This window comes from Sunxiuqinia sp. A32 (assembly GCF_052690465.1).
Genome location: NZ_JBQYLI010000012.1, coordinates 57,672 through 115,342, shown reverse-complemented (window position 1 = coordinate 115,342; position 57,671 = coordinate 57,672). Strand labels below are relative to the sequence as shown.

The window sequence follows — 57,671 nt, the reverse complement described above, 5'->3', positions numbered from 1 at the left end:
TAAGCACAAGCTTTATCTTTGTTGATCACTCGAATTTAAACCTGGACTCGATTTGACAAAATCAAAAAAATACGTTGAAACTCCTTTGATGAAGCAGTACTATGCTATCAAAGACAAACATCCGGACGCAGTCTTATTATTTCGCGTTGGTGATTTTTATGAGACTTTTGGAGAGGATGCAATTAAAGCAGCAGAAATTTTAGGGATTACTCTTACACGAAGAGCCAATGGCGCAGCTAGCTATGTTGAGTTGGCGGGATTTCCACATCATGCCTTAGACACCTATCTCCCAAAACTGGTAAGGGCGGGGCAGCGGGTTGCTATTTGTGAGCAGTTGGAAGATCCTAAAATGACAAAAAAGATTGTTAAACGCGGGATTACTGAACTGGTAACTCCGGGTGTCTCAATCAACGATAATATTCTGGAACATAGGGAAAATAACTTTTTGGCGTCCGTTCATTTTGATAAAAAAATGGCAGGTGTTGCTTTTCTTGATATCTCAACCGGCGAGTTTCTAGCAGCTGAGGGAAGTTTCGAATACATTGATAAACTTCTCAATTCATTCAAACCTAAGGAGGTTCTTTTTCAGAAAGGAAAAGGAAATGATTTCATTGCTCAATTTGGTGGTAAGTTTTACACCTATACCATGGACGATTGGGTGTATACGGAAGATGCTGCTGTGGACAGGTTGTTGCGTCACTTTGAGACTAAATCCTTAAAAGGTTTTGGAGTTAACGACCTTAACTATGGAGTAATTGCTTCAGGTGCCATATTGCATTACCTCGATTTAACTCAACACCATCAGGTTCAGCATATTTCTAATTTGTCCAGAATAGAGGAAGATAAATATGTTTGGTTAGATCGATTCACAATCCGGAATCTGGAATTGTTTGGAGCTATAAACGAAGGTGCAAAAACGCTAGCCCAAGTGTTGGATAAAACCATTTCTCCAATGGGTTCCAGAATGCTAAAGCGTTGGATTGCTCTTCCGTTGAAAGAAATTGCAGCCATTAATGATCGTCTTTCTGTTGTCGAATATTTCGTTCAAAATGAAAGTGAAAAGGAAGAACTGTCTGAGCACATTCGGCAAATTGGGGATTTAGAGCGAATTATTTCAAAGGTAGCCGTTGGTAGGATTAATCCGAGAGAAGTAGTGCAACTACTGAATGCCCTTAAAGCTATAGAGCCCATTAAAAGTTATGGAAGTAGTTGTGAAAATGAAGTTATCCAGCGAATGGCGGAGCAGCTTAATCCATGTATCACTATTCGGGACCGCATTGAAAAAGAAGTTACCAATGACCCACCTGTTCTGATTAATCGCGGAAACGTAATTCGGTCTGGAGTTTCGGAAGAACTGGATGATTTAAGAAAGATTGCGTTTTCCGGGAAAGACTACCTGGCTCAAATGCAGGAGAGGGAATCTTCAAAAACAGGAATTTCATCGTTAAAGATTGCTTTTAATAATGTATTTGGTTACTACATTGAAGTAAGAAATACACACAAAGATAAAGTTCCGGAAGAATGGATTCGGAAGCAAACTTTGGTGAATGCTGAAAGGTATATTACTGAAGAGCTAAAAGAATATGAGAGTAAAATTCTGGGAGCCGAAGAAAAAATTATGGCATTGGAGGCGCGTCTTTTTAATGAGTTAGTCGTTGCTTTATCTGAATATATACAGTCAATCCAGTTAAATGCTGCAGTAATTGCCCGAATGGATTGTCTGTTGTCTTTTGCGACTTGTGCCGTTGAAAACGAATATTACAAACCAGACTTGGATGATTCAAAAGTCATCAATATAAAAACCGGGCGACATCCAGTAATTGAACAACAGCTGCCCATCGGTGAGTCTTACATTCCCAATGATGTTTTATTGGATCAGGACGAACAGCAGGTTATAATAATTACGGGGCCTAATATGGCTGGTAAATCTGCTCTTCTTCGGCAAACTGCATTAATTGTGCTTATGGCACAAATGGGGTCTTTTGTTCCTGCAGCTGAGGCTAAGATTGGTTATGTCGATAAAATTTTCACCAGGGTTGGCGCATCTGATAATATTTCACTAGGCGAATCAACTTTCATGGTTGAGATGAACGAGGCTGCAAGTATTCTCAATAATCTTTCAGATCGAAGTCTTATTTTGCTGGATGAATTAGGCCGGGGAACATCAACATATGATGGGATTTCCATTGCCTGGTCTATTGTTGAGTTTATTCATGAACATGCTCATTCGAAAGCGAAAACCTTGTTTGCTACACATTATCACGAGCTTAATGAGATGGAAAAGTCGTTCTCTCGTGTGAAGAATTATAATGTAACGATCAAGGAGGTTGGAAATAAAGTAATCTTTTTAAGGAAGTTGGTTCGAGGTGGAAGCAATCATAGTTTTGGTATTCATGTAGCAAAAATGGCTGGGATGCCGCCTTCTGTTGTCAATAGAGCGGATGAAATACTTGTTCAATTGGAAGATGCTAACCGGAAAGATAGTTTGGCGAAGCCGTTGGATGGCATGGCGGAGAAGAGAGCAGGTTTTCAAATGAGCTTTTTCCAGTTGGATGATCCCGTGCTAAAACAGATTAGAGATGAAATTCAGCACCTGGACATCAATAATCTGACCCCTATTGAAGCCTTAAATAAATTAAATGAAATCAAAAAAATATCTGGCTTAAAATGAGTTGGCTCAATATTCATTGAATTACTTCGAATTTTTAAATATTTATTTTTGGAGAAAGAAAAATTAGCAATATATTTGCATCGCTGTTTTCAGGAATGGAAACAGTTTGTTCTTTTAAATGAAATGCGAGAATAGCTCAGTTGGTAGAGCACGACCTTGCCAAGGTCGGGGTCGCGGGTTCGAGTCCCGTTTCTCGCTCAGTTTTGAGATTTTCGGTTTTGGCTTGTCCAATATGCTGAGATTACTCATTCAATAGGATGCCCGGGTGGTGGAATTGGTAGACACGTTGGACTTAAAATCCAATGACCATACACGGTCGTGCGGGTTCAAGTCCCGCCCCGGGTACTTTCTTTTGAAAGTATTCGCGAGAATAGCTCAGTTGGTAGAGCACGACCTTGCCAAGGTCGGGGTCGCGGGTTCGAGTCCCGTTTCTCGCTCGTAAGCAAAGACCAACTTTTAAAATATAAAAAAAGCACTTCACTTTTGTGAGGTGCTTTTTGCATTATTGCTGATTGTGTTTGTTTTAAGGTCTTTTGTCGAATAGTGGAATGTTTATACCAACTGTGAATGTAAATCCAACTCCTTTAGACCATCCTAAAGTTGCTGCTGTAAATTTATATGGAGTGATTCCAATACCAGCTTCCTTCCTTGTTGATCCCTTTCCAACCTCGATGTCCGAAAGTTTTTCATTATCAGCAAGGTCAATACCTCCATATAAAAACAAATATTTATTTATGCCAAAGGTGGCACCCAAAATACTTTGAGAATAATCATCTATGCCTCCTTCAAATGATGTATAAACTCCAAATCTTTTTAGCAAAAGATTATTGAGCATGATATTGCCTTTCAAAGCTTTGAATTCTTTATCTGGCGCATATCCAACACTTAAAAGAATGTGTCTGTAAGGTTTGTTACTCTGGGTTTTAGATTTTTGGGCGAAAGATTTAGAGCCTGAAACCCCTGCTATCAAAATTGTTACGATTAGTAAAGACTGAATGATTTTTTTCATAATCATGTTTTGATTTTATTGAGTATAAATGAGGAGCAAAAGATAAGCAATTGTTTTGTGAAATTAAATGTCACTTTCAAATTAAAGATATACCTCTTCTTATTCTGTATGCCTTTTTCTGAATACGTGTGCTTGAATACACTACCAAAATGTAGATTGTAATTGGAGAAAATTACATTTTTGTGTGATTTTCAAAATTCGAATATTCATTTTCAATGGGTTGCATTTTTTGCATACTTCTTGTAATGTATATCGAAATCTTTTTTTTTAAAAGTAGAAGATGGAATTTACCTGAGCGAATAAATGGGAATATAAAAATTGAAAGTTATGAGTTTAGAAGAAATTGCAAAGCAAGAAAACCTGGTAAATAAGTTGAAGTTTAAGGCAAGTCAAAAAGCAAGTGATCTTCATGATCTGATTGAAGATAGATTGTTGACAGATTTTGAAGATATTCCGGAGTTTGCAGAAGAGACTTATGCTGCTTGTAAGGAATGGAAAGAGAAAAAGATTGAATTGGAAAAAATGAAAAGCGCTTAATGAGTTAAAAACAAGAGAAAAGTATCCGTTTCGGCGATCATGTTACTTCATATACTCTTTTCCTTATTTAGAACATGAATAAATTCTAAAGGAGGCATCGTATTTTTATTAAATCATGTTCTACAACATGAAAATTGGTTACATTTGCGGCCTGAAAAAAGGCAGGCTTATATGGCATACGTAAACAATGTAATGATCATCCGGCATGAGTTAATGGCCAGGTTGGTTAAGATGTTTAAGGAAGGAAATCTATCGTCAAAAATTAATGAACTTCCTGTAGAGCTTTATCCAAAAGAAAGAAAGGCACGTGGTCGTTGTTGCATATATAAAGAGCGTGCCATAACCCGGTATAAAATGCTTCCGCTTTTAGGCTTCGAGGTTCCGGAAGGTGATATTGATCTTTTTCCGTTGCAAAATTATGCTGAAAAAGCGTTATCCAGAAGCAAGTTGTCTGAAAATATTTTAACAGTTGTTGATGAAGCTTGTACCAGTTGTGTGCAGGCAAACTACGTTGTTACAAATTTGTGCCGTGGATGTGTGGCGAGTCCATGTGTGATGAATTGCCCTAAGAATGCAATTCGTTTTACACCCTCCGGGCAAACTGAAATTAAAGTCGAGGATTGTGTGAATTGTGGTCTTTGCCAAAAGGCCTGTCCATATCATGCAATTGTTTACATCCCAATTCCTTGCGAAGAAGCATGTCCTGTTGGGGCTATTAGTAAGAATGAAAATGGAGTAGAGGAAATAGATGAGAATAAATGCATCTATTGTGGGAAATGTATAACAGCGTGTCCGTTTGGTGCAATTTTCGAGCTTTCCGCAATCATTGATGTATTAAAAGCGATTGAGCAGAAGGAGAAGGTAATAGCGATGGTTGCGCCAGCAATTTTGGCCCAGTATACAGAATCTCCCGGGCAGATTTTGTCAGCCATTCAGAAAATAGGTTTTTCAAAAGTGGTAGAAGTAGCAAGAGGGGCGGAGAAGACAGCTGCCAATGAAGCAATTGAGCTTAAGGAAAAGCTTGAGGAGGGAGTGTCGCTTATGACAACCTCTTGTTGTCCCTCATATGTGGAGGCCGTGAGAAAACATGTGCCTGAACTGTTGCCAAATGTTTCTCATACACCATCTCCTATGGCATATACTGCTGAGGAAATGAGAGAAAAGTATCCGGATTCTAAAATCGTGTTTATTGGTCCTTGCGTGGCAAAGCGCAAAGAGGCCCGTGATTTGGGTACGGTTGATTATGTATTGAGTTTTGAGGAACTTGATGCAATTCTTGTTGGGATGGATATATCTCCGGATAAGATGGAGGAAGTGCCAATCGAACAGTATACGAAAGAAGCGAGAGGATTTGCTCAAAGTGGAGGCGTATTAAGTGCTGTCTTGGCTGAGAAGCAGGCTGCTGATTTTACTTTTGAGCAAATCGATGGAATTGACAGGAAAGCTATGAAGCAGCTCCAGTTGATGGCAAAAGGTAAAAATGCATCTCTTTTTTACGAGGTGATGGCTTGCGAAGGAGGTTGCATTTCTGGCCCTGGAGCAAATGTGAAGTCAGCTAGAGCGAAAAAGAATTTTATCCAATCAATGCGAAAGTTATAGCTTTTGTATTAACGTCAATCCATCCCGGATTGGAAGTATTACTTGATTTACTCTTGCATCATTTGAGACCATTTTATTGAATTCAAGGATGCCTTTTGTTTGCTCATCTTTTGGATCAACCTCTTCCGTGACTTTGCCGCTCCAAAGAATATTATCTGCAATGATGAATCCGCCGGGCTTTAAATTGTCAAAAACTAAATGGTAATATTTACTGTATTCTCTTTTGTCGGCATCAATAAATACCAGGTCGAATGATTCATTCAATTGAGGGATTATTTCAGTGGCATCACCGATGTGTTGAATGATCTGGTTTTGAAACCCGGCTTTTTTAAAATAATCAGCAGCCATTTTTTCCAGTTCATCGTTTATCTCAATGGTATGAAGTTTGCCATTTTGTTGAAGTCCTTTCGCCAGGCAAATTGCAGAATAGCCAGTATACGTGCCAATTTCCAGAATCATTTTGGGCTTGATCATCTGACTGAACATTTCCAGCATTTTGCCCTGTAAATGTCCCGAAAGCATTCTAGGACGAAGCACATTAAGAAATGTTTCGCGTTCAAGTTCTTTTAAAACCTCATCCTCATCAGAGGTGTGAGCTAAAATATATTTCTCCAATTCTTTGTCAAACGTCATTATTTGTAAATTAAAATACTAATCGATTTTTCGTCAAAAACCTCATTGGCAATTTCCATTAGTTGTGCACTGGTTATTGCATCAATCTTCTGGTAAATTTTTGGAAGGCTGTCTACTTTATTATAGAGCAGAAAACTTTTGCCTAGCGTTAGCATTAGATCGTCCCGGTTTTCACTTGAAATAGCAATCTGACCAATGAGTTGTTTCTTCGCCTTGCTGAGTTGCAGGGTTCCCAATTCCTTATTCTTCAGCAACCGAAATTCTTTAGTTACAAGTTTTAATGCACGATCGAGCTGTTCCCGGTCGGTGCCAAAATAAACATTAAACTGTCCGGTATCTGAAAAAGCGGTGTAATTGGATTCAATGTTATACGCTATTCCGTTTCGTTCCCTTAATGCCAGGTTAAGGCGGGAGTTCATTGACTGTCCACCGAGAATATTATTTAATAAAACCATTCCCATGCGCTTTTCGCTTTGGGCGTTATAGGCAATGTTTCCAATAACGCAATGCGCCTGAAAAGTGTCCTTTTTAGTTTCTCGGGATGAAGGCGTGTAGTGATTGAATAATAACCGTTGTTCGCTGCGCCTTTTTTCCGGAATTTCGGAAAAATATTTCTCCGAAAGCATTAAGAATTTTTCGAATGGAATATTGCCAACAGAACTTAAAACCATTTCATCGGTATGGTAATTATTCGATAAAAATTGCAAGATCTTGTCGCGATTGAAAGATTTTACCAACTTGGGTGTTCCTAGAATATTTCGAGCGATTGGATGTCCATCGAAAAGTAGTTCGTCAAATTCATCAAATATTAATTCAGATGGGCTGTCTTTATAGGAGTTGATTTCCTCTATAACAACTTCCTTTTCGCGTTCTATTTCTTTTGCGGGGAAATTACTATTGATTATGATATCACTTATCAATTCCATGCTTCGGTCGTAATGCTCATTCAAAAAGGTTGCGTAAACTGCAGTTTCTTCCTTTGTTGTATAGGCATTCAGCTCTCCCCCAACATCTTCTATCCGACTAATTATATGAAACGCTTTTCTCTTTTTTGTGCCTTTAAAAATTACGTGTTCGATGAAATGAGCAATTCCTTGTTCGTTCTTTTGTTCATCCCTTGAACCGGTATTTAAAATAATGCCAAAATGGGCAGCTGGTGATTCAACCTGCTGGTGAATTAATCGTATCCCGTTCTTTAAAGTATGTGTATTTATTCTCACAGATGCATAAATTGGTCTGCAAAAGTATGAAACCATCTGGGATTTTCAATCGATAAATGCATGAAAAAGAAATGGTTTGAATAAAGAAGCTAATTTTTATTTTCAAGGGAGTAAAAAATTGTTTTGTAGTTTAAAATTTTGAGCTATATTTGCCACCGCAAAAGACCAATGGTGCCATAGCTCAGTTGGTAGAGCAACGGACTGAAAATCCGTGTGTCCCTGGTTCGATTCCAGGTGGCACCACGAAGAGGGAAGATGAAAATCTTCCCTCTTTTGCTTATTTCCCCAATTTGAACTCCAGATGAATCATTTTGTATACATCATTTACAGTCAATCAGTAGATCGTTTTTATGTTGGTGAGACAATTAATGTTTCAAATCGGATTGCCAAACACAATTCAGGGGTCTATGAACGATCGAGTACCAAAATCGCAAATGATTGGGAAGTATTTCTAATTATTGAGTGCATGAGTAGAAAGCAAGCATTAATGCTGGAAAATTTTATTAAACGAATGAAAAGTCGAAAATTCTACACCCGGCTAAAGGAAGATCAAACCATGGTCCTGTCATTATTAAAAGTTTTATGAAATAGTGTCCCTGGTTCCCCCGATACTTCGGGGCTAGGTGGCACCACGAAGAGGGAAGATGAAAATCTTCCCTCTTTTGTTTTATACGGCTTTTTACCATCTTTGTACAAAGTAGATTGATTGCATCAACTATGTTGATGACACTGCAGGATAAAATAAATTTTGAAAAGAACTTTTATTCTCATTAATTAGCAGAAATTAGAAAAAACTTTCAGGTGGAAATATCCAAAAAAGAGAAAGATTGGCTACTTAAACTTAAGCAGGGTGATAAGGATGCATTTCAAAAAATATTTGAGGAATATGCAAAGCGAATTTTTGTTTTTGCGAAAAAATACCTGAAAACGAATGAAGAGGCGGAGGAAGTTGTCCAGGAAGTTTTTATCAAAGTCTGGAATGTGAAGTCCTCAATAAATACTGAGCTTTCTTTTAAATCGTATCTGTTTAAAATCACCTATAATCATATCAAAGAATTATTCCTTAAAAAAAGCAGGGAAGATAGTTACAAACACGAAATTTTAGATTTTGCCGGTGACTTTGATAATCGAACTGAAGAAAGGATTGATTATCATTCGTTGCTTGAGTTGGTAGGTAAATTAATTGATCAACTCCCCCCACGACAAAAAGAGGTTGTTATTTTAAAAAGAAAGCAAGGTTTACCGGTAAAAGAAATTGCAAATATTTTAGAAATTTCTCCACGTACAGTTGAGAAACATCTGTCTGAGGCATTAAGGAATTTAAAACAAGGACTTTCTGAGGAGCAGATTGCGGGGCTATTGTTCTTCTCTCTTTTCCTAAATTCCGGGAAAAATTAAAAAAAATCATACTTGACTACGTAGTTTTTTAATTTCATCCATATTACTTTATAGAGGGGGCCAAATAATTGGCTTTTTAAGAGATGGGTGAATTAAAAGACAGATTGAATAACTTCTCAGAAAATCGTTATACCAGGCACGATTACTTTTCGATTCAAAGTGAGTTTGAAAAAGGATTGGAGAATGAAGCTTTTCTTGCAGAACTTGAAGAGCAGTGGGATGAAATTGAAAATGATAAAGTTTCTGACTTTGAGCTAAAAAAGATCTGGAACAACATTATTAACCATGTGGGATTAAATCCGGAGACAATACAGAAGTCTGTTTTCCCTTGGGCAATTATGCAAAAAGCAGCTGCTATTTTGTTTTTGCCCTTATTAATTGCCTCGTTTTTTTATTATAGCTCAACCCGAAATTCCGGTGCAGATGCGTGGGCTGAAATTACTTGTCCGGCTGGAGCCAGGACGGAGTTTAAGCTACCAGATGGTTCTACTGGCTTTCTAAACAGTAAGTCAACCCTTAAATATCCAATAAATTTTAAAGAGAACAGAGATGTTCGATTAGTTGGCGAAGCTTTCTTTGACGTTGTTAAAAGTAGACACAAATTTACCGTAACTACATCAAGATTGAAAATTGAAGTTTTGGGAACATGTTTTAATGTGTTGGCGTATAATGATTTATCAAGCGAGGAGATTACATTAAAAAGAGGAAGCGTAAGAGTTCTTGATAAAAAGAATAATCAACTTGCGGATTTAGCTCCAAATCAACAAGTAGTATTAGATAAACAGCATAATTGGTTTACTAAAAAGGAAGTAAATGCAAGTAACTATATTTCCTGGATTTCAGGCAAGCTGATTATGCAGAATGAAAGATTCGAAGATGTTGCTAAAAAATTGAGTAGATGGTATGACGTCGAAATTGAAGTAGAGAGTCAGGAGCTGAAAGATTTTCAATATTATGCCACGTTTGAAGATGAGCCACTGGAACAAGTGTTAAAATTAATTTCAATTACAGCGCCGATTCAATATGAGGAAAAGGCAAGAATAAAGCATAACGACGGAAGTTTCACTAAACGAAAAATAAAATTTAAACTAAATGAAGACAGGCTAAAAGATTTTAATTAAAAAAAGGAAGGCGCTACCAACACCTTCCTACTATGTAAAGCAGTGTAATCCCTTGTATTATTAACTACTTAACGATTCAAATTTATGAAAAAAAAGTTAATGAATGAGATTGGAATTTCTAATCTCTTAAAAGTGTTGAAAATTATGCGACTAAGTGCATTTCTTCTAATGGTGTTTGTACTTCAGACGGTGGCATCTACATCGTACTCTCAGCAAGCACAACTTACACTTAATCTCGAAAATGTAAAAGTGATCGATGTTCTAAATGAAATTGAAAGTTCGACCAATTTCTATTTCCTATTTAATAAAGATTTAGTAGATGTTGAACGAGTTGTTTCGATTTCAGCTGATCAGAAAAAGATTAATCAGGTTCTATCAGATTTGTTTAAAGATACTAATGTGAAATTCGTGGTTTTGGACCGGCAAATTGTTTTAACTACCAATAAGGATGGGGCTGTTCAGGATGCCGGACAAAAGCAAATAACTGGAAAAGTGACAGATGCTTCTGGCCAGGCACTTCCCGGAGTAGCCATTCAGATAAAAGGTACAACTATTGGAACGATAACCGACTTGGATGGTAATTTTTCTTTAAGTGAAGTGTCTTCCACTGCAACTTTGGTTCTATCATTTATAGGAATGAAGACACAAGAAATTTCAGTTGGAAATAGCAGCGTTATTAACGTTATAATGGAAGAGGATGCCATTGGATTGGAAGAAGTTGTGGCAATTGGATATGGTGTTGTTAAGAAAAGTGACTTGACCGGATCAGTATCTTCATTACGAGAAGACGATATGAATACCGGTGTTACGACCTCTGTTGATCAGTTACTACAGGGAAAATCAGCAGGTGTACAAATCACACAGGCGAGTGCTGAACCTGGTGGAGGTATAACAATCCAAATTCGGGGTGCGAGCTCCATTGGCGCATCATCTGCTCCGCTTTATGTAATTGATGGGTTGCCAATTGCAAACGGAGCAATCGTTTCCGGTTCTGGTGCTGACATCGCTAATAGCCCTACTCCGCGAAATCCGTTGAATAACATTAACCCATCAGATATTGAGTCAATTGAAATATTGAAGGATGCTTCGGCAACTGCAATTTACGGAGCCAGAGGAGCAAACGGAGTTGTGCTGGTTACAACAAAGAAAGGAGCACAAGGAAAATTGAAAATTACCTACAACGGTTATGCAGGTGTTCAGCAGTCTGCCGGGAAAGTTGAAGTTTTGAATGCGCAGGACTACATGCAGGTCTTAAATGATATTCAGAAAACAGATGGCTCAAATGTTAGCGGAACCGAGATTGTTACAGGCATTGATGGAAATGGGACCGATTGGCAGGATGAACTGTATCGGGTAGCTCCTGTGCAAAGTCACTCATTGTCATTTACTGGAGGAAACGATGCTTCCAAATTTTTTGCGTCTTTAAATTATTTTGATCAGGATGGGATTGTTATCAATTCCGGATTTAAACGCTATGATACCCGATTTAACCTGGAACATAAAACAGACAATTTCAATTTTGGACTTAATTTTTCTACAGCTTATACTTTAGATGATTTTGTTTCCTATGGTTATGATACCAATGAGTCTTCAGGGGTTTTATATTCAGCAATCAATTTTGATCCAACGGTTTCAATTTTTGGTGAAGATGGACGATATACAGTATCAGATTTTTTGAATACCGATAACCCGTTAGCACTTGCTAATGGAGAAATAAGTTCTGCTGAAAATTATAGAACTTTGGGTACTATTTTTGGTGAGTATACCATTATGCCAGGTTGGACTGCCAAATTAAATGTTGGTTTTGATACCCGTAACAGCACAAGAGATGCGTATGTCACAACATTAACCAAGTCTGGTCTTGGAAATAACGGGATTGCAACAATTCTTACCGCAACAAATAATAACTACCTGGGAGAATTTACATCTACATACATAAAAGATTTTGATGAGAATAATAGCCTTACCGTAATGGCAGGCATGACTTATCAAAAATTTATCTCTCGCAGTTTTAATGGTACCGGTAGGGATTTTCCTGCAGATGAGTCACTTACTTATGCGATGGAAATGGGAAATGCGGAGTTGTACACCATGAATAGTGGAAAGCAAAATCACAAATTGATATCGTACATTGGAAGGGCAAATTATAGCTTGCTTAATAAGTATTTATTTACGGTTACTTTCAGGGCGGATGGTTCGTCAAGGTTTGGGGAGAACAACAAATATGGTTACTTCCCTTCGGGAGCTTTTGCATGGAAAATGCACGAAGAGGATTTTATTAAAAATTTAGACTTGTTTAGCTCCCTTAAATTCCGCGCCAGTGTTGGTCGTACAGGAAACCAGTCAATTGGAAATTATCAGTCTTTAACAACCTTCGATAAAGGACAGAATGTTATACTCGGTGATCAGCAAACAGTTAGTCTTGAACCTGTGAGAATTGCTAATCGGGATTTGAAATGGGAAACTACAGAGCAAATAAATGTTGGTTTTGATATGGGATTTTTGCAGAATCGAATATTTGCAACAATGGATTATTTCCAGAAAAATACCTACGACATGTTGTTTCCTCTTCCCATACCTTCCAATACAGGGTTTAATACCATTCTTCAGAATATTGGGAATATTAAAAATGATGGTTTTGAATTGACAATTGATACAAAAAATACAACCGGGAAATTAAAATGGAATACAAGTTTGAATGTCAGTACTGTGAAAAACCGGGTTACCGACTTGGGCGACATTCCTGAAATAGTTCATATTGGTGCAGGGTGGACACAACAAGTGGCAATAATCCGTAAAGGTGAACCTCTTAATTCTTTTTATGGATACAAGACAGAGGGAATCTGGCAGTCGGAAGAAGAAATTACTGCCTCAGGAACTTTGGATCCCGTTAAACCAGGTGATGTTCACTATACGGACACCAATGGTGATCATGTTGTAAACTCTTCAGATAGGGTAATTCTTGGAAAATCGTTCCCGGATTTCACCTTCGGTATAACAAATACACTCGAATATAAGGGAATTGGATTGAATGTGTTTATCGATGGGGTACAGGGAGTTGAAGCATTGAATAATGCAATGGTTGAAACATATTTCCCTGTTAGTCACCGGAGAAATCGATTGGCAGAACCTTACCTGAATAGATGGACTCCGGAAAATCCTTCAACAGAATATCCTTCTTTCGTAGATCCAACAAACCAAGGGAATAAGGGGGTTAGCTCAATTACAGTTGAGGATGCCTCTTATGTGCGCTTACATTCTGTGCGATTGAGCTATGATCTTCCATTGAGAAGTACTAAAATATTTGACAGTGTGAATCTCTATGTAAGTGGTCAGAACTTGTTGGTTTTGACAAAATATTCAGGAGTAGATCCAACGACAAACTCTAGTGGTAATGTCAGTGCGAAAATTGACTTCAACTCTTATCCGGTAGCGAGGACATTTATTTTGGGTGTTCAACTTGGACTATAACCATAAAATTCTGAAATTATGAAAAACAAAAATATATTATTTTTAATCCTGTTTGTTAGCCTCATTGGTTTTACTAGTTGCGAAGAGCAACTGAAAGAAGAGGTGTTCTCCCAGCTCGACCCATCAACCTTGTTTGCTTCTGCGAATGGTATTGAACGTGTTTTGTATGGTGCGTACGGAAATGCACAAATCATTGGTAATTTAGGTAATAATGTCTTCTGGGATGAGGAATGGACTACTGATGTTGGATGGGAAACAGGAGGTGGAGCCAACCGTAATGCAACCTTGATGATCAATTTTACATGGGATGCATCAACTCCAGATCATTTTACAGGTATGTGGAATAACATGTACCAGTCAATCCGTAATTGTAACCTGGTCCTTGAAAATATCGATCAATCTCCGGTAAGTGAATCAGTAAAAAGTCGATTGATTGCGGAAGCTCGATTTATTAGGGCATCAGCTTATTATACCCTGTACACTTATTTTGGTACCGTACCTTTAAGAATAAGAACAGATGAGGAAATGGAACTTCCAAGGGCAACAGAGCAAGAGTTGTTTACTTTTCTTGAAACCGAACTTACAGAAGCAGCACAGGATTTGCCTCAAAAAGGAGAATTATCCGGATATGCTTATGGAAGGGCAACCAAAGGAGCAGCTATTGGTTACCTCACAAAGTTCTTTTTAACTAGTAAGCAATGGCAAAAATGTGCAGATGCAGCTCAGCAACTTATGAATTTGGGAACTTATGAGTTGTGGCCCGACTATACCACGCTTTTTACTGTTGATAACGAAGAGAAGAATAATGAATACATATGGGTGTATGCAGCTTCTCCGCTGGGACCTGGAAATGAGTATATGAATGGAGCTTTCCCTCCGGGATTCCGAACTACAGTAGATGGAAGCATTGTATGGACGACGAACATGAGAAACTGGGCGAGACAAGACCGTTTGTATGATTCATTTTATAACACTTTTGACCCGGCAGATGAAAGACGTAAGTTGATTATTACGGAATATATCAATGCAGGAGGAAATGTGGTTTCTTTGTTGAATAACGATAATACTCGGGCATTCAAATTTTTACCTGATCCGGAAGCTGTGGCAAATGATCATGGGAACGACATTCCGGTGATTCGTTATGCAGATATTTTGCTGGCACGTGCCGAAGCGCTGAATGAAATTAGTGGTCCTAATCAGCCTGCAATTGATTTGATCAATGAAGTTCGTAACAGGGCAAAAGTTACACCACTTAATTTATCTGATTTTGGATCGAAAGAAGAACTTCGTGATCATATTCTAGCGGAACGTGGCTGGGAATTTTATACCGAAGGTAAACGTCGACAGGATCTGATTCGTCATGGGAAATATATTAGTTCTGCGCAAGATAGAGGTGTGGCAAATGCGCAGCCTTATCGCGTAGTTTTCCCAATTCCACAACATGAAATTAATGCCAATCCGGCATGTATACAGACTGATGGATATTAATTACTTTAAATAGTTGCATTAAAATAACAGTTCTCTTTTTGAGTGTAATTTATAAATCATAATTGCAATTCTTCGGGAACTGTTATTTTTCTTTTTATAGATAAAATGGATTAGAAATGAGGAAAAATAGAAATGAAATTATTGTTGGCTGCCTCGCACTTACGCAGTTTTTAGCATTTGGAACTTCCTGTCAAAGAAAAAATGCAGAGCAGGAGAATGTAAAAAGTCCTAATGTAATCGTTATTCTGGCCGATGATCAGGGGTGGGGGGCAACGTCCATTCTAATGAATAAGAGCATTAGTGAGTCCAAAAGTGATTTCATTCACACGCCCAATTTGGAACGATTGGCAGAAAAAGGGGTGATTTTTTCGAATGGATATGCCTCGCATCCAAATTGCTCGCCTACGCGTGCCAGTTTGCTTACAGGTAAGTCGCCTGCAAAACTTCATTTAACTGACATCGTTGAAAGGCATACTGGTCCACTCTATGAAGGAAATAAATTAATTCCTCCAACACATATTGATGGACTACCATCTAAAGAGATTACCATTGCTGAAATAATCAAAACAAATCGTCCGGAATATTCAACTGCTCATTTTGGTAAGTGGCATTTAGCAAATGGGGGACCAGCTATGCATGGATTTGATGAAAGTGATGGTGAAACTTCAAATAATGAAGGAAACCTAAGATTGGATGGAAATCCGAAGGATATTTTTGGAATTACCAGTCGGGCTATTAGTTGGATGGACCAACAGGTTAATAATGAGACGCCTTTTTACTTGCAGCTATCACACTATGCGACTCATTTAGGAATGGAATCGAAAGACGAGACAATTGCCAAAATTGGTAGTAGAACTCCGGGAGAAAGGCATACAAATATTAAGTATGCTGGTATGGCAGAGGATTTGGATGAAGGTGTTGGCTTACTTTTGGATGAAGTTGATCGATTGGGAATCAGCGAAAATACATACATTATTTATGTTGCTGATAACGGGACTTATCCAACAAATAACCCAGGCAATATTAATGGACCATTGCATGGGTGGAAAGCAACAGCATGGGAAGGTGGCATACGTGTGCCTTTTATGATTGCAGGTCCTGGAATCGAACATGCATATTCTGATTTACGTGTTGTAACCTATGACCTTTTTCCAACTATTTGTGAATGGTTAAATATTCAAAAATTACCGGATGGACTAGAAGGAGGAAGTTTGTCTGAAATAGTAGATAGCAGTCAACATGAGCAGGCAGTGAGCCGTGCAAATGATTTTCTGGTATTTCATTTTCCACATTATCAGCTTCAAAAGGGAAGTCAGCCAGTTTCAACAATAATTAAAGGAGATTACAAACTCTATAAGTTATACGAGGATAATCGTTTCATGCTTTTTAATTTGAAAGATGATGTTGATGAAACTTTGGATTTAGTTTCTGAGAAACCAGAAGTTGTTGGTGAATTGAAAGCCTTACTGGAAGGCTACCTAGAGAGCATTAATGCAGGATTGCCAACAGTGAATGAAGATTATAATGAAGCTACTGATCCGGGTCTGAAATATGTAGACGTGAAGGAAAGAATGCTAGCGGAACCATATTTTGTAATTGGCCACTAATAGTTCATTCTCTCAATTTAATTTTGATAAATGTCAAATGGATTGCAATTATTATTTTGAGACAATTCCTGTTTGTGAAAAACAGAAAAGAAATCACACTGAATTTTTTGAGGATATTTACCGGAAATACAGAGCAAATATTGATTGTTTAATTCGTTCGAGAATTCAGAAAATTTGTGATGTTGAGGATTTGGTGCAGGATGTTTTTACTAAAGTTTGGGAATATAGAGAGGAGATTGATGAAAGCAGGCCAATTCAAAGTTTATTGTTTCGAATGACAACAAACCTTGTCTATTCATACAAAAAACATGAGAATGTGGCAAGAAAACATTGTGTGTATATCGCCCAGAGACAACGGTTTCAGTTTGATTCTCCATATTCGGTTTTTTATTACAACGATATTGATTCAACTATCGAAGCAAACTTAAAAAGACTTCCCCGTCGGCAGAGAGATGTATTTAACTTGTTTTGGAAGAAAGGTTTATCTCGTCAGGAAATTGCCAAAGAAAAAGATTTGTCGGTAAGGACGGTTGATAATCAGCTTTATAGAGTGAGAAAAATATTAAGGGAGGAACTTGATAAATATTGGGCGGATGAATAATTTCAGAGCATCAGGTTAGACGGCAAGAGGGGAGGTTACTTCCCTCTTTTGCTTTATTGCTCTCTATGTAAATTCGCTAATTATTTGTCTGATAATTTGTTTCTATTATAAATTGTAATTTTTTCTTTCCTTAAATATTCAAATTATTATTTTTGTGCTGAAATATTTGAGAGAATGAAAAAACCAGCTGCTTGTGAAAGCATAAATGATGTTAGAAATGAGATCGATCGGATCGATCGCGCTGTGGTTGAATTGTTGTCGGAAAGGCAGGGATATGTGGAGGAAATTGTAAAGTTCAAGTCTGATAGAGACTCTGTTATTGCAAATGACCGTCAGGAATCTATGTGTGCAGAAAGGCGGGAATGGGCAAGTGAACTTGATTTGTCCCCTGATTTTATAGAACAATTATTCAGACAATTAATTCAGCACAATATTGAGAAAGAACTTAAACTTCTGAAGAAATAAATATAAAAGTAGGATCATGTATAAAAAAGATATTAAAGTACTTGACTGTACTGTTCGTGATGGCGGATTGATGAACAAATGGCAATTCAGCGACGAATTCGTTAAAAGCGTATACGATGCTTGTGTTGATGCAGGTATAGACTATATGGAGATTGGTTATAAAAGTAGTGAACATGCTTTTGACCGCAACGAAGTTGGTCCTTGGAAATTTTGTGATGAAAAAGACATTCGCAGAATTATTGGCGAAGGTGAACCAAAAGTAAAATTGTCTGCTTTGTGCGACATCGGTCGAATTGATTTTGACGATATACCTCCAAAGTCTGAAAGTGCAATCTCGTTAATGCGTGTTGCCTGCTATGTGCACCAAATTGATAAGGCCGTTGAGCTTGCTCACCATTGTATGGATAAAGGTTACGAGACTTCAATTAACTTGATGGCCGTTTCAAAAGTAAACGAACTTGAATTGGATGAAGCTTTGGCTGATTTGGCAAAATCAAGGGTTCAGATGGTTTACGTGGTTGACAGTTTTGGTAGCATGTATTCTGAGTCTATCGAGCACTTGGTTAATAAGTATAAAAAAGCATTGCCAGGAAAAGAGATTGGTATTCATGCGCACAACAACATGCAGTTGGCAATGAGTAATACTGTTACTTCTTTAATTAAAGGCGCAACGATGTTGGATGCAACTTTACTTGGAATGGGGCGTGGAGCAGGAAATTGCCCGATTGAAATTTTAGTTGCCTTTTTGAAAAATCCTAAGTATCGTTTACTTCCATTGCTTCAATCAATTCAGGATCACGTTGCTCCCTGGCAAAAGAAAATTGACTGGGGTTATCATGTTCCTTACTTAATTACCGGTGCATTGAATGAGCATCCTCGCAGTGCGATGGCTGTCATGGATTCGGAAGAAAAAGATGATTTCGTAAAATTTATGAAATCAATGCACGATTATGAATTATTAGAGTAATACGATTTTTGTGATATAATAAAGAGAAACCGTTTGGATATTTATTCAAGCGGTTTTTTCTTTCTATCTAGTATCATGTTTGTTTAATCTTTCCCTATATAATAAATAGCTGCTAAATAATTATTAATTCATGCCATATGAAGTCTTTTCAATTTTTATTCTAGCTATAAAAAAGATAATTTTGTCCGGCAAATAAAGAATTATTTAAAACGATTATAAATTATGGCTGACGTACAAAAGACTTTGTTGATGATCCTTGACGGATGGGGAATTGGTGATGGTTCCGAAAGAGATGTTGTTGCAACTGCATCAACTCCTTATATGGATTCATTATTGAAAGAATATCCAAATTCTCAATTGCTAACTTCTGGTGAGAATGTTGGATTGCCAGACGGACAAATGGGAAACTCAGAGGTTGGTCACTTGAATATTGGTGCAGGAAGGGTTCTGTATCAAGATATGGTGAAAATCACCAAAGCGATCAAGGACAAAAGTATGTGGGAGAATCCACAATTAATAAAAGCATATAATTACGCCAAAGACAACAATAAAAAAGTACACTTGATTGGGTTAATTGGCCCTGGAGGTGTGCATGCACTTAGCTCTCACATGGTGGCACTTTGCCAAATGGCCACCGACATGGGATTGGAAGATGTATTCGTTCATGGACTTACCGACGGACGAGACACTGATCCCCGTTCCGGTTATGGTTTCCTTGAAACTGATCTGGAAGCATTAAAAGCTACCAATGGAAAATTTGCTTCAATCATTGGTCGTTATTATGGAATGGATCGTGACAAAAACTACGATCGTCTGAAATTGGCTTACGATCTTTACACAAAAGGTGAAGGTGAAAAGTCGACTGATCTTCTTGCAACAGTTAAAGCGTCTTATGACGCGGGTGTTACCGACGAATTTCTAAAACCAATTTGTATGGTGAAGGAAGATGGAACTCCTGTTGGTGTTATTGAAGAAGGTGATGTGGTTATCTGTTTCAACTTCAGAACCGACCGTTTACGTCAAACTACTATTGCATTTACTCAGGAAGACCTTCCTGAATTTGGTATGAAAACCATGGATTTGGAATGGTATACAATGACTACTTACAAAGCTGATTTCAAGGGAATCAATGTGATCTTTGAAAAGAAGAATCCAATCAACACCATGGGTGAGATTGTTTCTAAAGCCGGATTGAAGCAAATTAGAATTGCTGAAACTGAAAAGTATGCTCACGTTACTTTCTTTTTCAGTGGAGGTCGCGAGGAAGAATTTGATGGTGAAAGCCGGATTTTAATTCCTTCACCAAAAGTTGCTACTTATGATCTTCAACCTGAAATGTCTGCACCAAAAATTAAGGATGCTATTGTTCCTGAATTGTTAAAAGGAGAGGTTGATTTTGTATGTTTGAACTTTGCAAACGGCGATATGGTGGGACATACCGGAGATTACAAAGCAATCTCTACTGCTGTAACTGCTGTTGATTCGTGTGTGAAAGAAGTGGTTGAAGCAGCCCGTTCAAAGAATTACAATGTGTTGATTATTGCAGACCACGGAAATGCGGATAACGCAGTTAACGAAGATGGCTCGGCAAATACAGCGCACTCTTTAAATCCGGTACCTTGTATTTACGTAAGTGATAACAAGAGCTTGAAAATCAGTAATGGTATTTTGGCTGATGTTGCTCCTACTTTACTTTCTGAAATGGGATTGGAAATTCCAGCTGATATGACTGGAAAAGTGTTGATTGAACGATAGACATTATAAAATACTCTGAAACCCTCCCTCATTTGTTGGGAGGGTTTTTTATTTTTGCAGATTATGCTGGAGATTGGAAAAACGATTGTAAGTTTTGATGTGTTGGAAGAACACTTTCTTTGTGATTTATTGAAATGCAAAGGAGCATGTTGTGTCGAAGGAGACTCGGGTGCACCGCTTACTCAAGAGGAAGCAGTGACAATAGAGAAAATATACCCGCATGTTGAACCTTATATGACACCTGAAGGAAAAACCGAAGTAGAACTTCAAGGGACATCTTTAGTTGATTCAGATGGGGACACCGTTACTCCACTTGTTAATAATCGCGAATGTGCTTTCACTTTTAAAGATGACAAGGGAATTGTGAAATGTGCCATTGAAAAGGCATTTCTGGATGGCAAAATCGATTTTAGGAAACCGGTGTCTTGTCATTTATTCCCGGTCCGTATTACCGAGTATAAACGATTCGATGCAGTGAATTATCAGCAATTAGACATCTGCAAACCTGGCAGAGAATGCGGTCGGGGCCAGCTATTGCCATTGTATCAATTTCTTAAAGAGCCATTAATTCGCAAATATGGTAAAGCGTGGTATGAGGAGCTTTCTTATGCTGCAGAAAGTAAACCTTGGCAAAAATAATTACGCGTCTTCCTTCTACTGATAATAATTTTTCTTTTTGGGAATAACTTTGAATTTGTACATTTAGAATTACAAAATCAAAGTTGCCTGGATAATGAAAATTCTAAAGTTACTGGATCAGCAATTTCCGTTTCTGGATTCAGTTCGTAATCGTTGGATATTAATTATTTTCAGTTTAGTATTCAGCATTTTCTTTATAAATGTTTTTGTCCCCTGGAATATCAACAGGTGGAATAATGATTCTGGTATTGAAGAGTTTATACATCTTTCAGGCTTTGGAGTTATTGCGGCTTTGGTATTGCTGATTTCCCAGTTTAGTATACGAAAATTGGTTCGACTAAAGCATTTTCGTATTTGGACTTTTGCTGTTTGGGTTTTTTGTGAATTGTTCGTAATGGCAACGCTCTTTTCTTTTTATCAGGCAAGTTGGGATGTTAATATAAATCGGTTTTTCCAAGATATACCCAATAGTTTTAAATATACTTTGCTTGCAATCTTGATTCCCTATTCACTTATCATTTTATTTCTTTCGTACGTTACACAAAAATCAAAATTAAAGCAGTTGGCAGAGACTAAAGATTTAGATGATAAAGCTGGGCTTATAAATTTTATGGATGAAAAAGGGAATGTTCGTTTCTCCATATTAGGCGATCAGATTCTTTATCTTGAATCTGCAGATAACTACGTCGTTATTTACTACAAAAGCGATGAAAGGCTGGCAAAACAGATGTTACGTAATTCGATGAAGAATATTGAAAGCTTTTTAACTAATTCTAATTTCAAAAGATGTCACCGTTCTTTTATGGTGAATCTTCAAAAAATTGAATTTATAGAATTTGAAAAATCAACCTGCAGAATAAAGTTATTTGGACTCGAAAATTTTATTCCGGTATCGCGAAAGTTCTTTCCAGAATTCCGTTCATTTACTATCCGGTAATTTTTAAACGTTGTTATTCACCCCTAAATACGCTTCTTCATCCCATTAATTTTTTCAATTCGTATTGAAAGACAATCTTTGTTTCATAATTTTATAAGTAAATAAAGTGTTGAAATTTAATTAATTGTTTGCTTAAATTTTAAAAGTTACAGATTATGAAAAAATTTGCGATGTTAATGTTAGTTGCTTTTTGTGCAACATTTGCTTCAAATTCAGCGGTTGCTTCAGGAGTAAAAGACCTGAAAGGTGCATGGAAGTATAGTGTACCATCTGCTGCATATGAATACAGTACCGGACAATTGATAGTTGATGAAATTGATGGAGTGCTTGATGTTAAAATAAAATTTATGGATGGTACTCAAATAAAAGGTGAGCAGGTGAAATTTGAGGAAGGCAAATTGTCTTTTGGAGTTTATATCGATTACGAGCTTATTAAAGTAAACCTCGAAATGAAAGAAGGAAAACTTGTTGGTAAAGTTAATAGTCCGGAGGGGATCATGGATTTTTCTGCTGAAAAGAAAGAATAGGGTATATTATAAATTGTAAAAGGCCGGCAACAAATAATAGTTGCCGGCCTTTCTTGTTTTAAATGGGGATGTCAAGTTTTAATTCACTCTTATCAATATTGTATTTTTCAAACAGCCAGTCAACCACTCGCAGATCATACCGGTTTCTACTTTCATCCTCAGCGAATCGCTCGATCATTTCTATAATTGCAGTTGTTATTTTTTGAGATTGCTCTTCAGTATAATCAAGGGCATTTAGCGCATGTGTTCTAGCATATGGATCCGGATGTTTTAAAACGTTCAACAAGCCATTAATTCCAAGCTCTTTTTCACCCAAATAGTAGAGTGCTTCAGCGGCAACAACGGCAACATCCCGCGAAGAATCATTTACAGCAACCTTTAAATCGGGAATAGTTGGTTTAGCGGAATCTTTAAGAATTAATAATCCGGTAGCTCCCCAATATCGAACGACGCTATTCTCACTTTTAAGGAAATCAAGTAGTTGGCTAATGTTTTCTTTTTCTCCAAGACTTGCAAGATCGGCAGCATTCATTATGGCACTTATTGATACAGATGGAGAACGCATGTAGTCATAAAAGGAAATATCGCCAGCAAGAATATTTCTTTCAGCCTCGGGTATGAAACCGGTATCGTAAATTTTAGTAACCCAATCTTTGTTGGCTTTTCTCATTCTATCCAGCACTTCTTTATAATTCGGGTCTTTGGCTAGGTTGTTAACTTCCCAAGGATCATTTTCAGTATCATATAGTTCCTCCAACGGCTTTTTATTCCAGAATATAGATTGAATCTCGTTGCATGTACCTGACAGGTATGCATCTTCCCAGGATTGCATTGACGGTGCCCTCCATTGATAATTAACATGTTGGCTGTATTTTCGATAGGGCATGTAGTTTCGGATATATCGAAATTGGTGGTCGCGGACGGATCGACACATGTCATAACGTTCATCCATTCGGCCACGAAACATATATGCATATTCAGGATCTACGGTTTTTTGTTCACCTAAAAAGGCATTTCCTTGCATGTATTCTGGAATCGGCACCCCGGCAATACTCAATAAAGTAGGTGCCAAATCCACAAAGCTTATCAAACGATCTATTTTTGATCCTGGTTTTTTGCCAGGAAACAAGTGTTTGAATTTTTTTGGAATACGAATTATAAAAGGTACATGCGTCCCGGATTCATACACAAAACGCTTGCTCCTTGGTAAAACTCCACCATGATCTGCGTAATAAAATACAATGGTGTTATCTGTAAGTCCGGCATCATCCAACTCTTTTAATTTTTTACCAACCCAGGTATCCATATCTTCAACCTTGTCATAGTATTGAGCCCAGTCATGTCTCATTTCCGGTGTGTCCGGATGATACGGAGGGAGTGTAACTTTATTTGGATCGTGTCTTAATTTTTCTGTTGGGATGAATTTGTGGATGCAACTTTCATGGCTGATATTGCAATTGAATACAGCAAAAAATGGTTGCCCGGATCGGCGGTTTTTGTAATGAGCACTTTTACTGCTTTCACTCCAAATGTCAGTTGTCTGGCTTCTGTCAATATTGTAATCTTCTTTTGAATTATTGGTGCAGTAGTAGCCTGCTTCTCTCAAGAACTGAGGGCTAAACCGAATTTCATTTGATTTTTTATAGAAACTTCGCATTTGCTGATTTCCACCAGAATTTGCGTAAACTCCGGTGATAATTGTATTTCTGGCAGGTGCGCATACAGGGGCATTTGCATAGGCGTGTGTATATAAAAAACCTTCAGAAGCCAGCTTATCTAAGTTGGGTGTGGTAGCGAACGCGTCGCCATAGCAACCTAAAAAGGGACTGTTGTCCTCGCTTGTCAACCATAAAATATTTGGAAGCGGTTCCTTTTCTTTATTGGTACATGAATAATTTAGACAAATAAAAATAATAATTAATACAGCAAGGGTGATGTGGTTGATTGTTTGTTGCTTCATAATTAGATAGTCAGGTTAATGTATAAATTTACGATTGTCTTTTTCAATAATGAAATCAACCTGGCATTTATATTTTAAGCCACAATCTCAATTCGATTCCCTTCTGGATCAAGAATTACTGATTCATAAAAATCATCACCTGTTGTGCGCGGTTCACCAAGTATTTTAAAGCCATCTTCTTTGAGTTGTTGGGTTAATTTATCAACTCTTTCCTTGGAGCCTGCTTTAATGGCAAAATGGGTTAATCCAAGATATTGTTTTTCCTGGATATTTCGCGATTTAGAAACCGTTGGCATTTGCATCAGTTCTATGGTGCAATCACCATCAAAAAAAAGAAAATAAGAATGAAAATCGCGGGTGTGGTTATGGTATCCACTACTGGAACTTGCATCGAAGTAATGCATATAAAAGTTTCGCATTCCTTCCAGGTCTGCGGTCCAAATTGCTATGTGTGATATTCTCATGCCTTAAGATTATTAGTAGTGTATTAAGTATTTAATTCCCACTCGTTAAAAAATTGGGTTAAATAGTTCTCCATAAATTCATGTCTTGCAATTGCAAGTTGTTTTCCTGTTTTTGTATTCATCCTGTCTTTTAAAAGCAGGAGTTTCTCATAAAAATGATTGATAGTATGTCCATTGTCCATTTGATATTCTTCAAAGGATTGGTGCATCGTTGGATTAACTTCCGGATCGAATATTAATCGATTTTTATTGCCGCCATATGCGAAAGTGCGGGCAATACCAATTGCACCGATAGCATCTAGCCGATCAGCATCTTGTACGACCATTGCCTCAATTGTTTTAGCGTGATTTTTAACTCCAGCTCCTTTATACGAAACTTGTTGAATTATTTCTATGATTTGTGTTTGTTGATCTTCATCCAACTCAATCTTTTCAAACCAGTGTTTTACTCTTTCATTTTCTTTGTAAGTTGAACCGTTGATTTTCCAATCATCCAGATCATGTAAAAGTGCTGCCAATTCAATCTGAAAAAGATTTGCATTTTCTTCTTTGCCAATTTTTACTGCAGTTTCTCTCACACGATGAATATGCCACCAATCATGTCCGCTTCCTTCTTTATTAAAGAGATCTCGTATATATTTTTCTGTTTTTAAAAGTATTTCAATTGCCTCCATTTTTAATCTGCTTTGTCCTATTCAATGTTTTATCAGAAATCGTAAGTTTGATTTTTGGGTGTATGCAAATTACTGCGATGTTGACTAATAAACAAGACAAATTAGAGATTAATTATCAAGCATTTTTCAAAAAGAAAGTTAAAAAATACTTTCATTCCACTTAAAACATTAATTTTGCTAGAATTATAATGTTTTTTCCTTGTTTTACAGGGGGTTATGGAGTGAATTATGGGAGAGTTAACAAAGCTGACCTTGCCTTTAATGTTACAGGCGAGTTTTGAGAATTTCAAGGAGAGGAATTCGCTAGTATTTGTAGGAGAGAGAGATAGGAGCTACTCAAGCCTTAAAGCTGATGTTGAAAAATTAGGTTCTCAACTGAGGGGTATGGGGGTTGAGACGGGAACAAAAGTTGCTATATTGAGTACCAACATGCCTAATTGGGGGATTGCTTTTTTTGCAATTGGGTCAATTGGCGCTGTTACTGTACCAATCCTTCCGGATTTTCATCCAGCAGAAATTGGAAATATTATTAAACATGCCGAAGCAGAAGTTATTTTTGTTTCTGAGCATTTGATGAGCAAAATTGAGACAGAGGAATTTCCACTTCTGAAAATTATCAAGATTGAAAACTTCACAGAACTTCATGCGGCAGATTATCCTGCTGTAAATACTGAATTAACTGAACCATTTGAATATGCGGATGTGGATGAGGATGATTTGCTATCCATTATTTACACTTCCGGAACTACTGGGAAGTCGAAGGGAGTTATGTTGACTCATAAAAACATTGTTTGGACTGCTCAACAAAGCCATACCTTGCAGTTCATTATTCCTGAAGATCGTTTCCTTTCAGTGTTGCCACTGTCGCATACTTTTGAAAATTCATTGGGTTTAATTTTGCCAATAATGTATGGAGCGTCGGTTCATTATTTGAAAAAGCCACCAACAGCTCCAGTACTTTTGCCAGCGTTGCAAGAAGTGAAACCAACTATTATGTTGGTTGTCCCATTAATAATTGAGAAAATATATAAAGGCAAAATACTCCCTCAAATTAATAGTAAGGCAATTACCCGAAGTTTATTTAAAATTCGACCATTTCAAATTTTATTGAGTAGGATTGCTGGTAAAAAACTAATGCAAACCTTTGGAGGAGAAATGAAATTCTTCGGAATTGGTGGTGCAAAATTAGATGATCAGGTTGAACGTTTTTTAATGGATGCCAAATTCCCGCTGGCTATCGGGTATGGGCTGACTGAAACTTCGCCTCTATTGGCAGGTGCTGTTGGTAAAAATGTAAGATACTTATCAACGGGGATTCCGATGGAAGGTGTGAAACTTCGCATTGCTAATGCAGATCCGGTGACTGGAGAAGGAGAAGTTCAGGCGAAAGGTGAAAATGTGATGAAGGGATATTACAAAGAACCTGAATTGACAAAAGATGTTTTCACTGAAGATGGCTGGTTTCGGACGGGTGATTTAGCAAAATTTGATTGGTCAGGTTTCTTGTTTATCAAGGGCCGCATTAAGAATATGATAGTTGGAGCCAGTGGCGAAAATATCTATCCTGAAGAGATTGAATCGGTAATTAACCGGATGGAATATGTTTTGGAATCATTAGTTGTGCAACAAAAAGGACGACTGGTGGCAATGGTTCATTTAAATATGGAAGAGATTGAGCAGCGGGTTCGCAATATGAAATCATTAAAAGATGAAGCTGTTCACAAGATAAATAATAGGGTTGATGACATTCTAAAAGAAATTCAGCAAAAGGTAAACGAAGAAGTGAATAAATTTTCCAGAATTCAGCAGATTGTTTTACAGCCAGTGCCTTTCGAAAAAACTCCGACTCAAAAAATTAAACGATTTTTATATTATTAATGATTTCAAGCAATTGATTAATTTCGTTCAACTCCTCGGTGGTCAGTGTTTAGTTCACTTGACAGCCGGTTGTTGCTTGGGAAAAAGTAGAACATCATTGCAAGAATAATAACAACTTCTGTAATTGAAATCGAAGAGCCGGTAAGGGCATAGCAAATTATAAAAAAGAAACCAGAACCTTCCATTGTTGCCAAGCGAATAATCATAGCCGAGCGATATATCTCCAACTTTTCAGAAATATCTTTTGAATCGGTTTGCAGCATTCGTTTGTTGAAAATGAATAGCCCTGATGAGACTGAAATGATTGCCATAATTGTTGAAATTGCCAATAGAAGGTTCTCAAAATACGGATCCTTGTCAGCTAGTGGGCCAACTTGCATATTTATTACTGATGCAATTACTAATAAAGACGTTACTCCAAGCATCAATGCAGTGTAGATTACTCTGAGTGACCTAATAGTTTGTTTTTGGGGTAGATTGTTCATTTCGTTTCGGTTTGTAAATAGTGTTCTAAATTACATAATAATATTTTACAATCCTATATTCTCAAAAAAGTTTGTATCCGAATTATCTCCTTTTTGTTGGTGTTCAGGTAATTTTATGACTTTGTGATAATTCTGTGATAAACACAAGCTACCTTTCGGATGTTTCTTTCAATAAAACTCTTATGGAAAAAGCATTAATCATTGAAGACGATAAGGACATATCCGAATTGATCTCTATTCATCTAACTGATATGGATATTGAAGTTGATAAAGCTTTCGATGGCAAAGATGGCTTGATGAAAGCTCTGAACAATAAGTATAGGTTTATTTTACTCGATATCCGGTTGCCATTGTTAGATGGTTTTGAAGTGTGCAAACGTCTCCGTATGGAAAAGGATAATACTCCGGTGCTGATGATTACTTCAAAGTCGGAGGAGATTGATAAGGTGCTTGGTCTGGAGATTGGTGCTGATGATTACATTTCTAAACCTTTTGGGATACGCGAGCTGATTGCGAGGATTAAGGCGGTTTTAAGACGTGCTGATCAGTATGCAAAAGCAGCCGATGAGGATGACGTTGAATTGCGCTGTGAGCAATTATATATCAATGTTGGGATGCGGGTTGTTGAGGTAAATGGCAAACGTATTGAGCTTTCCCCGAAGGAGTTTGATTTGCTGGTTTATCTCGCATCTAATCCCGGGAAAACGTATTCAAGGATGCAATTACTTAATCACGTTTGGGGGTATGAATTTGAAGGATTCGAGCATACAGTTAATTCACACATTAACCGGTTGCGTTCAAAGATTGAAGAGAATATGAATAAACCTGAATATATACTGACGACTTGGGGTGTTGGCTATAAATTCAGGGAAAACTAATTGGGAGGAAAAGAAATGCATCTGGCAAAACCAAAAATTTTTAATCGGTTGTATCTGCAGGTTTCAGCAATATTCTTGCTGGTTTTATTCTTTTTTACTGCAATTGTTTTGTACGTTTCGGTGGAATCAGCGCGGAAATATTCGATAGAAGTGAACCAGCAACTAAACAGTGAATTGGCAGAAAATACAATTTCCATGCTTCACCCGTTTATCTCTGAAGGTACAATAAGTGAAGACGGAGTCAAGGATATTATGCACTCCATGATGGTAATAAACCCGATTGTTGAGGTCTATCTACTGAATCCGGAAGGAAAAATCCTGCAATATGTAGCACCCGACAAAGTTGTTAAATTGGAAGAAGTTAACCTGGCTCCAATCAAGAATTTTCTGAATGATCCGGAGCACAGCATTATTTATGGTGATGACCCGCGTAATCCCGGAGAGCATAAAACATTTTCGGCTGCCCGGGTAATGGAGAATGATCAGTTGACAGGATACATTTATATTGTTTTGGCCAGCCAGAAGTACGTTTCTGCTGCACAAACCTTATTGGGAAGTTATATTTTAGGACTTTCTATCCGATCAATCATCTTCATTTTAATTATTTCGGTCTTGATTGGCTTATTGGCAATTTGGCTGATAACCAGAAAACTCAATCCCATTATTGAAGGAATAAATGCCTTTCGGGATGGAAATCTGGGGCAACGTATTGAGGTGAAAAGTGAAGGAGAACTGGATCGGATCGGTTTGGTTTTTAATGAAATGGCTGACACGATTGAGCAAAATATTCAGGAGTTGAAAGGAGTTGATAATTTACGTCGTGAGTTGATTAGCAATGTGTCCCATGACTTACGAACCCCCGTTGCATCCATCCAGGGATATGCTGAGACTTTGCTTTTGAAAAAAGATAATATTCAAACGGCGGAAAGGGAAAAGTACCTAGAAGTAATTTATAAAAGTTGCGGACGTCTAAAGAAATTAGTGGAAGATCTTTTTGAATTATCAAAGCTCCAGGCTCAGCAAATTAAACCAAATCCGGAACCATTTTCGATTGCCGAATTGGTTTACGATATTGCCAATAAATACCGGATTATTTCTCAAAAAAAGGGCATCAGTGTGAATACCGTTATCGAGAAAGATATACCTCTCGTTGAAGCAGATATTTCCATGATTGACAGGGTGCTTCAAAACCTGATTGATAATGCAGTGAAATTTTGCAAAGAGGGAGACACGATCAATATTGAAATTGATACGAAGGAAATCGGGAAAGTGGAAGTTAGAGTGGTGGATTCAGGTCAAGGCATTAAACAGGAAGAACTTGCAAATGTATTTCAGCGTTACTATAAAGGGCGTAATGATCAGCAAAGTACGGGATTAGGATTGGCTATTGTTCAAAAGATCGTTGAATTACATCAATCCAGCATAAAAGTATTTAGTCAGTTTGGCAAAGGAACCACTTTCGTATTCGACCTTCCAGTCGCTAATGTTTCTTGATTTATTACAAAAAGTTGACTGATTTGTGACCTTCCCGTGATTCTTAATGGATTCCTTTAAGGAAAGATAATTGGTGCTATCTGGTTATTTCCAGTTTGGCCTCAATTATCACCGTTTATCAATTTCTAAAATTTAAGAAGCCATGAAAAAGTTAGTTTATATGTTGATTTTTGTCTCCGTGACTTTTGTTGGTTGCGCGCAGGCTCAGAAGGAAGATAACAAAAGCTTAGGGTACTTACGCGAGTTGACTCCAACCGAGGAGCGCGTGATTGTTCACAAGGGAACAGAAATGCCCTTTACCGGCAAGTATGACAAATTTTACGAAGAGGGGACCTACATTTGCAAACGCTGTGGTGCAGAGTTGTATAAATCAGATGATAAATTTAACTCTGGTTGCGGATGGCCGAGTTTTGATGATGAAATCCCGGGAGCAGTGAAACGGACGCCTGACCCGGATGGCATGCGAACGGAAATTACCTGTGCAAAATGTGGGGCTCACCTGGGGCATGTTTTTTTAGGTGAAGGTTTCACCACTAAAAATACCCGTCATTGTGTTAATTCAATCTCGCTTGATTTTATTCCTGCCGAAACCTCTAAAATGGAAATGGCAAAAACCGATACCGCTATTTTTGCGGGTGGATGTTTTTGGGGGGTTGAATATTATATGGAGCAGGCTCCGGGTGTGATATCGGCAGAGTCGGGATACATCGGTGGTTCAAAAAAGAATCCTTCGTATCGTCAGGTCAGCAGTCATACCACCGGACATGCCGAGGCAGTGGAAATAATCTTTGATCCATCAAAAACCGACTATGAAACTTTGGCAAAACTGTTTTTTGAGATTCACGACCCAACACAGGTAAATCGGCAGGGGCCGGACATTGGCGATCAATATCGTTCAGAGGTTTTTTATCTCAATGAAAATCAAAAGCAGATTGCTGAAAAGTTGATAGCCCAATTGGAAATGAAAGGGTTTAAAGTTGCAACAAAAGTGACTCCGGCTACGAAATTTTACGAGGCGGAAGACTATCATCAGGATTACTATGTCCACAAAGGTTCCACACCCTATTGCCACAAATACGTGAAACGCTTCTGATAGTAGATGTTTTGTATTGCTAACAGTACTTCATCCGTTACCGATATCTCGTCATTCTGAAACTGTTTCAGGATGACTTTTTTCTTTTTTGTTGCTTTACTATTTCCACCAATCCTTTTCTTTTTTTTTAAAACCCTGGAATTATTTGAAAAAATACCAATATTCAAAAGATCTGTCAGCCTTATCCCGAAAGGGAGTCTTGTTCTGAAGGACTTCGATAGAGCTGAAAATTCAAAGATGCGATAAAGTAAATGCTGTTGTAAATCAAATTGTTAAAGAAACTTTACACCCTTGTGACCTTCCTGTGATACTCTCTTCGGAACTTTGATTCAGATTATTCACTTAAAATTTAAAGCTATGAGAGTATTACGCTTCACAATGATTTCGGCGCTGGCAATAATGTTATTTACCCAGTGCCAAAAAGAACCTAACTTTGCTGATTCTAATTTAAAAGCTGCTAAAGTTCCAACTGGCACTTATACCGTGACTGTTGAAAATGTTTCTACCGATTATTCTTTTTTCGAAGCAGGAGTAGTCAGTATCCCTGACGGAGAAAGTTCTGCAGGCCCCGCATTCCCGGGACATTCATTTACCTTTTCATTTCATGCAGGTGCTAATCACATGCTGTCTTTTGCGACGATGTATGGCCTTTCAAACGATGGGTTTTATGCACCCGATGGTGGAGGTATAAGCTTGTATAGCGGAGGTTCTCCGGTTACGGGTGATATTACTTCTCAAATTACCTTATGGGATGCCGGTACGCAGGCCAATCAGATGCCTGGACCTGGCAATACACACGATGGTGCTGATACGGATGATAACGTAATGACAATGATGGATGTGGCTGATGGATATGATTATGGCTCTGTCGCAACCAACCTGAAAGCTACTTTAACTCATGACGGACACAGCATGTTTACTTTAAAAATTGAAGTTTTGGGTGGTGCCACAACCGCTATTTCCCCAATAGCATGGGTTGTTCATTCCGGAGGTATGCCAATTTTTGAGGAAGGCATGAAGGACTATGGAATGGGACTTGAACCACTTGCAGAAATGGGAGATGCCAGCATGCTTGGACATTACCTGAAATGGAATAGCGGATATGTTTCGCCTATTGCGCCTGTATTGTGGGTATTACATGACAAGAAAGATTACCCAATCTTTACCAGCGGAACACCCGATTATGATATGGGATTAGAAAAGCTAGCTGAAACTGGAAATCCTGTCCCATTATATACTTCATTAATGGGTGATTATGTTACAGGATTTCAGAATTTGCCTGTTGGAGGCGTCATGGGTGAAGATGAAGGCCCGCTTTTCCCCGGACAAAAATACATGTTTGAGGTAACTGGACATGTTGGTCAGTCTTTAAGTATTGCCAGTATGTTGGGAGCTTCTAATGATATTTTCTTCTCAACGGGAGATGAAGGAATTAAGCTTGATAATGGAATGGCTGAAAAGGACCTGACACATTTTATTGAGTTGTATGATGCCGGAACCGAAATGAATGAATACCCCGGTGCTCAGACATCTGCTGATGTTGACGAGGATGGAGTTGTTCGGATGGTGGACGATGGCATGCCATGGCCTGATCCTTCGAAAGTGATTAAAGTAACCATTAAGAAAAACTGATTACCGGATAGAGTGTTGTAAATGAAAGAGTGCCTGGCAGCTAATTGCCAGGCACTTTTTTTTAAGAACAAGTTATCGTGAATTTGTATCAGCGTTTATTCAACCCACATTATGGATGTTTTTAATGCTTCCAGGATCGACAACCACGCTTAGCAGTTTATCGGCTTAGCGGATTTCGAAAAGAGTTAGATTACATAATTAATGATTAAGTTTTATTTATTAACTTGTGAACTTAATTTCAAAACCAACACATGCCCCTAATCAATGCAATTAAAATAATAGTTACAAAAGGTATACATACTACACCCAAAATGGAAATATTAAATACCTATAGTTGATATGTATACTAGTTACAACACATTTTAAAAGACGCTAATGAATAGAATAATAAACACCATAATCTTATTTGCTTTTTTAATAAATTTTTCCTGTTCAGCCCAGGATGATTGCGAGAAATTAAAAAATAAAGAGATTTCGTTATCACATATCAATGACCACAAAGGAGAGTTTATTAATGACATTGAAGTTTTAATGAACTGCTATTATGATTCAATAGATATACAAATTCTTAAAGGACCTTCTGGTGATAGTCTTGAATCTATGTTAAGTATTTTAGAATTAACTGATTTATCTAAAGAACCTGAAAAGCATTCCACATACAATATTTTTATTGAACAATGGAATGAAATGAGAAAAACAGAAGAATATAAGCTGGCAAGGCAAATTGTAATTGCAAAAGATGACATCATTCACAGGAATGCAAACATTGAAAACTGGGAGAATGACTATCCATTGCTACAAAAAATGAATTTTACGAATGATGATATTAAAAGAATTAAAGAAATTGTTATAGCCAATGAAAATATAGACTGGACATACTTTGAAGTATTTCAAGAAATGGTATCATATTATCAAAGCTCAAGTACCATGGAGTGTCCTATTCCAAGTTATTCTGACTGGTTTCATTTTCCCCATAACTTAGAAGCTTATTTCGAAATATCAGAAGGGATTGAGTGTTCAAGAATATCAAATAAACCAATACTATTATATTTTACAGGACATAGTTCTTTGAAATCAAGAGAGTTTGAAGCTTATGTTATGTCTGACTCAGAAATATTAAAAATATTAAATCAAAAGTACGTAATTACTAACCTATATGTTGACGATAAAAGTAAAGCACTTCCTCAATATCAGGTTGACAGTATTAGACTAATTGGCAATATCAATAAGTACTATCAAAAAGAATTATTTGACGAAGATATTCAGCCGGCATTCTATGTTATTGACTCACAGGGAATTCAACTGGATAAATCATTTTATTTCAATGAATCAATTGATTCATTCAAGAGTTTTTTAGAAAACGGAATAGAGAAGTATTATGAACAATAAAAAAACGTGTTGTAACACAGTACATATTGCAGAGCGGAGTCCGGTGGTACGCCAACTGCGTCCCGATTACTCGGGATCGTTTCGCAGTTCCGTGTCCGCCAGCTGGCGGACAGGAACGCTCTTCGAAATCCGCCCCGACAACATGTACCAACCGTTATCAAAATACATATGCAGATTCGAACATGCAAAAACTTATTGATTACATAGAGCAATTTGTAAAATTGGATTTTGAGGCGATTCAGGAATTGAAGAATCTTGCTGAAATTGACGTTTATAAAAAGAATCAGCACATCCTGGAGCAGGGGGAATATTGTAATAAGATTTGGTTTGTAAAAAGCGGGATGGTTAGGAAATATTATCTGTGTGATGGAAATGAGATTAGCACATGGATTCATACTGAAAATGATACATTTACCTCTTTGCAAAGTTATGCTCAAAATACGCCGTCTGACGAGTTTTTGCAAGCATGCGAAGACACTGAAGTAATCAGTATCTCGAAGTCAAATGGTGAGAAGCTGGCAAAACATTCTCATTTCGTTGTTTTTAGCAATGCTTTAATGGAGCGGGAATTTGTAAATATAGACAAACATACCAAAGCTCTGAATCGGAAAGATGCAAGGGGGAGGTATGAATATCTCAAAGAAATAGCGCCCGAAATAATAAAACGAGCTAAAATTGGACATATAGCCTCAATCATTGGCGTGTCAAGAGAGACTTTAAGCAGGATTCGAAAAGCTTGATTTTGTGACTTAGGTCAAAAGAATTACCTTTTTTCTTACTGAACTTTGCCAGGTAATAATTTAAAAATGGTGAAGTCACCAACCAACAAAATGAAATCCGAATTTACAGGACAATTAAAAATGCTGATTGATAAGGCTGTGAATGGCAGATCAGAAGACATTGATTTAATAATGCAGAACTTGACTATTGACGCTACACTGGCTATGACCAGGTATGTTGATTTTGCATTGAGCCTGGTTGATACGACAGATGGAATTAGGCGGATTGAGTATTACCTGTTTAATGGAACTTTAATACAGAGGAATTATGCTTCTCTTTTTCTCAATAGACTTGGAGAATGGAAACCTGTGAAGAAAGCATATGAGCAAGGATTGATTGATGAGATTCAAGCTTATTCCCGCTGAGTAGAAAATTTTTGCATTGAAAAAAAGCATTGGAGTTGTTTCCATCATCCGCTTAGCCGGTTATCGGCTTAGCGGATTTGGAGCTTTCTTGCCATTTCACTTTCAACCTTCTTAAAACTTGCGCTAATCCTCATCCCATTCATTTTAGATTCTATATATTTGAGTGAATTCATGAAAATAAGCGAACAAACACAGATAAAACGGTAATACAATGGAGTATCTTGACATAAATAGAAAGCTTTGGAACGAGAAAACGGACATACACTTTCAATCCGATTTTTATGATGTTGATTCCTTTGTGAAAGGGAAGGATTCGTTAAACTCGGTGGAGTTGGGTTTGCTGGGAGATTTAAAAGGGAAGAAGGTGTTACATCTTCAGTGCCACTTTGGGCAGGATACCATCTCACTTGCAAGGCATGGAGCAATTGTAACCGGGGTGGATTTTTCTGAAAATGCCATTGAAAAAGCAAAACAACTGAATGAATCTGTGGGCACGGAAGCTACGTTTGTACAAAGTGATGTATATAAACTTCCGGAAGTACTGGATGAAAAATTTGATGTGGTTTATACTTCGTACGGAGTGCTTGGTTGGTTACCCGACATGAAAAAATGGGCAGAGGTTATTAGTCACTTTTTAAAACCGGGAGGCGAATTGGTATTGGTCGAGTTTCATCCTGTTATTTGGATGTTCAGCTATGATTTTAAGCGGATTGAATTTAATTATATGGATTCTGCTCCAATAATAGAGGAGCTGGAGGGGACTTATACAGATCGTGATGCCCAAATTAAGGAGAAGTCAGTTTGTTGGAATCACGGTTTGAGTACTGTTCTTGGTGCAATTTTAAAAACGGGCTTGACAATTGCAGATTTTAAGGAATATAATTATTCACCATATGATTGTTTTGAGAATACGGTGAAAATTGATGACAGAAAGTTTAAGATAAAGGGGCTGGAAGATAAAATACCGATGCTCTATTCATTAAAAGCGAAGAAGTGTCTTTAATAAGATACTAAAGAAAATACACGTGTAATTTATTTTCAGCTTGATGATGTATCTTTTCACCAAATAAAAACCTTTTTTTCAAGTCTGAAATATTCCCTTAACTTTGCCGCCCGAAATGCCTCGGTTGATTCATAGGTGATTCTTTTACAGAGAAGTATCAAAACAAATCAAAAATAATAAACACGAATAATGAGTATTGAAAAAACACTGATGGAACGCAGTGGCTCTACTTGCGAGCTTTGTGGTGCAAAAGAAGGATTGTCAGTTTATGCGATTCCACCGGTAACTGAAAACAACAGTGATAAATGTGTACTGGTTTGTAGTAACTGCCAAACACAAATTGAAGACCCGGAGAAAGTAGACATCAACCATTGGAGATGTCTGAATGACAGCATGTGGAGTACTGTTCCTGCCGTTCAGGTGATGGCCTGGAGAATGTTAACCCGCTTGAGTGGGGAAGGCTGGCCGCAGGATTTGTTAGATATGCTTTTTCTGGAAGATGAAACATTGGCCTGGGCAAAGTCTGATGGTTTTGGGGAAGACGAAGGAGCAAAACACAAAGACAGTAATGGTGTGCCACTTTTGGCGGGAGATACGGTGGTATTGATTAAAGACCTTAATGTAAAAGGCGGTGGATTCACCGCTAAAAGAGGGACGGCTGTTCGTGGTATTTCGTTGGTTCACGATAATCCGGAACACATTGAGGGACGGGTAAATGGTCAGCAGATTGTTATTCTTACTCAATACGTGAAGAAAACAAATTAGAAGAGATAGTCTAAGAAACGGAGAGGGATTCACATCAAGTGGATCCCTCTCTTTGCTTTATTATTAGCCAATTTCGGCAAAATATTTATAGAAAAGTGGAATGGTTTCTATGCCTTTATAAAATTGTTCAAGCGGGAAATTTTCGTTGGGTGAATGGATCGCATCTGATTCCAACCCGAAGCCCATTAATATTGATTTGATTCCCAGTACTTCTTCAAAAGTTGAAATAATCGGAATGGAACCTCCACTTCTGAAAGGAACCGGACGACGTCCATAGACATCCAGATACGCTTTTTCAGCTGCCTGGTATGCGGGCAAATCAATTGGGCAACCATATGCCTGTCCTCCATGTAAAGAAGTTACTTCTACTTTAACAGACTTTGGAGCAATACTTTCAAAATGATTTTTAAAAAGCTCGGCGATCTTTTTGTGGTTTTGATTGGGGACCAAACGACTGCTTATTTTTGCAAAAGCTTTTGACGGAAGTACCGTTTTTGCGCCTTCTCCCGTGTAGCCTCCCCAAATTCCACATACGTCAAATGAAGGTCGAATGCCAGTGTGTTCAGTTGGCGAATAGCCAGCTTCACCACTTAATTCATCCACTTCAATGGCTTTCTTATATTTATCTACATCAAAAGGTGCTTCGGCAAGCAAAGCACGTTCTTCTGCTGATATTTTAATTACATCATCATAAAAACCGGGAATGGTCACTCTTCCGTTGTCATCAACCATATCTGCTATCATCTTTGAAAGCACATTGATTGGATTGGCCACAGCTCCACCAAATAATCCGGAATGAAGATCGCGATTAGGGCCGGTTACTTCAACTTGCCAATACGCAAGTCCTCTCAGACCCGTTGTTATGGTTGGGAGATCTGGGCGAATCATCGTGGTGTCTGAAACCAGAATAATATCTGCTTTTAGCATTTCCTTATGTTCTTCACACCACTTGCCTAAGTTTGGAGATCCAATTTCCTCTTCACCCTCAATCATGAATTTTACATTGCACGGAAGCGTATCCGTTTTTACCATCAATTCAAACGCTTTGGCATGCATCATTCCTTGTCCTTTATCATCGTCAGCGCCCCGTGCCCAAATTTTTCCCTCGCGAATTTCTGGTTCAAAGGGAGGTGATTTCCAAAGTTCAAGCGGTTCAACCGGCATCACATCCATGTGGCTGTATACCAAAACAGTTGGTTTTGCCGGATCAATGATTTTTTCAGCATAAGTAACCGGATTGCCTTCTGTTTCAAATATCTCAGCCTTGTCTGCACCAGAACTTAAAAGGAGCTCCTTCCAACGTTCGGCAGCTTTGTACATGTCGGGTTTATGCGAGGCTATCGAACTAATCGAAGGAATTCGAATTAAGCTAAATAGTTCTTCCAGAAAACGATCTTTGTTTTCTTCAATGTATTGATTGATATGACTCATATGTTGAAATTTTCAGTTCCTGTAAAATTAGGACTTTCCTGATAAGTGATCCATGAGTCTTTTCAGGTTATTTGATTTTTTAGGATTTTATAATGATTGCCTTTTGTTCTCTTACACAAGATCGAGCCAGGAGCTCCCTTGTTGGTAATCTTCGACCACCAACGGTTGTGGAGATAAATGGAAATTACTCATCAGCGCAGTAATTTCATCTTGTAACATATTAATTCCTCCCTGAATCAGATCATTTCTGAAACCATTGTCGGCAAGCTTAAAGACCATCTCCATTGAAATTACCCGGCCAAGTACTTGTCCTAACTCAACCAGTTTTCGCTGAGAAAGCTGAAGATCAAGGTCAAAGTTGAATAGTTTTTTTAGGTGATCAGCGGATCTGCTTGTTAGCTCATTACCTTTGAGAAATTGGAAAAAGTTTTTTTCTTTCAGACGTTTCATTTGCTTAATGATACCTTCAGAAATTTGGGCATAAAGGATGTCATTTGATCCTTCAAAAATCTGGAAAGGACGACTATCAGTAATTCCACGGCCGGCAATGTGACTGTTGCGGTATGCTTTTGCACCCACAAGCTGAGTTACAGATTGTGCTGCTTCTTGCATTAAATCAGTGATAACCGATTTCACCGAGTTAGCTTCAATACCAATTCCTGTTAAATCTTTGTCAACTCCCGCGACTTTACTGCTATTGGCACACATAGCAGAACAAACCGTAAACGAAGCCTGGAGCTTTGACAATCGACTTTGAACCTGGTCGTAGTTAAAAAGGCTTTTTCCTCCCACAAAACGTTGTTTGCAATGAATAACCGCTTCATCAAGCATTCGGTGAATAAATCCCATGCCCATTCCAGGAAACTGCATGCGACTACGATGAAGTAGATCAAGCATCATTTTTACACCTGTGGTCTGAGGCTTTAATTTTTGTTTCTTCGGAATCTTCACATCGATGTGATTCCGTCCATATGGAATCTGATAAAGACCCAGATTATCGTAGAACTCTTCAACTTTTATACCCTGGTCTTTTTGGGTTACATCACAGATGAAAAAGTCAATATCACGTAATAATTCATCATTCTCTGATTTTTTACGAGCTGTAAGCAGCCAAAAGTCTGCCCATCCGGTTAAGCCAGCCCAATGCTTTTTACCTTGCAAATGAAAAGCGTCCTGATTTTCTTTAAAAAAGGTTTGCATATTCAGCGCATCACTTCCAAAATCAGGTTCTGTAATCATCAGTCCTCCCATGTTTTGCTGTTCCATAAAGCGCTTAAAAACATCCGCTTTTGCTTCATTCAGCGCATATTTTCCAACCGGTTGTAAAAATAAGGCTGAGTTGATACCGAAGGTCAGGGATAGTGCTAATGATTCATAGGAAGCTGTTTCTAACAGTGCAAGGTTTTCACTCATAATTGCACCACGGCCTCCATATTCTTTTGGAATTCCAATTGACAATGGATTCACCGCCATGATTTCCCGAAGTGCAAAAGGTGCAATTCCTCTTTGTTTACTATATTCACTAATGTCACCACGTTGGTGATAAACTAGCTTCATCTTTTCTTTTAACTTTCCTAATAATTGCTGGATTGGTTCTTGGGGTGTAATTCTAGTCTCCGGAGAGACTTTCTTCATCGCTATAATCTCATTCATTCTATACGTGTTTCAGAAGGCATAATTTTCCTTCCCTAATGAAATGGGAACAGCTTTTGATTCAGATTGTTTTTAAAAAGCGAAATTTAGAATGGTATATATTATGTGAATTGAAGTTGATTCGGCCAAAAATCATTTCAAAACAATCGCTTAATGATCTATAAATCGAGCAGAAATTCGTATTAATAGATTTCGTTCCTGATGTGATTGATCAGGCTTGTGCAAATTAATTTGCTGATTTGGTATGCTTCTTTCCATTGACTGGCGCGAGGTCCTGCCACATTCAACGTTTCTACTTGGTTAATTTCCAGAAAATGAATTAGCTGCCCAATTGGTTCTTCGATGAAAAAGGGAGAAACTTTTAAGAGAAAGACAGGTTTACCGGTTTCTTTGGCATAGTTGTGTGTTAATAGCGTTCCTCCTTGAAGTTCATTTTGAAAGATAATCAGGGTTGCATCGGATTCGCGAATGTTTTTCCTGGTGCGGTCTTCATAGCTGGTGCTCCATATTTCCTGTAACGGATAATGTATTGGAATTTCACCATCTTCTGCTTTTCTACCAGCAGTACACCATCCTCCACACGGAAAGTCCAGCTCAAGGCATGCATCCAATGAAGCCCGGTCCACACCTGTTTGCCCTCCACTGATTATTCTGGAGCAACTCATTTTTTCACTGCACTTTTAATTCAGATGCACCATGAAAGCCTCGAAGTAAATCTCCAACATTCATTCTTTTCTTTCCGGAAATTTGAAGGTCGGTAATATTGAGCCATCCATTATTTGCTGCAATTTTCAGATACGTTTTTTCGTCGGTGTCAATTTCGCCGGGAGTCGTTTCAGCTTCTTCAAAATCAGCAAAAAATATTTTCATCGTAATTGGATTTCCATTGCCATCGGTTAGCGTTGTCCAGGCAGTTGGGTATGGAGACAATCCACGAATAAGATTTTTAATGGTTTGTCCGTCTTTATTCCAGTCGATTAAGCAATCATCTTTGAAAATCTTTGGTGCAGGCTTTAAGTTTTCTGTTTGAATATGATCCTGTTCTACTGGAGAATAGTTTCCTTCCGCCAGGGCGTCTACTGTTTTTGAGACCAGTTTGGCGCCAACTCCCATCAATCGATCGTGTATGTCGCCTACAGTGTCATTTTCACCAATCGCGGTTTTTTCGTGGAATAAAATGGCTCCGGTATCAATTTCGTGAGATAGAAGAAATGTGGTCACACCTGTTTCTTTCTCTCCATTAATTACCGCCCAATTTAGTGGAGCAGCTCCACGGTATTGCGGAAGAAGTGAACCATGCAGGTTAAATGTTCCCAGTCGAGGCATATTCCATACCATTTCCGGTAGCATACGGAAAGCTACAACCACTTGCAAATCGGCATTTAAGCTTTTTAGTTCTTCAATGAATGTTGGATTCTTAAGCTTTTCTGGTTGTAAGACTTTGAGCCCCTTCTCAACTGCATATTTTTTTACGGCCGACTCATGCAATTTTCTTCCTCTTCCTGCTGGTTTATCCGGTACGGTAATTACACCTACTACCTGATAATTATTTTCAACCAGTTCTTTCAGACTTTCCACTGCAAAGTCGGGAGTCCCCATAAAGACAATACGCAATTCTTTTCCTGTCATCGTGAATATTATTTTTCACAAAGATAGAGAAAAGATTTTGGGAGAATCGATTTTTTAGCCTTTGTATTTCTTTGCAACTTCCGGTCGAAGTTTTCGATTTCCCTTTTGGGCACGCGGATCGTAGGGACAGTTTAAACATCCATTTGAGCAGCAATAACCACGCCGTACTAAAAAGCTTTCAGTCATGACACGATATCCATCCTTGTTGATATAGAAGTCTTGGCCTTCAGCTAAATCATCGTATCCGTCACTAAATAAATGATCGAACATTCCCATATTGGAAATTAATCGTATTTAAATTTTTGAAGAAAGTGTCCCATTCTGTCACGCTTAGTTTTCATATAGCGCTGGTTGAATTCATTTGGTGGAACTTCAATGGGAACTATTTCAGAAACTTCAAGTCCATATGCTTCGATACCAACTCTTTTTACAGGATTGTTGGTGATGAGCTTCATTTTTTTAACACCTAGGTTACGCAAAATTTGAGCACCAACTCCATAGTCACGTTCGTCCGCCTGAAATCCAAGGTGAACGTTGGCTTCAATGGTATCCATGCCTTCGTCTTGCAATTTGTAGGCAGCAATTTTATTCATCAACCCGATTCCACGTCCTTCCTGCATCATGTATACAACAACGCCTTTTCCTTCCTTTTCAATCATTTCCATTGATTTGTGCAGTTGATCACCACATTCACAACGGAACGAACCAAAAATATCACCAGTCATACATGATGAATGCATCCGCACTAAAACCGGCTCTTCTGATTTCCAGTTTCCTTTTACCAATGCAACATGCTCTGCTCCGTTTGATTTTTGTCTGAAAGGAACGATTCGGAAGTCGCCATATTTGGTCGGCATACCAACTTCTTCACCTTGCTCAATTAGGCTTTCAGATTGAAGTCTGTATGAAATCAGGTCTTTAATGGTAATTATTTTCAGATTGAATTTTTCAGCGATTTTTACCAGTTGAGGTAAGCGGGCCATGCTGCCATCTTCATTCATAATTTCGATTAAAACGCCAACTGGTTTTAATCCTGCAATGCGCGCCAAATCTACGGCAGCTTCGGTGTGTCCTGAACGTCTCAAAACTCCGCGGTTTTTCGCTTTCAATGGGAAAATGTGGCCAGGACGTCCTAATTCATCCGGAGAAGTATTATAATCAGCTAGTGCCTGAATTGTTTTGGCTCTGTCACTGGCGGATATGCCAGTTGTACATCCATGACCAATCAAGTCTACAGAAACAGTAAATGGAGTTTCGTGGGAAGAAGTATTTTTTCCAACCATTAACTCTAATTCCAATTCTTCACAACGCTGTTCTGTTAAAGGAACGCATATTAATCCACGGCCATGGGTAACCATGAAATTTACTTTCTCAGGAGTAATTAACTCGGCCGCAGCAATAAAATCGCCCTCATTCTCACGGTCTTCATCATCAATAACAATTACAAGATCTCCATTTTTAATAGCTGTAATTGCTTCAGGTATCGTGTTCAATTTATAATCTGCCATTATAATTAACTGGTTTTCAAATGCCGTTGCAAAACTAAGGAAAATAATCAATTTACAAATGATATTAGACAGCTATGCTCGTTTGGATTTTTCCCAAACCACAGATTGAAGTCCTAGTAGGTAGCGAAAAATACCTTTGATTGAGGCGTAATTCATTGCCGTGAAATAATAGGGGATAAAGAAGAATTTGAGTTTTAATTTCTGATTCTCAATAATCCATCCAATTATAGCAGCGAAGTACATAATTAATTGAAGATAAAAGAATAAGGTGTAGAAGGTGGTTTCGAACCAAAGATTTGCCTGAGCTAAAATTAAAAAATTAATAATAAATAGCAGGAACAGCGCAAAAGGAGCAATGGTCCATCGTAATACTTTATGAGAGATGTACTGAAAGCTCAATAGGCCATATTTAAACGGATTCAGAAGCTCAGGCATTCGAATAACGGTTTGTATTCCACCAGAAGCAATCCGGGATTTACGTTTTAACTCCTCCTTAACATTTACAGAAGCCGATTCAATTGCGTATGCTTTGGGAGTATAAGCAATTCGATATCCTTTTTTCGCTATTTGAAGAGAGATAATAAAATCATCCAGTAGGGTGTCATTTTCAATTTCTTCATAAAGTTCTCTCCTAATCGCAAATAGTTCACCAACAGCACCGATTGCCGAATTAAGCTGCGAGTCCATATTCTTGATAAAAGATTCAAATTGCCAGTAGATGCTCTCCCCGGAGCCGGCAGCATTGTCATCCTTTTGATCGACTATTCTTTTTTCACCAGCAACGCAACCGACCTTTGGATCTTCAAATTGCTCTACAATCTCTATAATAGTGTCTTTCGCTAAAACCGTATTGCTATCGGAAAAAATAATGATTGGAGCCTGAACGTAATTCATCCCACGATTCATGGCATTTATTTTGCCTTTACGTTCAATCTGGTGTTGAACCTGAATATGAGGATACTTTTTTAATAATTCAGGAGTTCCGTCATTGGAACCATCTGTTAGCCACAGATACTGAAGCCTATCTTTTGGATAATTTAAGCTGTAGGTATTATTTACTTTTTGATCAACGTATTCCACTTCGTTATAAGCCGTAACAAACATGCACACCCGGGGTAGTTCGCGATTCTTCACATTTTGAACTTTTTCCTCTTCTTTTGGACTTCTTTTGATGATGACCAAAAACCAAAGCAAAAGGGCATAGCCCACGTACGTGTAGAAAACAACTATCAATAATATCAAGAAGAATATTTTAATCATGAATATGTTTCTTGTAGAAATTGATTAGGTCACCGGTGATCGTCAAGTTATTAAATTTATCGTGAATAAAACTCACGGAATTTTTACAAAGTGTGTCGTATAATGAACGATCATTTATTAATCTGCCAATTTCACTTACAAATGAATCTTCATCATTCGCAATAAGTATATTCTTCTCATGTGTTGTAGGTATTCCTTCGGAGCCAATACATGTGGAGACAATTGCTTTGCCTAAAGCCATTCCTTCAATTATCTTCACACGCATACCACTTCCAGAATTTAAAGGCACAATCATGATTGCTTTGGAATTCATAAAATGGTAGGCATCATCTACTTCTCCCATATATTGAATATTACAGCTCTTGATTTTTTTCACGAACCATTCGGGGGCGTTTCTTCCCGCAATATAAAAATTGAGATCAGGGTGTAGAGCTTTAATTTTTGACCAGCATTTATCTAGAAACCAAATTAATCCTTCCTGATTTGGTGACCAGTCAAGAGCTCCAATATGAAACAACGATGGATATTCAAGATCTTTTGCTTTTGGAACCAGGTATGAAAGGTCAACGCCCGTTTGAGTTGTGTGTCTGGGACGTTCATTCCCCAATTCATCAAGGATGGCTCCATCTCTTTCTGTGATAGAAACCATTGCATCATAATCATTTAACAACGATAACTCAAACTTTTTAATTCTACGTGAAAGTATTTTCAGGTAGAGCTTTTTGAGGCCCGGACTTAATGATGCACTTCTTTCCCAAATTTCAAATTCAACATTGTGTGCCCGATATGAAATAAGGGCGTTGCTATGTTTCCTTATTAAAGGAATATATGGGCAGAGGTAAAGTCCCTCGAGTTGAATAATGTCAAAATTAGTTTCATCCAGCAATTGAATTAATTTTCGACTATAATTCTCATCGATAAACCGAACAGCATTATACGGTAGTTCTGAGAAAAGCAAATTTGATAACATTCCCCAGTTGGTAATTTTGGCAGGAACATCGACAAGTTGAAAATTAATAGATTTTCTTAAATGTTCGGGGATATTATCTTCCTTAATATGATGCTTGAGGGTGTTCATTGCTAAAACAGTAACTTGATGTCCAAGTAGCATAAATCCTTTGGTGAGCATCAAAGTTGCAATAGCCCCTCCATCTTTTGGAGGCCACGGTACCTTATTGGTCAGTTGAAGAATTTTCATTTCCGGCTTCTTCGTGACTTTTTTTACGGAAGAAAATAAAGTTTATAAAACGTTTGATATTGTACTGATAAGTTTCAATGTTCATCATTCCCGAATCATTTGCAGCCTTGTATGTTAAGTAAAGACCAATTGGCAAAAATATTAAAGTTGAGAACCACATTCCTTTGAACATGCTCCACACATCCTCGCGTGCAAATTTTTCACCGGAAATTGACACCATGTAATAAGTAATGAAAAGTAATATTGAAACAACAACAGGCATTCCTAGTCCTCCTTTGCGGATAATCGCACCCAACGGTGCTCCAATAAAAAAGAAAATAAGGCAGGCAACAGAGAGTGTGAACTTTCGGTGTTTCTCCATGCTGTATTTGTTCAATATCTTTTTCTGGTTATAAAGCTGAATTTCATTTTGATCAATTTGTTGAAGATTGTTTCGCGCCTGTGAAATGGCTGCGCGCAAAACTTCATTTTGCTCAATTTTATTAAGACTGGCAAGGATGCTGGCGTAATCAACAATTGAATCAGCTTTAAAATTAAGATCTAATTTTAGAGAATCGATGGGTTGAGTGAGATTAACCAATTCGCGGTTTGTTGGTTTGTTATAATGCAATCCTAAGGCAAAACGCCGGACCCGTAATTTATAATCGGTGTTCAAGGAGTCTTCAAAATGATTAAGCTGACCAATGTTCAGCATTCGATAAGAATTCCGATATATATTTCCGTCAACACGCTGGAAATCGAACCCTTTTAGGTCTATATTGATGATCTCCTTTTTAAATTGATTTCTTCTAAAGGGATATCTTCTATCTTTCGCTCGTACTTTGGATTCGTCAATATCGGTGCTAGTTTGTCCGTCATATAAGGTCAAAACCATGAATTTCTTATCCTCTGATATTTTCATAGTTCCAGAATCGGCAATTGTTACCTCTACATTTCCCTTTTTTGTTCTGTGATCATAAATAAGGATTTTGTAGAGCATATTGCTGGTTTTACTTTTCCGTTCTACACGAATGCTAAATCCATCAATGTCGTTGGTGAAAACTCCCTCTTTAATTACCATCTCAGGTTTTTGACGCTTCACGCTACCCATAAGTTCGTAAAACTTAAGATTCGTAACCGGGAGAATATTGTTGGCAAAGTAAAATGCTAACATGGTAAGAAGGATTGCCACTAAAAAAAGAGGGCGCATTGTTCGAAATAATGAAATACCCGAAGCTTTGATGGCAACTAATTCGTAGTTCTCGCCAAGTGACCCAAATGTCATAATGGAGGCAAGTAGCATAGCTAAAGGGAAAGCTAAAGGAATTAGTGCAAACGAGGCATAAATTAATAGCTCGACAATAATATTCCACTCTAATCCTTTACCGACCATATCATCTACGTATTTCCATAGAAACTGCATGAGCAGGATGAAAACACAAATAAAGAAGGTCATCACAAATGGACCTAAAAAGCTTTTCAGTATAAATTGATGTAAACGCTTCATATATATTATTGGAAACGATTACAAAACTAAGGTATTTTGGAGAATTAAAAAGTTAAAAATTGCTTAACAACCAAGTATGTGTTTTAAGTCTGATATTTGAGAGTTCCAAAGATCAGTTGTTTCCTCTTCTTCATCTTCGTCTGAAAAGTCAATAACAATTAGTGAAACATCACCGGTAAGTTCGTCTTTATTAATTCTAAATTCGAAATAGGTACCCTCTTCTTCATCGTCCAGCCAAGTGAAGCGAACCAATTTACTTTCTTTATGAAGTGTCTTTTCAGCATGTTGCTCGCTTCCTTCCCATACAAATATGAAATTTTTACCCTTCACTTTAACATCGTCCGCAAACCACTCCGCAAGTCCGGAAGCAGTACTTAGTCGATTGTACAAAACCTTTGGGGAACAGTTTATTGGGAATTCAAGTTGTATCTTAGATTTTAGTGCCATTATCTTATCATTTGCTGCAATATAGCGAATCTGGGAGAATAAATCAATCAACAAAATAAAAGGAGCTTAAAAAAAAGTCATTTTCTAAAGGCAGAAAAAAAATAAATACTATATTTGCAACCGCATTTTTGGAGATGACAACGATAAATTAAGTTGTTCAAAGTTCAAAAAAATGATGGCGAGGTAGCTCAGCTGGTTAGAGCGCATGATTCATAATCATGAGGTCGGCGGTTCAAGCCCGCCTCTCGCTACATAAAGAGCCAGATAAGAATCTGTAATTCATACAATTACAGATTCTTGCTTTATATATTGGGGCACATTCAGGGCTCGAAGGCATTTTCTGGATCAATTCATATTGTTGGGGATTTAATAATTCTAGGCGTAAATTTTAGCTACCCTAAAAAGGAAGAAAGTAATATCTTTCACACCTCTTAAACATGCTCTAAAAGATTTTAGCTTGGCATTGAATGATTCCGCAGAAGCATTGGTGCACCTGTTTTCAAAGAAGTTTAATATTTCTTTGTAGTGGGTGTAAATAGTTGCAGAGATCGTATTAAATGCGTTAAATCCTGATTCTGAAACATCGTTGTACCACCGAGCCAGTTTCGTTAGTGCAATCCCTTTATCCTTTGTATGGGAGAAGATCATCCGCAAAGAATGGGTTAGGCCAAAAGCTTGTCTCATATCAGGATATTGTGCGAACAGGATTTTTGCCCTTACTTTTTGGTTATCAGACCAATTGTTTGGTGATTTGAAGAGTAAATACCTGCTGCGGACAAGCAGCTGTTTTTTGGTATCACCGTTTTCAAAGCGTAAAGGCATATACTCTTTCTTTTCCCAGCGGGCATTGTCTATGGCATTGGTTTCTTCATTGATAGCATCCCACCGGTGCTTGATGCACATCTCCTGCAGGGCATCATACGCCAGCTTCTGTACATGAAAACGGTCAATGACCTTCGTTGCTTTACCAAAACAACGTTTTGCAATTTGATTCATAGAACCTGCCATGTCCAGTGTAATTTCTTCTACCTTATTCCGCAACTTCTTTGGAATCTGCAACAATACGTCGATAACCGTTTCTGATTTGGTCCCTTTGACCATGGCAACCAGTATCCCTTTTTGACCTTTAGCTGCCTTATTCGTAAGGATAGTGTAAAGTTCCCCGTTTGATAAAGAGGTTTCGTCAATACTTAACCGTGGCCCTAAGTTAGCTGGGAACAGCATCCATTCCTGTGCATGTCCTTTCTGTTCCCATTGGTTGTAACCGCTCAAGTGATCCTTGTATTGCTGACCCAAATGGTCACCATGGATCTGGTAATGTTTTTCAAGGCTTTTGCTGCTAATGGGGTAATTGTCCAAATAACCCTTTTAAAAAAGCAGCAAACTACTTGGAGTAGCTGGTCCCTTTTGCCGTCAAATCCCATGTGCGGTTATAAATATTTCCTGTTTCTTTATCTTTCCATTTACGACGCCTTACAATCAGGTAGACTCTTTTCTCCCGCAATGGAAAGTCCTGGATAGTGATAGGGTTGTTAAATCCGTTGGAAACCAACTCTTTGCTTAACAAGTCTTGTGGTTTTATATTTTTCTCGTCAAGGTAAAATGACAAGGTATTGTCACTTGTTTCTTTCAGGTCTACCAAATCAAAATATTCAAATAACTCTGACGGTAAAAGATGCTTTAATAATAATGAGATTTCCATGCACGAAAGATAAAGAACTTATCCATCAACATAAATTATGAACTGATCCATCTAGAGTTGGCTAATTAGAGCCTCCTGTGCAAGATATTGAAATGCATTAAAAAATTAAATGGTCTGCACCTTCTAGACCGTGTGTTTTTTCTTTACCAGTTGTTTTTGAACCGGAGATTATAATATACTGATTCTATATCATAGCGAAAAATGGGGCAAAAGAAATAGTTCGCTTGTTTTTTTGATTCAAATGCATTGATTTTGATGCCTTTTGAATTCCGATTTGAATTTTATTTTCTTCTTGTTTGCAAATAAAAAAATGGAACAATTGTTTTCTGATGCTGCTGACTCCACTAAACCATTTGGAGGCAAAAAAATTTATTTAATACATTTATACTACCAAAATCTTTAATAAAAAGAGAAAAAATAAATGGAAGAAAGTAGTGGGGGATTCCAAGTTGGCAGATTGAAAAGTGGTTCAATTCATACTTTTGAAACTATTTTCTGCAAATATTATAAACCTCTTTGTTATTACGCGAAGAAGTTCAAGCTTGACCACTTTGAATCGGAAGAAGTCGTTCAGCAGGTTTTTCTGAAATTTTGGGAGATAAGGGAAAGCCTGACGATCGAAAAATCTATTTCCTCATATTTGTATCAGTCTGTTCGAAATCAAAGTATAAATCATCTAAAACAAAAACTTGCTCACCAAAAGAATAGGGAGGAGTTATTTATTAGAGTAGCTCAAGCGGAACTTTTTGCTCAAATTAGTGAAGAAGATGGAACTTCTGCTATTATTGCAAAAGAACTTGAACAGGAGATATTTAAAGCAATAGATACTTTGCCAGAAAAATGCCGGGAGATTTTTTTGTTGAGCCGTAAGGAAAATCTATCGATTAAAGAAATCGCAAATCGGTTAAATGTTTCAACTAATACTGTTCAGAAACAAATCTCTATAGCACTTTCCAAATTAAGAGAATTGTTAAAGTATTCTATTACAGTAGTATTCGTATTCGTTGGAAATTTTTTTTAAAAAAAATGAATTTCTTTTTACTGATACTCCTTTTTATTTTGTCTTACCAATAAGAAGTCAATAAATATGTTAGAAATCAATGAGAATATAATAGTTAAGTTTTTATCGGGACGGGCTAGTGAGGAAGAAGGCCAAATGATTCTGAACTGGAAAAATAGCAGTGAGGAAAATAAAAAAACTTTCAAAGAATTTGAGATTGCCTACAATGCTTCTGAGATTGTCATAAATGCAGACAATTATGACGAGTCTCATGCATATAAGAAAGTTTTATTAAAATTGAATAAGAGCAGATTTGCCTCTATTTCACAAAGAAGGGCAAGTCTCTTTATTGGATATGCTGCAACTGCAGTAATTGCTATTGGATTAACATGGTTTGTTCAGAAAAGCTTTTTTTACAAGCACGAATCAATTGAATTAGTTGAAACAGTTTATCAAAGCGTAGAAACACCGGCAGGCGCTAAAAGTCTTGTAACACTTGAAGATGGAACAAAGATCTGGTTAAATGCCAAAAGTAAACTTACCTATCCTTCTCATTTCCAAAATAACAAGAGGATAGTCCAACTGGAAGGTGAAGGGTATTTTGATGTCGCTAAAGAAAAAACAAGACCTTTCGAAGTAAAAACAACTGATATAGATATCCAGGTATTAGGTACTGTTTTTAATTTGAAATCATACAAGGAAGAAGGATTAATTGAGGCTACCCTGATAGAAGGTAAAATCGCTCTGAACAGAAGTAAAGGGGAAAATCAAGAACAAAGAATTTACACGCTTAGACCAAATCAACAAGCTACTTTTATCAAAAAGGAAGGTTTGTTGATGGAAGATAATCTTTTGGCTGCTGATATTCCATTAAGCGAAGCTAATAGAAGATTAAGTGAAAAATTGATCATAAATGAAGATATAGATGTCAGTGCAATTATAGCATGGAAAGATGGAAAGATGGTTTTCAAGAACGAAACATTTGAGAGCATAGCTATTAAGTTGGAACGACGCTATAACACGAATATTGAATTTCAGGACGAAGTGGCTAGAGAGTATCGCTTTTCAGGAGTTTTTGATGAAATTAGTATTGATCAGGCACTTAAGGCGCTTCAGTTTACTTCGAATTTTAATTACAATATTGGTCAGGATAAAATAATAATTAAAAAATAGGATTTATGAAAAAAGCCGAACCGGGCAATTTGTAGCAGAAATTGACCGGTTCATGAATAGTAAATGTTTAATAACTAATTCAGTACAAAACTATGAAAAAAAAACGATTCGTTTTCTCTTTTATAAAGGGGAAAACTAAAAAATTTTGGATTATGTTTAGATGGGTATCATTTTTTATGCTTCTGTCTATACTACATGTTTCGGGGGCTGTTTATTCGCAGGGAACAATTAGTATTTCTCAAAAGAATGTAACAATTAGGCAAGCACTTGAGGAAATTGAGAGTAGCTCGAACTACAAATTTATTTACAGAAATGATGATATCGATGCAGGTAAAGTGGTCAATGTCGATGTCATAGATGCCGACATTGAAACAGCTTTAAAAGCAATATTTGATGAAAGCGAGTTGTCGTACCAGCTATTTGAAAATAACGTTGTCGCATTGAATGTAAAAAGAGCACAACAGAACAAAGGTGTTTCTGGAAAAGTCACTGATAATTCTGGAGTTCCCTTACCTGGAGTAACTGTCATAATAAAAGGGACTTCTAATGGAACGATTACTGATAGTAATGGATTGTACTCGTTATCAGGTATAACGGAAAATTCGGTGCTGGTGTTTTCATTTATTGGAATGCGAACGCAGGAAATAATGGTTACCAAAGAATCGATTATTGATGTAATGTTGGAGGAGGAGTCTGTTGGTATTGACGAAGTTGTTGCAATTGGTTATGGAACGCAGCGAAAAGGGAATATTACTGGTTCAGTATCATCAATAAAGGCTGACGATTTGGTTGTTGCTCCTGCAGCCAGTACTTCAACACTTTTAGGTGGTAAATTGCCTGGTTTAATTTCTGTTCAAAGAAGTGGACAACCAGGTGCAGATGCTGCGAGCCTAAGTATCCGTGGATTTGGTAGTGCATTGGTAATTGTTGACGGTGTTGAGACAAGCTTCAATAATATCGATCCTAATCAGATTGAATCAGTTTCTATTTTGAAGGATGGTTCTGCATCAATTTATGGCGCAAGAGCAGGTAATGGGGTAATTTTGATAACTACTAAAAGGGGAAATATTGGCAAACCTACTATTTCTTTAAATTCTTCTGTAACCTTACAAGGAGTAACTAAGTTTCCAACTCCTGTTAATTCAGGGCAATATGCAGAGATGGCGAGAGAAGAATGGATACAGGAAGGTAGCCCGATGGAGAATGTACCTTACACTCTGGAGGAAATTCAAAAATTTTATGAAGGCGGTGATCCCCAGTATCCAAATACCAATTGGCTAGATGTACTGACTAAGGATTGGGCACCTCAATATCAGCATAATTTATCGGTTACAGGTGGAAGTGAAAAGGTAAAGTATTATGGATTAATTGGCTTTTTGGATCAGGAAACAATGTGGAAAGAAAGTGATGCATTTTATAAGAGATATAATTTGCAGTCTAACCTTGACGCAAAAATTCTCGACAATTTAAGCTTGCGATTTGATATTTCCGGTATTGTTGAAGATCGGAACTTTACTGGTCGGGATTGGACACAGAGTATCTGGAATGCTATTTGGGTTACTTCTCCTACAATTCCTGAGAGTTTTCCTGATCCGTCTAAAATACCGAGTGCCCATTATCGTGACGATATTGCTCCTGCAAATGTGGTTACTAACAGGGATACCTGGGGATATACGGATACTGATAATGAAAATATAAATACAACACTGGCATTGACATATGATTTTAAAAAAATCAAAGGACTGTCAGCTAAGGTTTTTGGGAATTACTTGAAAAATTATTACACTCAAAAGCATTTTCTAAAATCATTCACCCTTTATCATTATGATTATGCAGCGGATATATATACCCAAGCCGCTTCAAGGCATGATGTGGAACTTAGTATTCAAAAAGGAAGGGATCGAACTCTTACCGGCCAATTTTCTTTAAACTATGAGAATACATTTGCTGATAAACATCATCTGACTGCTTTGGCTATGTATGAAGTTATTGATGTAAAGAGTGATTGGATCAAAGCTAATAGGAAGGGATTCTTGACGAATGAAATTGACCAGTTATTTGCAGGCAGCCAGGAAGGCATGTTAAGTGATGGTTCTGCAGGAGAAATGGGACGGGCAAGTTATATCGGAAGATTCACGTATGATTATAAAAACAAATATTTGCTGGAGGCAACCTTTAGAGCAGATGCATCTGCGAAGTTTGGAGAAGATCAACGATGGGGATTCTTTCCTAGCGTTTCTATTGGCTGGAGAATGACAGAAGAGGGCTTTATGAAAGGAGTAGGCTTTCTGGATCAGTTAAAATTAAGAGCAAATTATGGTCGTTCTGGGAATGATAATGTTGGAAACTTTCAGTACCTGTCAGGATATCGATTTGATGATACCTATATCTTTGAAGGCACCACTATTAGCCAGGGGTTAATTACAACTGGTTTAGCAAACCCATATTTAACGTGGGAAGATATTACGATTTATAATGCAGGTATAGATTTCGAGTTGTTTGGAGGAAAACTATATGGTGAATCGGATGTGTTTTATCGTGAGCGGGAAGGAATTCCTGGAACGAAGTTAGCTACGCTCCCGAACACGTTTGGTGCAAGCTTACCTCAGGAAAATCTTAATAGTTTAAACGATAGGGGTTTTGATCTACTTTTAGGAACACGGGGAAGATCAAGTGAACTAAGATGGGATCTGTCCGGTAACATTTCATGGTCGAGGGCTAAATGGGATCATTTTGAAGAGCCTGAATATACTGATCCAGACCAACAACGAATATCACAGCAATCTGGTCAATGGACGGATCGGGTTTTCGGTTATTTGTCAGATGGTTTATTTACTTCACAGGAGGAAATTGATAATTTGCCATTCGACCAGGATCAAAAAGATAACGTGACTTTGCGTCCGGGTGATGTTAAATTCATTGATACCAATGATGATGGAATTCTAGATTGGAAAGACCAAGTTGAAATTGGAAATGGAACTACTCCTCATTGGATGATTGGTATAACTGGAAATCTACAATATAAGAATTTCGATCTGGCAACATTATTTCAGGGGGCTTTGGGGCATTACGTTAGCGTAGATCTGGATCCACAGGATGCAATTTCCCCAACAGCCAGATATGATCTTAGGTGGACGGAAGATAATAACAACGCAAATGCTAAAGTGCCACGTTTAGGTGGTTCAAGTTTAAACGGCAGCATGTCGGATTATCAATTAAAATCTGCTAGTTATTTGAGGTTGAAACGTTTGAGTCTTGGTTATACATTCCCGAATCGTTTTATCCAGAAAATAGGGTTTAGCAAGCTACGAGTATATTTTGCCGGTACCAACTTACTTACATTCATTAGTAAGAATATAAAGGATTATGATATTGATCCTGAAATGCCTTCTGGTAGGGCAGGCCAATATTATCCACAGCAGAGAATGTTATCTCTGGGTGTAAATATTTCATTATAACAATAGGTGATTGTAATATTTTAATTTAAAACTATGAAAAAGATAATCTATATAACTTGTCTGATTTTTTTATTCTCTTGTTCAGAGGATATATTGGATAAGAAGCCGCTAGGAATAATATCTGATGCATCGGTATGGAATGATCCAGCTTTAATTGATTCGTACATAACTCAATTGTGGGCTGATACTTATATTTTCGTAAATGAAGTAAATAATAATCGAATTACTAATGGAGTTGGTTGGTTTCAAATCACATATCCCATTAAAGTTGGTGGAGAAACAAGACTTAATTGGGGAGGAAATGCCAATAAATATAGGCGAGGTGGCCTGGATATTAATGGAGGGCTTTTTGAATGGTGGGAAAACGCTTACCGAATAAATAGAAGGTTGAATGAGTTTATTGAGAGGATTCCGGAAAGTCCACTTGATGAAGCGACAAAAAAAGCGAATATAGCAGAAGCACGTTTCCTTAGGGCATTCCAATACTTTTCTATGGCTAAAAGGTATGGTGGCGTTCCGCTGATAACAGAGGCTCAAGATATTGCTGCACCTGAAGAAGAGCTATTTCTTCCAAGGAATAAAGAAGAGGAAATTTATAATTTCGTCATTAGTGAAATGGATGCTATTGTAAATGACCTACCGCAGGAAAAGGCATCTGTGAAGTATGGAAAACCAACAAAATACGCTGCATTGGCATTGAAATGTAGGGCTGCATTGTATGCAGGTAGTATTGCTCAGTATGGTACGGTACAGCTGAACGGCGTTGTAGGGATTGATGCAGGAAAAGCCAATGGTTTTTATCAGCAATCCTTTGATGCCGCGAGTCAGATTATCAACAGTGGACAATTTGCATTGTATAATCAGGACGCCGACAAAGCAATGAATTTCAGGAATCTATTTATTGATAAAAATAACTCCGAAGTGATTTTCGCTCTTATTCACGATGAAGTAAACTCTCAACAAGGAGGAAATGGATGGGGATGGGATTTCATAGAAACACCACTTCCCAATGGAGTTGCAGCTGGAAACGGCGATGGTGTTTATCTTGAGATTGTTGAATCGTTTGAATATATCGACGGAAGGTCCGGGGAGTTGGATCGTGAAGCTATTACTGAAGGTTTATGGACAACAGAAGAACTTTGGAAAGATAAAGATCCTCGATTCTTTGCTTCTGTTTATACCCAGGATACACCTTGGAAAGGTACGACTTTGGATTTTCATAACGGAATTCTTAAGGCTGATGGGACGTTGCAGACAACTGGGTCATACGAGGGGATTTTGGCAATGGGAACACATCAATTTTCAACAGGTATAGGTTTTGGTGTATTGAAAATGTTGGATGAAGCTCATGATAATACGATTGGTTGGGGAACATCTTCAACAGATTTTCTGGTATTCCGTTTAGGTGAAATTCTTTTGAATTATGCTGAAGCTGCATATGAGTTGAATAGACCCGATGATGCATTGAATGCCGTAAATCAGATTCGGGAGAGAGCTGGGATTGCAACTTTATCATCGATTGATCGGGAAAAGATACGGCATGAACGGAAAGTGGAACTTCTTTTTGAAAATCACCGTTATTGGGATCTTAGAAGATGGAGAACTGCAGAAGTTGAACTATCAAAAAATGGATCAGGCTTGCGTTATATTCTTGATTACAATACTGGCAAATTTAAGTTAGAGATTATGGAGCAGGTTGATGGTACGGTTAATCAACCGTTGTTCCTTGCCCGTCACTATTATTTGCCAATTACTTTAAACCGGACGGCCAATAATCCAAATCTAGTCGAAAATCCAGGATACGAATAGTATTCCATTTCTAATAGTCTTTCCCGTGTGTTGATTGATATACGGGAAAGATTATTTCATTTCTTTTATTCTTCATTTGCAGATGATTGTGCAATTATCTGTATGTGTTACTCATCATTATTTTGCCATGAGAAAAAGAGTTATGTGGCTAATTGCCTTTTTATTTTTAGTTGTTTGTATAAGCAATTGTAAAAAAGATGATATTGGTGACTCAACAGAAAGTGAAAAGCCATATCCATCTGATCTGGAAGATCCATATCCATCAGAAATCGAAGATCGTTACATCGTCTTTTTTCTAACAAATACAAGTGTTGATCAGGCAGCTAGCATGAACGGGGGAAAAGATGCCAACAAAAGATACACTTTTGTTGAGGAGATTCCTAAAATCTTTGGAGAGTTAGAAGAAGATAGT

General features: G+C 37.7%; 50 protein-coding genes and 5 tRNA genes (1 of these 55 only partly in view). 36 read left to right on the top strand and 19 right to left on the bottom strand.

The genetic code is table 11. The features are described 5' to 3' along the window. The first annotated feature begins 88 nt into the window (after positions 1-88). The 4 genes from mutS to ACUNWD_RS13360 all read left to right on the top strand — a co-directional run bounded on the left by mutS (position 89) and on the right by ACUNWD_RS13360 (position 3,108). Positions 89-2,671: a DNA mismatch repair protein MutS gene (mutS, locus tag ACUNWD_RS13375; protein ID WP_445588324.1), complete on the top strand. Its 2,583-nt coding sequence runs from the start codon at positions 89-91 to the stop codon at positions 2,669-2,671. A 125-nt stretch (positions 2,672-2,796) separates the two neighbouring features. Continuing rightward, positions 2,797-2,869 (top strand) — tRNA-Gly (locus tag ACUNWD_RS13370). Between the two features lie 61 nt (positions 2,870-2,930). Beyond that, positions 2,931-3,016: transfer RNA gene (locus ACUNWD_RS13365), tRNA-Leu, on the top strand. Positions 3,017-3,035: 19 nt separating this feature from the next. After that, positions 3,036-3,108: transfer RNA gene (locus ACUNWD_RS13360), tRNA-Gly, on the top strand. An 86-nt stretch (positions 3,109-3,194) separates the two neighbouring features. On the opposite strand, the gene ACUNWD_RS13355 is transcribed toward ACUNWD_RS13360, so the two are convergent. Continuing rightward, positions 3,195-3,680, bottom strand: a complete 486-nt coding sequence (locus ACUNWD_RS13355) for a hypothetical protein (protein ID WP_445588323.1) — start codon at positions 3,678-3,680, stop codon at positions 3,195-3,197. A gap of 327 nt (positions 3,681-4,007) precedes the next feature. On the opposite strand from ACUNWD_RS13355, the gene ACUNWD_RS13350 reads away from it, so the two are divergent. Next, positions 4,008-4,217 carry a CCE_0567 family metalloprotein gene (locus tag ACUNWD_RS13350; RefSeq protein WP_445588322.1) on the top strand — a complete coding sequence of 70 codons (210 nt, stop codon included), beginning with the start codon at positions 4,008-4,010 and terminating at the stop codon, positions 4,215-4,217. 171 nt (positions 4,218-4,388) lie between these two features. Then, a complete protein-coding gene (locus ACUNWD_RS13345) occupies positions 4,389-5,816 on the top strand; it encodes a monomeric [FeFe] hydrogenase (protein WP_445588321.1) in 1,428 nt (475 codons plus the stop codon). On the opposite strand, the gene ACUNWD_RS13340 is transcribed toward ACUNWD_RS13345, so the two are convergent. Further along, positions 5,811-6,449, bottom strand: coding sequence for an O-methyltransferase (locus ACUNWD_RS13340; RefSeq protein WP_445588320.1), 639 nt, complete (start codon positions 6,447-6,449; stop codon positions 5,811-5,813). The two genes, ACUNWD_RS13345 and ACUNWD_RS13340, sit on opposite strands and share 6 nt — an antisense overlap. Further along, a complete protein-coding gene (locus ACUNWD_RS13335; RefSeq protein ID WP_445588319.1) occupies positions 6,449-7,669 on the bottom strand; it encodes a M16 family metallopeptidase in 1,221 nt (406 codons plus the stop codon). Before ACUNWD_RS13335 ends, ACUNWD_RS13340 begins: the two co-directional genes overlap by 1 nt. Before the next feature lie 170 nt (positions 7,670-7,839). Here ACUNWD_RS13335 and ACUNWD_RS13330 point away from each other — a divergent pair. From ACUNWD_RS13330 to ACUNWD_RS13265, 14 genes are all read left to right on the top strand, one after another. After that, a tRNA-Phe gene (locus ACUNWD_RS13330) sits at positions 7,840-7,912 on the top strand. A 58-nt stretch (positions 7,913-7,970) separates the two neighbouring features. Further along, positions 7,971-8,255, top strand: a complete 285-nt coding sequence (locus ACUNWD_RS13325; protein ID WP_445588318.1) for a GIY-YIG nuclease family protein — start codon at positions 7,971-7,973, stop codon at positions 8,253-8,255. Between the two features lie 215 nt (positions 8,256-8,470). Next, positions 8,471-9,067 (top strand): RNA polymerase sigma factor, encoded by a 597-nt coding sequence (locus ACUNWD_RS13320; RefSeq protein ID WP_445588317.1) that lies wholly within the window; start codon positions 8,471-8,473, stop codon positions 9,065-9,067. 83 nt (positions 9,068-9,150) lie between these two features. Further along, positions 9,151-10,188 carry a FecR family protein gene (locus ACUNWD_RS13315; protein ID WP_445588316.1) on the top strand — a complete coding sequence of 346 codons (1,038 nt, stop codon included), beginning with the start codon at positions 9,151-9,153 and terminating at the stop codon, positions 10,186-10,188. A gap of 84 nt (positions 10,189-10,272) precedes the next feature. After that, positions 10,273-13,659, top strand: coding sequence for a TonB-dependent receptor (locus tag ACUNWD_RS13310; RefSeq protein WP_445588315.1), 3,387 nt, complete (start codon positions 10,273-10,275; stop codon positions 13,657-13,659). A gap of 18 nt (positions 13,660-13,677) precedes the next feature. Beyond that, positions 13,678-15,147: a RagB/SusD family nutrient uptake outer membrane protein gene (locus ACUNWD_RS13305; RefSeq protein WP_445588314.1), complete on the top strand. Its 1,470-nt coding sequence runs from the start codon at positions 13,678-13,680 to the stop codon at positions 15,145-15,147. 116 nt (positions 15,148-15,263) lie between these two features. Beyond that, positions 15,264-16,754, top strand: coding sequence for a sulfatase (locus ACUNWD_RS13300; RefSeq protein ID WP_445588313.1), 1,491 nt, complete (start codon positions 15,264-15,266; stop codon positions 16,752-16,754). 37 nt (positions 16,755-16,791) lie between these two features. Beyond that, on the top strand, positions 16,792-17,355 hold the full coding sequence (locus ACUNWD_RS13295; protein ID WP_445588312.1) for a sigma-70 family RNA polymerase sigma factor: 564 nt from the start codon (positions 16,792-16,794) through the stop codon (positions 17,353-17,355). A 174-nt stretch (positions 17,356-17,529) separates the two neighbouring features. Continuing rightward, positions 17,530-17,820, top strand: a complete 291-nt coding sequence (locus ACUNWD_RS13290) for a chorismate mutase (RefSeq protein WP_445588311.1) — start codon at positions 17,530-17,532, stop codon at positions 17,818-17,820. 16 nt (positions 17,821-17,836) lie between these two features. After that, entirely contained in the window at positions 17,837-18,787 is a 951-nt protein-coding gene (locus ACUNWD_RS13285) for an aldolase catalytic domain-containing protein (RefSeq protein ID WP_445588310.1), read from the top strand. Between the two features lie 222 nt (positions 18,788-19,009). Next, positions 19,010-20,542, top strand: coding sequence for a 2,3-bisphosphoglycerate-independent phosphoglycerate mutase (gene gpmI / locus ACUNWD_RS13280; protein WP_445588309.1), 1,533 nt, complete (start codon positions 19,010-19,012; stop codon positions 20,540-20,542). Positions 20,543-20,605: 63 nt separating this feature from the next. Next, on the top strand, positions 20,606-21,181 hold the full coding sequence (locus tag ACUNWD_RS13275; protein WP_445588308.1) for a DUF3109 family protein: 576 nt from the start codon (positions 20,606-20,608) through the stop codon (positions 21,179-21,181). A gap of 94 nt (positions 21,182-21,275) precedes the next feature. After that, positions 21,276-22,118: a LytTR family DNA-binding domain-containing protein gene (locus ACUNWD_RS13270; protein WP_445588307.1), complete on the top strand. Its 843-nt coding sequence runs from the start codon at positions 21,276-21,278 to the stop codon at positions 22,116-22,118. A gap of 155 nt (positions 22,119-22,273) precedes the next feature. Further along, entirely contained in the window at positions 22,274-22,645 is a 372-nt protein-coding gene (locus ACUNWD_RS13265; RefSeq protein WP_445588306.1) for a hypothetical protein, read from the top strand. Between the two features lie 58 nt (positions 22,646-22,703). Here ACUNWD_RS13265 and ACUNWD_RS13260 read toward each other — a convergent pair whose 3' ends face one another. The 3 genes from ACUNWD_RS13260 to ACUNWD_RS13250 all read right to left on the bottom strand — a co-directional run bounded on the left by ACUNWD_RS13260 (position 22,704) and on the right by ACUNWD_RS13250 (position 25,743). Further along, positions 22,704-24,605, bottom strand: coding sequence for a sulfatase-like hydrolase/transferase (locus ACUNWD_RS13260; protein WP_445588305.1), 1,902 nt, complete (start codon positions 24,603-24,605; stop codon positions 22,704-22,706). Between the two features lie 74 nt (positions 24,606-24,679). After that, positions 24,680-25,069: a VOC family protein gene (locus ACUNWD_RS13255; protein WP_445588304.1), complete on the bottom strand. Its 390-nt coding sequence runs from the start codon at positions 25,067-25,069 to the stop codon at positions 24,680-24,682. A 23-nt stretch (positions 25,070-25,092) separates the two neighbouring features. After that, the gene (locus ACUNWD_RS13250; protein WP_445588303.1) at positions 25,093-25,743 is read right to left on the bottom strand and encodes an HD domain-containing protein; all 651 of its coding nucleotides are present in this window, start codon (positions 25,741-25,743) and stop codon (positions 25,093-25,095) included. 228 nt (positions 25,744-25,971) lie between these two features. Between ACUNWD_RS13250 and ACUNWD_RS13245 the strand changes: the two genes are divergently transcribed. After that, positions 25,972-27,621 carry an AMP-binding protein gene (locus ACUNWD_RS13245; RefSeq protein WP_445588302.1) on the top strand — a complete coding sequence of 550 codons (1,650 nt, stop codon included), beginning with the start codon at positions 25,972-25,974 and terminating at the stop codon, positions 27,619-27,621. A 17-nt stretch (positions 27,622-27,638) separates the two neighbouring features. Here ACUNWD_RS13245 and ACUNWD_RS13240 read toward each other — a convergent pair whose 3' ends face one another. After that, the gene (locus ACUNWD_RS13240; protein ID WP_445588301.1) at positions 27,639-28,106 is read right to left on the bottom strand and encodes a hypothetical protein; all 468 of its coding nucleotides are present in this window, start codon (positions 28,104-28,106) and stop codon (positions 27,639-27,641) included. Positions 28,107-28,288: 182 nt separating this feature from the next. Between ACUNWD_RS13240 and ACUNWD_RS13235 the strand changes: the two genes are divergently transcribed. The 9 genes from ACUNWD_RS13235 (at position 28,289) to ACUNWD_RS13195 (ending at position 37,505) form a co-directional block, all read left to right on the top strand. Beyond that, positions 28,289-28,984 carry a response regulator transcription factor gene (locus tag ACUNWD_RS13235; protein ID WP_445588300.1) on the top strand — a complete coding sequence of 232 codons (696 nt, stop codon included), beginning with the start codon at positions 28,289-28,291 and terminating at the stop codon, positions 28,982-28,984. Beyond that, positions 28,985-30,478, top strand: coding sequence for an ATP-binding protein (locus tag ACUNWD_RS13230; protein WP_445588299.1), 1,494 nt, complete (start codon positions 28,985-28,987; stop codon positions 30,476-30,478). 142 nt (positions 30,479-30,620) lie between these two features. Continuing rightward, positions 30,621-31,571, top strand: a complete 951-nt coding sequence (locus ACUNWD_RS13225) for a bifunctional methionine sulfoxide reductase B/A protein (RefSeq protein ID WP_445588298.1) — start codon at positions 30,621-30,623, stop codon at positions 31,569-31,571. A 357-nt stretch (positions 31,572-31,928) separates the two neighbouring features. Continuing rightward, positions 31,929-33,203 (top strand): spondin domain-containing protein, encoded by a 1,275-nt coding sequence (locus ACUNWD_RS13220; protein WP_445588297.1) that lies wholly within the window; start codon positions 31,929-31,931, stop codon positions 33,201-33,203. A 375-nt stretch (positions 33,204-33,578) separates the two neighbouring features. Continuing rightward, complete coding sequence (locus ACUNWD_RS13215; protein WP_445588296.1) at positions 33,579-34,592, top strand: hypothetical protein; 1,014 nt, start codon at positions 33,579-33,581, stop codon at positions 34,590-34,592. Positions 34,593-34,774: 182 nt separating this feature from the next. Further along, entirely contained in the window at positions 34,775-35,332 is a 558-nt protein-coding gene (locus ACUNWD_RS13210; protein ID WP_445588295.1) for a Crp/Fnr family transcriptional regulator, read from the top strand. A 66-nt stretch (positions 35,333-35,398) separates the two neighbouring features. After that, positions 35,399-35,737, top strand: a complete 339-nt coding sequence (locus tag ACUNWD_RS13205) for a hypothetical protein (RefSeq protein ID WP_445588294.1) — start codon at positions 35,399-35,401, stop codon at positions 35,735-35,737. A 211-nt stretch (positions 35,738-35,948) separates the two neighbouring features. Beyond that, positions 35,949-36,740, top strand: coding sequence for a class I SAM-dependent methyltransferase (locus tag ACUNWD_RS13200; protein WP_445588293.1), 792 nt, complete (start codon positions 35,949-35,951; stop codon positions 36,738-36,740). 189 nt (positions 36,741-36,929) lie between these two features. After that, complete coding sequence (locus ACUNWD_RS13195; protein WP_445588292.1) at positions 36,930-37,505, top strand: PhnA domain-containing protein; 576 nt, start codon at positions 36,930-36,932, stop codon at positions 37,503-37,505. Between the two features lie 63 nt (positions 37,506-37,568). Here ACUNWD_RS13195 and ACUNWD_RS13190 read toward each other — a convergent pair whose 3' ends face one another. The 10 genes from ACUNWD_RS13190 to ACUNWD_RS13145 form a co-directional block, all read right to left on the bottom strand. Then, positions 37,569-38,936: a dipeptidase gene (locus ACUNWD_RS13190; RefSeq protein WP_445588291.1), complete on the bottom strand. Its 1,368-nt coding sequence runs from the start codon at positions 38,934-38,936 to the stop codon at positions 37,569-37,571. A 111-nt stretch (positions 38,937-39,047) separates the two neighbouring features. Then, positions 39,048-40,589: an acyl-CoA dehydrogenase family protein gene (locus ACUNWD_RS13185; RefSeq protein ID WP_445588290.1), complete on the bottom strand. Its 1,542-nt coding sequence runs from the start codon at positions 40,587-40,589 to the stop codon at positions 39,048-39,050. A 182-nt stretch (positions 40,590-40,771) separates the two neighbouring features. Continuing rightward, a complete protein-coding gene (locus tag ACUNWD_RS13180) occupies positions 40,772-41,254 on the bottom strand; it encodes a putative molybdenum carrier protein (RefSeq protein WP_445588289.1) in 483 nt (160 codons plus the stop codon). Positions 41,255-41,258: 4 nt separating this feature from the next. Further along, positions 41,259-42,218 (bottom strand): methionyl-tRNA formyltransferase, encoded by a 960-nt coding sequence (gene fmt, locus ACUNWD_RS13175; RefSeq protein ID WP_445588288.1) that lies wholly within the window; start codon positions 42,216-42,218, stop codon positions 41,259-41,261. Positions 42,219-42,272: 54 nt separating this feature from the next. Beyond that, complete coding sequence (locus ACUNWD_RS13170; RefSeq protein ID WP_445588287.1) at positions 42,273-42,488, bottom strand: DUF5522 domain-containing protein; 216 nt, start codon at positions 42,486-42,488, stop codon at positions 42,273-42,275. Between the two features lie 14 nt (positions 42,489-42,502). After that, positions 42,503-43,726: a bifunctional 3,4-dihydroxy-2-butanone-4-phosphate synthase/GTP cyclohydrolase II gene (locus ACUNWD_RS13165; protein ID WP_445588286.1), complete on the bottom strand. Its 1,224-nt coding sequence runs from the start codon at positions 43,724-43,726 to the stop codon at positions 42,503-42,505. A gap of 72 nt (positions 43,727-43,798) precedes the next feature. After that, entirely contained in the window at positions 43,799-44,986 is a 1,188-nt protein-coding gene (locus ACUNWD_RS13160; protein ID WP_445588285.1) for a glycosyltransferase family 2 protein, read from the bottom strand. Then, entirely contained in the window at positions 44,979-46,184 is a 1,206-nt protein-coding gene (locus ACUNWD_RS13155) for a glycosyltransferase family 4 protein (protein WP_445588284.1), read from the bottom strand. The genes ACUNWD_RS13160 and ACUNWD_RS13155 overlap by 8 nt, the downstream gene beginning before the upstream one ends. Beyond that, positions 46,159-47,670, bottom strand: a complete 1,512-nt coding sequence (locus ACUNWD_RS13150) for an LptF/LptG family permease (RefSeq protein WP_445588283.1) — start codon at positions 47,668-47,670, stop codon at positions 46,159-46,161. Before ACUNWD_RS13150 ends, ACUNWD_RS13155 begins: the two co-directional genes overlap by 26 nt. 63 nt (positions 47,671-47,733) lie before the next feature. Beyond that, positions 47,734-48,117 carry an START-like domain-containing protein gene (locus ACUNWD_RS13145; protein WP_445588282.1) on the bottom strand — a complete coding sequence of 128 codons (384 nt, stop codon included), beginning with the start codon at positions 48,115-48,117 and terminating at the stop codon, positions 47,734-47,736. A gap of 177 nt (positions 48,118-48,294) precedes the next feature. On the opposite strand from ACUNWD_RS13145, the gene ACUNWD_RS13140 reads away from it, so the two are divergent. Beyond that, a tRNA-Met gene (locus ACUNWD_RS13140) sits at positions 48,295-48,368 on the top strand. 124 nt (positions 48,369-48,492) lie between these two features. Here the strand turns inward: ACUNWD_RS13140 and ACUNWD_RS13135 are convergent. Next, entirely contained in the window at positions 48,493-49,476 is a 984-nt protein-coding gene (locus tag ACUNWD_RS13135) for an ISAon1 family transposase (protein ID WP_445588281.1), read from the bottom strand. A gap of 25 nt (positions 49,477-49,501) precedes the next feature. Then, positions 49,502-49,819 (bottom strand): ISAon1 family transposase N-terminal region protein, encoded by a 318-nt coding sequence (locus tag ACUNWD_RS13130; protein WP_445588280.1) that lies wholly within the window; start codon positions 49,817-49,819, stop codon positions 49,502-49,504. A gap of 421 nt (positions 49,820-50,240) precedes the next feature. Between ACUNWD_RS13130 and ACUNWD_RS13125 the strand changes: the two genes are divergently transcribed. The 5 genes from ACUNWD_RS13125 to ACUNWD_RS13105 form a co-directional block, all read left to right on the top strand. Then, positions 50,241-50,840, top strand: coding sequence for an RNA polymerase sigma-70 factor (locus ACUNWD_RS13125; protein WP_445588279.1), 600 nt, complete (start codon positions 50,241-50,243; stop codon positions 50,838-50,840). A 66-nt stretch (positions 50,841-50,906) separates the two neighbouring features. Then, the gene (locus tag ACUNWD_RS13120) at positions 50,907-51,992 is read left to right on the top strand and encodes a FecR family protein (RefSeq protein WP_445588278.1); all 1,086 of its coding nucleotides are present in this window, start codon (positions 50,907-50,909) and stop codon (positions 51,990-51,992) included. A 152-nt stretch (positions 51,993-52,144) separates the two neighbouring features. Next, positions 52,145-55,450, top strand: a complete 3,306-nt coding sequence (locus ACUNWD_RS13115; protein WP_445588277.1) for a SusC/RagA family TonB-linked outer membrane protein — start codon at positions 52,145-52,147, stop codon at positions 55,448-55,450. A 33-nt stretch (positions 55,451-55,483) separates the two neighbouring features. Next, positions 55,484-57,259 carry a RagB/SusD family nutrient uptake outer membrane protein gene (locus ACUNWD_RS13110; RefSeq protein ID WP_445588276.1) on the top strand — a complete coding sequence of 592 codons (1,776 nt, stop codon included), beginning with the start codon at positions 55,484-55,486 and terminating at the stop codon, positions 57,257-57,259. A gap of 127 nt (positions 57,260-57,386) precedes the next feature. After that, positions 57,387-57,671, top strand: the beginning of a protein-coding gene (locus tag ACUNWD_RS13105) for a hypothetical protein (protein ID WP_445588275.1). 1,101 nt of this gene lie beyond the right edge of the window; 285 of the gene's 1,386 nt are visible here — the first part of the coding sequence; the start codon lies at positions 57,387-57,389; the stop codon falls past the right edge of the window.

What these genes read in the sequence shown, in the direction of transcription:
- ACUNWD_RS13220 (WP_445588297.1), top strand. Translation starts at nt 31,929, where the DNA reads ATGAGAGTATTACGCTTCACAATGATTTCGGCGCTGGCAATAATGTTA.
- ACUNWD_RS13200 (WP_445588293.1), top strand. Translation starts at nt 35,949, where the DNA reads ATGGAGTATCTTGACATAAATAGAAAGCTTTGGAACGAGAAAACGGAC.
- ACUNWD_RS13255 (WP_445588304.1), bottom strand. Translation starts at nt 25,069, where the DNA reads ATGAGAATATCACACATAGCAATTTGGACCGCAGACCTGGAAGGAATG.
- fmt (WP_445588288.1), bottom strand. Translation starts at nt 42,218, where the DNA reads ATGACAGGAAAAGAATTGCGTATTGTCTTTATGGGGACTCCCGACTTT.
- ACUNWD_RS13115 (WP_445588277.1), top strand. Translation starts at nt 52,145, where the DNA reads ATGTTTAGATGGGTATCATTTTTTATGCTTCTGTCTATACTACATGTT.
- ACUNWD_RS13180 (WP_445588289.1), bottom strand. Translation starts at nt 41,254, where the DNA reads ATGAGTTGCTCCAGAATAATCAGTGGAGGGCAAACAGGTGTGGACCGG.
- ACUNWD_RS13315 (WP_445588316.1), top strand. Translation starts at nt 9,151, where the DNA reads ATGGGTGAATTAAAAGACAGATTGAATAACTTCTCAGAAAATCGTTAT.
- ACUNWD_RS13355 (WP_445588323.1), bottom strand. Translation starts at nt 3,680, where the DNA reads ATGAAAAAAATCATTCAGTCTTTACTAATCGTAACAATTTTGATAGCA.
- ACUNWD_RS13195 (WP_445588292.1), top strand. Translation starts at nt 36,930, where the DNA reads ATGAGTATTGAAAAAACACTGATGGAACGCAGTGGCTCTACTTGCGAG.
- ACUNWD_RS13260 (WP_445588305.1), bottom strand. Translation starts at nt 24,605, where the DNA reads ATGAAGCAACAAACAATCAACCACATCACCCTTGCTGTATTAATTATT.
- ACUNWD_RS13240 (WP_445588301.1), bottom strand. Translation starts at nt 28,106, where the DNA reads ATGAACAATCTACCCCAAAAACAAACTATTAGGTCACTCAGAGTAATC.
- ACUNWD_RS13185 (WP_445588290.1), bottom strand. Translation starts at nt 40,589, where the DNA reads ATGAATGAGATTATAGCGATGAAGAAAGTCTCTCCGGAGACTAGAATT.
- ACUNWD_RS13160 (WP_445588285.1), bottom strand. Translation starts at nt 44,986, where the DNA reads ATGATTAAAATATTCTTCTTGATATTATTGATAGTTGTTTTCTACACG.
- ACUNWD_RS13310 (WP_445588315.1), top strand. Translation starts at nt 10,273, where the DNA reads ATGAAAAAAAAGTTAATGAATGAGATTGGAATTTCTAATCTCTTAAAA.
- ACUNWD_RS13325 (WP_445588318.1), top strand. Translation starts at nt 7,971, where the DNA reads ATGAATCATTTTGTATACATCATTTACAGTCAATCAGTAGATCGTTTT.
- ACUNWD_RS13205 (WP_445588294.1), top strand. Translation starts at nt 35,399, where the DNA reads ATGGTGAAGTCACCAACCAACAAAATGAAATCCGAATTTACAGGACAA.
- ACUNWD_RS13265 (WP_445588306.1), top strand. Translation starts at nt 22,274, where the DNA reads ATGAAAAAATTTGCGATGTTAATGTTAGTTGCTTTTTGTGCAACATTT.
- ACUNWD_RS13225 (WP_445588298.1), top strand. Translation starts at nt 30,621, where the DNA reads ATGAAAAAGTTAGTTTATATGTTGATTTTTGTCTCCGTGACTTTTGTT.
- ACUNWD_RS13215 (WP_445588296.1), top strand. Translation starts at nt 33,579, where the DNA reads ATGAATAGAATAATAAACACCATAATCTTATTTGCTTTTTTAATAAAT.
- ACUNWD_RS13295 (WP_445588312.1), top strand. Translation starts at nt 16,792, where the DNA reads ATGGATTGCAATTATTATTTTGAGACAATTCCTGTTTGTGAAAAACAG.
- ACUNWD_RS13245 (WP_445588302.1), top strand. Translation starts at nt 25,972, where the DNA reads ATGGGAGAGTTAACAAAGCTGACCTTGCCTTTAATGTTACAGGCGAGT.
- ACUNWD_RS13250 (WP_445588303.1), bottom strand. Translation starts at nt 25,743, where the DNA reads ATGGAGGCAATTGAAATACTTTTAAAAACAGAAAAATATATACGAGAT.
- mutS (WP_445588324.1), top strand. Translation starts at nt 89, where the DNA reads ATGAAGCAGTACTATGCTATCAAAGACAAACATCCGGACGCAGTCTTA.
- ACUNWD_RS13350 (WP_445588322.1), top strand. Translation starts at nt 4,008, where the DNA reads ATGAGTTTAGAAGAAATTGCAAAGCAAGAAAACCTGGTAAATAAGTTG.
- ACUNWD_RS13190 (WP_445588291.1), bottom strand. Translation starts at nt 38,936, where the DNA reads ATGAGTCATATCAATCAATACATTGAAGAAAACAAAGATCGTTTTCTG.
- ACUNWD_RS13110 (WP_445588276.1), top strand. Translation starts at nt 55,484, where the DNA reads ATGAAAAAGATAATCTATATAACTTGTCTGATTTTTTTATTCTCTTGT.
- ACUNWD_RS13345 (WP_445588321.1), top strand. Translation starts at nt 4,389, where the DNA reads ATGGCATACGTAAACAATGTAATGATCATCCGGCATGAGTTAATGGCC.
- ACUNWD_RS13125 (WP_445588279.1), top strand. Translation starts at nt 50,241, where the DNA reads ATGGAAGAAAGTAGTGGGGGATTCCAAGTTGGCAGATTGAAAAGTGGT.
- ACUNWD_RS13150 (WP_445588283.1), bottom strand. Translation starts at nt 47,670, where the DNA reads ATGAAGCGTTTACATCAATTTATACTGAAAAGCTTTTTAGGTCCATTT.
- ACUNWD_RS13165 (WP_445588286.1), bottom strand. Translation starts at nt 43,726, where the DNA reads ATGGCAGATTATAAATTGAACACGATACCTGAAGCAATTACAGCTATT.
- ACUNWD_RS13145 (WP_445588282.1), bottom strand. Translation starts at nt 48,117, where the DNA reads ATGGCACTAAAATCTAAGATACAACTTGAATTCCCAATAAACTGTTCC.
- ACUNWD_RS13170 (WP_445588287.1), bottom strand. Translation starts at nt 42,488, where the DNA reads ATGTTCGATCATTTATTTAGTGACGGATACGATGATTTAGCTGAAGGC.
- ACUNWD_RS13210 (WP_445588295.1), top strand. Translation starts at nt 34,775, where the DNA reads ATGCAAAAACTTATTGATTACATAGAGCAATTTGTAAAATTGGATTTT.
- ACUNWD_RS13270 (WP_445588307.1), top strand. Translation starts at nt 21,276, where the DNA reads ATGAAAATTCTAAAGTTACTGGATCAGCAATTTCCGTTTCTGGATTCA.
- ACUNWD_RS13300 (WP_445588313.1), top strand. Translation starts at nt 15,264, where the DNA reads ATGAGGAAAAATAGAAATGAAATTATTGTTGGCTGCCTCGCACTTACG.
- ACUNWD_RS13120 (WP_445588278.1), top strand. Translation starts at nt 50,907, where the DNA reads ATGTTAGAAATCAATGAGAATATAATAGTTAAGTTTTTATCGGGACGG.
- ACUNWD_RS13155 (WP_445588284.1), bottom strand. Translation starts at nt 46,184, where the DNA reads ATGAAAATTCTTCAACTGACCAATAAGGTACCGTGGCCTCCAAAAGAT.
- ACUNWD_RS13290 (WP_445588311.1), top strand. Translation starts at nt 17,530, where the DNA reads ATGAAAAAACCAGCTGCTTGTGAAAGCATAAATGATGTTAGAAATGAG.
- ACUNWD_RS13235 (WP_445588300.1), top strand. Translation starts at nt 28,289, where the DNA reads ATGGAAAAAGCATTAATCATTGAAGACGATAAGGACATATCCGAATTG.
- gpmI (WP_445588309.1), top strand. Translation starts at nt 19,010, where the DNA reads ATGGCTGACGTACAAAAGACTTTGTTGATGATCCTTGACGGATGGGGA.
- ACUNWD_RS13305 (WP_445588314.1), top strand. Translation starts at nt 13,678, where the DNA reads ATGAAAAACAAAAATATATTATTTTTAATCCTGTTTGTTAGCCTCATT.
- ACUNWD_RS13340 (WP_445588320.1), bottom strand. Translation starts at nt 6,449, where the DNA reads ATGACGTTTGACAAAGAATTGGAGAAATATATTTTAGCTCACACCTCT.
- ACUNWD_RS13130 (WP_445588280.1), bottom strand. Translation starts at nt 49,819, where the DNA reads ATGGAAATCTCATTATTATTAAAGCATCTTTTACCGTCAGAGTTATTT.
- ACUNWD_RS13285 (WP_445588310.1), top strand. Translation starts at nt 17,837, where the DNA reads ATGTATAAAAAAGATATTAAAGTACTTGACTGTACTGTTCGTGATGGC.
- ACUNWD_RS13275 (WP_445588308.1), top strand. Translation starts at nt 20,606, where the DNA reads ATGCTGGAGATTGGAAAAACGATTGTAAGTTTTGATGTGTTGGAAGAA.